Annotated in this window: 52 protein-coding genes (2 of these 52 only partly in view); 50 read left to right on the top strand and 2 right to left on the bottom strand. The window is 48.3% G+C overall.

The features are described from left to right. From DW835_RS01085 to DW835_RS01030, 13 genes are all read left to right on the top strand, one after another. Nucleotides 1-1399, top strand: partial view of an alpha/beta hydrolase-fold protein gene (locus DW835_RS01085; RefSeq protein WP_118730497.1) — the 3' portion only. Its footprint begins 521 nt before the window's first position; only the last 1399 of its 1920 coding nucleotides appear in the window; the start codon falls outside the window, past its left edge; the stop codon is at nt 1397-1399. A 92-nt stretch (nt 1400-1491) separates the two neighbouring features. After that, nucleotides 1492-3228 (top strand): SGNH/GDSL hydrolase family protein, encoded by a 1737-nt coding sequence (locus tag DW835_RS01080; RefSeq protein ID WP_022313626.1) that lies wholly within the window; start codon nt 1492-1494, stop codon nt 3226-3228. Between the two features lie 20 nt (nt 3229-3248). After that, nucleotides 3249-4811, top strand: a complete 1563-nt coding sequence (locus tag DW835_RS01075; protein ID WP_022313627.1) for a glycoside hydrolase family 43 protein — start codon at nt 3249-3251, stop codon at nt 4809-4811. A gap of 95 nt (nt 4812-4906) precedes the next feature. Further along, nucleotides 4907-6700, top strand: a complete 1794-nt coding sequence (locus DW835_RS01070) for a sensor histidine kinase (RefSeq protein WP_118537155.1) — start codon at nt 4907-4909, stop codon at nt 6698-6700. Continuing rightward, nucleotides 6675-8270: a response regulator gene (locus DW835_RS01065; protein ID WP_117465085.1), complete on the top strand. Its 1596-nt coding sequence runs from the start codon at nt 6675-6677 to the stop codon at nt 8268-8270. Before DW835_RS01070 ends, DW835_RS01065 begins: the two co-directional genes overlap by 26 nt. A gap of 127 nt (nt 8271-8397) precedes the next feature. Next, nucleotides 8398-10104 (top strand): hypothetical protein, encoded by a 1707-nt coding sequence (locus tag DW835_RS01060; protein ID WP_022313630.1) that lies wholly within the window; start codon nt 8398-8400, stop codon nt 10102-10104. A 183-nt stretch (nt 10105-10287) separates the two neighbouring features. Further along, complete coding sequence (locus DW835_RS01055; RefSeq protein ID WP_330672087.1) at nt 10288-11136, top strand: ABC transporter permease subunit; 849 nt, start codon at nt 10288-10290, stop codon at nt 11134-11136. A gap of 23 nt (nt 11137-11159) precedes the next feature. Further along, nucleotides 11160-12056, top strand: coding sequence for a carbohydrate ABC transporter permease (locus DW835_RS01050; protein WP_022313632.1), 897 nt, complete (start codon nt 11160-11162; stop codon nt 12054-12056). Between the two features lie 18 nt (nt 12057-12074). Then, a complete protein-coding gene (locus tag DW835_RS01045; protein WP_118730496.1) occupies nt 12075-13220 on the top strand; it encodes a glycosyl hydrolase family 8 in 1146 nt (381 codons plus the stop codon). A 44-nt stretch (nt 13221-13264) separates the two neighbouring features. Beyond that, the gene (locus DW835_RS01040; protein ID WP_347559345.1) at nt 13265-13477 is read left to right on the top strand and encodes a hypothetical protein; all 213 of its coding nucleotides are present in this window, start codon (nt 13265-13267) and stop codon (nt 13475-13477) included. Next, the gene (locus DW835_RS18665; protein ID WP_347559344.1) at nt 13377-13646 is read left to right on the top strand and encodes a glycoside hydrolase family 3 C-terminal domain-containing protein; all 270 of its coding nucleotides are present in this window, start codon (nt 13377-13379) and stop codon (nt 13644-13646) included. Before DW835_RS01040 ends, DW835_RS18665 begins: the two co-directional genes overlap by 101 nt. After that, on the top strand, nt 13543-14460 hold the full coding sequence (locus DW835_RS01035; protein WP_243036996.1) for an AraC family transcriptional regulator: 918 nt from the start codon (nt 13543-13545) through the stop codon (nt 14458-14460). The genes DW835_RS18665 and DW835_RS01035 overlap by 104 nt, the downstream gene beginning before the upstream one ends. Nucleotides 14461-14534: 74 nt before the next feature. Continuing rightward, nucleotides 14535-16643 (top strand): glycoside hydrolase family 3 C-terminal domain-containing protein, encoded by a 2109-nt coding sequence (locus DW835_RS01030; RefSeq protein ID WP_118730494.1) that lies wholly within the window; start codon nt 14535-14537, stop codon nt 16641-16643. A 323-nt stretch (nt 16644-16966) separates the two neighbouring features. Here the strand turns inward: DW835_RS01030 and DW835_RS01025 are convergent, their stop codons facing one another. Then, a complete protein-coding gene (locus DW835_RS01025; protein ID WP_118502810.1) occupies nt 16967-18412 on the bottom strand; it encodes a TrkH family potassium uptake protein in 1446 nt (481 codons plus the stop codon). Between the two features lie 20 nt (nt 18413-18432). After that, the gene (gene trkA / locus DW835_RS01020) at nt 18433-19791 is read right to left on the bottom strand and encodes a Trk system potassium transporter TrkA (RefSeq protein WP_117464847.1); all 1359 of its coding nucleotides are present in this window, start codon (nt 19789-19791) and stop codon (nt 18433-18435) included. Between the two features lie 226 nt (nt 19792-20017). Here trkA and spoIIIAA point away from each other — a divergent pair, with 226 nt between their 5' ends. From spoIIIAA to DW835_RS00840, 37 genes are all read left to right on the top strand, one after another. Further along, a complete protein-coding gene (spoIIIAA, locus tag DW835_RS01015) occupies nt 20018-20929 on the top strand; it encodes a stage III sporulation protein AA (protein WP_242993324.1) in 912 nt (303 codons plus the stop codon). After that, a complete protein-coding gene (locus tag DW835_RS01010; protein WP_022313640.1) occupies nt 20905-21420 on the top strand; it encodes a stage III sporulation protein AB in 516 nt (171 codons plus the stop codon). The genes spoIIIAA and DW835_RS01010 overlap by 25 nt, the downstream gene beginning before the upstream one ends. Nucleotides 21421-21466: 46 nt before the next feature. Next, nucleotides 21467-21661 carry a stage III sporulation protein AC gene (gene spoIIIAC, locus DW835_RS01005; RefSeq protein WP_022313641.1) on the top strand — a complete coding sequence of 65 codons (195 nt, stop codon included), beginning with the start codon at nt 21467-21469 and terminating at the stop codon, nt 21659-21661. A gap of 11 nt (nt 21662-21672) precedes the next feature. Next, on the top strand, nt 21673-22059 hold the full coding sequence (locus DW835_RS01000) for a SpoIIIAC/SpoIIIAD family protein (protein WP_022313642.1): 387 nt from the start codon (nt 21673-21675) through the stop codon (nt 22057-22059). Next, entirely contained in the window at nt 22046-23122 is a 1077-nt protein-coding gene (locus tag DW835_RS00995) for a stage III sporulation protein AE (RefSeq protein ID WP_117464850.1), read from the top strand. Before DW835_RS01000 ends, DW835_RS00995 begins: the two co-directional genes overlap by 14 nt. Before the next feature lie 4 nt (nt 23123-23126). Beyond that, complete coding sequence (locus DW835_RS00990; protein WP_118730493.1) at nt 23127-23594, top strand: stage III sporulation protein AF; 468 nt, start codon at nt 23127-23129, stop codon at nt 23592-23594. 77 nt (nt 23595-23671) lie between these two features. Further along, nucleotides 23672-24355 (top strand): stage III sporulation protein AG, encoded by a 684-nt coding sequence (locus DW835_RS00985; protein WP_117464852.1) that lies wholly within the window; start codon nt 23672-23674, stop codon nt 24353-24355. 90 nt (nt 24356-24445) lie between these two features. After that, nucleotides 24446-25093, top strand: coding sequence for a SpoIIIAH-like family protein (locus tag DW835_RS00980; RefSeq protein ID WP_117464988.1), 648 nt, complete (start codon nt 24446-24448; stop codon nt 25091-25093). Nucleotides 25094-25337: 244 nt separating this feature from the next. Beyond that, nucleotides 25338-26504 (top strand): phosphopentomutase, encoded by a 1167-nt coding sequence (locus tag DW835_RS00975; RefSeq protein ID WP_118730492.1) that lies wholly within the window; start codon nt 25338-25340, stop codon nt 26502-26504. Between the two features lie 71 nt (nt 26505-26575). Then, nucleotides 26576-28174 carry a peptide chain release factor 3 gene (locus tag DW835_RS00970; protein WP_022313649.1) on the top strand — a complete coding sequence of 533 codons (1599 nt, stop codon included), beginning with the start codon at nt 26576-26578 and terminating at the stop codon, nt 28172-28174. A 37-nt stretch (nt 28175-28211) separates the two neighbouring features. Next, nucleotides 28212-29438: a transglutaminase domain-containing protein gene (locus DW835_RS00965; protein WP_022313650.1), complete on the top strand. Its 1227-nt coding sequence runs from the start codon at nt 28212-28214 to the stop codon at nt 29436-29438. 50 nt (nt 29439-29488) lie between these two features. Then, complete coding sequence (locus tag DW835_RS00960; protein ID WP_022313651.1) at nt 29489-29875, top strand: Asp23/Gls24 family envelope stress response protein; 387 nt, start codon at nt 29489-29491, stop codon at nt 29873-29875. Between the two features lie 21 nt (nt 29876-29896). Next, nucleotides 29897-30307, top strand: coding sequence for a transcription antitermination factor NusB (gene nusB, locus DW835_RS00955; RefSeq protein WP_022313652.1), 411 nt, complete (start codon nt 29897-29899; stop codon nt 30305-30307). Beyond that, nucleotides 30300-31523 (top strand): exodeoxyribonuclease VII large subunit, encoded by a 1224-nt coding sequence (gene xseA / locus DW835_RS00950; protein WP_347559343.1) that lies wholly within the window; start codon nt 30300-30302, stop codon nt 31521-31523. Before nusB ends, xseA begins: the two co-directional genes overlap by 8 nt. Nucleotides 31524-31581: 58 nt before the next feature. Then, nucleotides 31582-31821 carry an exodeoxyribonuclease VII small subunit gene (xseB, locus tag DW835_RS00945; protein ID WP_227061530.1) on the top strand — a complete coding sequence of 80 codons (240 nt, stop codon included), beginning with the start codon at nt 31582-31584 and terminating at the stop codon, nt 31819-31821. 43 nt (nt 31822-31864) lie between these two features. Further along, nucleotides 31865-32788, top strand: coding sequence for a polyprenyl synthetase family protein (locus DW835_RS00940; RefSeq protein WP_117568636.1), 924 nt, complete (start codon nt 31865-31867; stop codon nt 32786-32788). A gap of 14 nt (nt 32789-32802) precedes the next feature. Beyond that, complete coding sequence (dxs, locus tag DW835_RS00935) at nt 32803-34656, top strand: 1-deoxy-D-xylulose-5-phosphate synthase (protein ID WP_118730491.1); 1854 nt, start codon at nt 32803-32805, stop codon at nt 34654-34656. A gap of 17 nt (nt 34657-34673) precedes the next feature. Beyond that, complete coding sequence (locus DW835_RS00930; RefSeq protein WP_117464857.1) at nt 34674-35555, top strand: TlyA family RNA methyltransferase; 882 nt, start codon at nt 34674-34676, stop codon at nt 35553-35555. 20 nt (nt 35556-35575) lie between these two features. After that, nucleotides 35576-36445, top strand: coding sequence for an NAD(+)/NADH kinase (locus tag DW835_RS00925; RefSeq protein ID WP_118730490.1), 870 nt, complete (start codon nt 35576-35578; stop codon nt 36443-36445). Between the two features lie 31 nt (nt 36446-36476). Beyond that, nucleotides 36477-36929 carry an arginine repressor gene (gene argR, locus DW835_RS00920; RefSeq protein ID WP_022313659.1) on the top strand — a complete coding sequence of 151 codons (453 nt, stop codon included), beginning with the start codon at nt 36477-36479 and terminating at the stop codon, nt 36927-36929. A gap of 15 nt (nt 36930-36944) precedes the next feature. Continuing rightward, a complete protein-coding gene (recN, locus tag DW835_RS00915) occupies nt 36945-38633 on the top strand; it encodes a DNA repair protein RecN (protein WP_118668284.1) in 1689 nt (562 codons plus the stop codon). Between the two features lie 182 nt (nt 38634-38815). Next, nucleotides 38816-39724 (top strand): 1-phosphofructokinase, encoded by a 909-nt coding sequence (gene pfkB, locus DW835_RS00910; RefSeq protein WP_118730489.1) that lies wholly within the window; start codon nt 38816-38818, stop codon nt 39722-39724. A 36-nt stretch (nt 39725-39760) separates the two neighbouring features. After that, nucleotides 39761-41677: a fructose-specific PTS transporter subunit EIIC gene (locus DW835_RS00905; protein ID WP_118730488.1), complete on the top strand. Its 1917-nt coding sequence runs from the start codon at nt 39761-39763 to the stop codon at nt 41675-41677. A gap of 89 nt (nt 41678-41766) precedes the next feature. Continuing rightward, the gene (locus tag DW835_RS00900; protein WP_118668286.1) at nt 41767-42024 is read left to right on the top strand and encodes an HPr family phosphocarrier protein; all 258 of its coding nucleotides are present in this window, start codon (nt 41767-41769) and stop codon (nt 42022-42024) included. Nucleotides 42025-42061: 37 nt separating this feature from the next. Further along, nucleotides 42062-43714: a phosphoenolpyruvate--protein phosphotransferase gene (gene ptsP, locus DW835_RS00895; protein WP_118730487.1), complete on the top strand. Its 1653-nt coding sequence runs from the start codon at nt 42062-42064 to the stop codon at nt 43712-43714. Then, nucleotides 43708-44451: a DeoR/GlpR family DNA-binding transcription regulator gene (locus DW835_RS00890; RefSeq protein WP_022313666.1), complete on the top strand. Its 744-nt coding sequence runs from the start codon at nt 43708-43710 to the stop codon at nt 44449-44451. The genes ptsP and DW835_RS00890 overlap by 7 nt, the downstream gene beginning before the upstream one ends. Before the next feature lie 110 nt (nt 44452-44561). Then, entirely contained in the window at nt 44562-45914 is a 1353-nt protein-coding gene (spoIVB, locus tag DW835_RS00885) for a SpoIVB peptidase (RefSeq protein ID WP_182426960.1), read from the top strand. A gap of 71 nt (nt 45915-45985) precedes the next feature. Beyond that, entirely contained in the window at nt 45986-46123 is a 138-nt protein-coding gene (locus tag DW835_RS17865) for a hypothetical protein (protein WP_172594758.1), read from the top strand. 49 nt (nt 46124-46172) lie between these two features. Beyond that, entirely contained in the window at nt 46173-46706 is a 534-nt protein-coding gene (locus DW835_RS00880; RefSeq protein WP_118668288.1) for an 8-oxo-dGTP diphosphatase, read from the top strand. After that, nucleotides 46703-48835 carry an ATP-dependent helicase gene (locus tag DW835_RS00875; protein ID WP_243036994.1) on the top strand — a complete coding sequence of 711 codons (2133 nt, stop codon included), beginning with the start codon at nt 46703-46705 and terminating at the stop codon, nt 48833-48835. Before DW835_RS00880 ends, DW835_RS00875 begins: the two co-directional genes overlap by 4 nt. 22 nt (nt 48836-48857) lie before the next feature. Then, nucleotides 48858-50417, top strand: a complete 1560-nt coding sequence (locus DW835_RS00870; RefSeq protein WP_022313670.1) for a response regulator — start codon at nt 48858-48860, stop codon at nt 50415-50417. 3 nt (nt 50418-50420) lie between these two features. Further along, nucleotides 50421-52139, top strand: coding sequence for a sensor histidine kinase (locus DW835_RS00865; protein ID WP_022313671.1), 1719 nt, complete (start codon nt 50421-50423; stop codon nt 52137-52139). Further along, entirely contained in the window at nt 52136-53119 is a 984-nt protein-coding gene (locus DW835_RS00860) for a substrate-binding domain-containing protein (protein WP_022313672.1), read from the top strand. Before DW835_RS00865 ends, DW835_RS00860 begins: the two co-directional genes overlap by 4 nt. A 303-nt stretch (nt 53120-53422) precedes the next feature. Continuing rightward, the gene (locus DW835_RS00855; protein WP_118668289.1) at nt 53423-54517 is read left to right on the top strand and encodes a galactose ABC transporter substrate-binding protein; all 1095 of its coding nucleotides are present in this window, start codon (nt 53423-53425) and stop codon (nt 54515-54517) included. Between the two features lie 75 nt (nt 54518-54592). Next, nucleotides 54593-56092 (top strand): ATP-binding cassette domain-containing protein, encoded by a 1500-nt coding sequence (locus DW835_RS00850; protein ID WP_118668290.1) that lies wholly within the window; start codon nt 54593-54595, stop codon nt 56090-56092. Between the two features lie 12 nt (nt 56093-56104). Then, entirely contained in the window at nt 56105-57208 is a 1104-nt protein-coding gene (locus DW835_RS00845; RefSeq protein ID WP_022313676.1) for a hypothetical protein, read from the top strand. Nucleotides 57209-57390: 182 nt separating this feature from the next. Then, a protein-coding gene (locus tag DW835_RS00840) for an InlB B-repeat-containing protein (protein WP_118537172.1) crosses the window boundary here: on the top strand, nt 57391-57671 show its start. It continues 382 nt past the right edge of the window; only the first 281 of its 663 coding nucleotides appear in the window; the start codon lies at nt 57391-57393; its stop codon lies beyond the right edge, outside the window.

Below are 57671 nucleotides of genomic sequence, written 5' to 3'. Positions count from 1 at the left end.
CGGATGGATCTGGCAGGGGAAGACGAACTTTATCATGGACTATCTGATCGCAGAGGGAAAGTGCGAGAAAATGATCGTGGTCATGAGCAGTGGCTATGCCTTCAAAGATGGAGAAAAACCTGTATTTTACCCTGGAAATTTTGAGAGTGAACTGATTCACAACATTATTCCTTATATTGAAAATAATTTCCGGGTGAGAAAGGGAAGAGATTACCGGGCGATGGCGGGACTTTCCCTGGGATCGGCGCAGACTACGGATATTGTGGCAAAAAATATGAAGTTATTTTCTGCTGCCGGTGTATTTTCCGGAGTTGCTATTCATGAGATGGAACGGATCTGCGACAGCAAGGAAACATTGGATGTCGTATTTATGTCCTGTGGATGCTATGAGGATCAGATCAGAACGGGAATGAAGCAGATAGAACAAAAGTTTGAAAATGCAGGAAAGTATTGCATTTCCAAAGTATATGAGGGATATCACGAATGGCATGTCTGGAGGAAAAGTCTGTATGATTTTGTACCGTTATTGTTCCGGAAAGCGGGGGCAGAAACGGATGACATTCCGGGGGAAAGAACAGCCAGAATCACAAGACAGAGACTACAGCGACAGACCATGGAAGAACAGATACTGATGTTTGATCCGGTATACCGCCAAATCCGCTTTGAGACTGATGAAGCAGGGAGGCCTGCAGGAAAATACCCGGACATCCCTCACGGAATCTGCATTACGGAACAGGGAACGGCAGTCGTATGCTTCGAGGCACCGGAGGCAGTCTCGGTAGAAGCCACCCTGGACGGAAAAGAATTCCTAAAACTCAGGAAAGATCAGGAAAGACAAGGATATTGGACAGGGGAAATCCACAACATCACGCCGGGATACCATAATGTGTATTTCAGGGCGAATGGTACGGATGTAATCAACCCGGATGCTCCGGTGGGATACTCGGGAGACAGGGCTGTGAACTATCTGGAAATGCCGGATCCGGAGTTCCCGCTGACAGAACTGGCGGATACAGTGCACGGTCAGGTGCATATACATTATGATTATCTTGCGGAGGAAGAGAAAGTAAGTACGATCTATGTATATACACCGGCATATTTTGAAAGAGCGGAAAAAGAGCAGAGCGTAATGATCTTAAAAGCACTTTCCACAGAAACTGCGTCCTGTTTCCTGCACCAGGGGAAAATACCGAACATTATGGAGTATTTTCTGGCAGCAGGAAAAGCCGTAGAGACTATATTGGTGATGACCGATGCCGAAGAGACACCGGAACGGATGCAAAACATTATAAAGAAATATATTCCGGATGGACAAAAAGCAAAAGCAATTGTCATGGAACGAAGCGACGGAGAAGATTGGAATTCCTTCCGGAGACGATTTGCAGCCTGCCGGATATAAAATTATTACCTGCATTTCCTATATTTTCCCGGGTGTTTGTGCAAGGAGAGCCGGACTATAATAGAACTGATAAAAGTTCGGGAGGGATAGAAATGACAGGATCGGCAGCACCGAAGGATCCGGAAAAGGCAAGACCTTTTTTCTATATATTAAAAGACAAAGATATTTTTGGAGAACGGCAAAAGGACGGAACCGGAATCCAGTTTATCTATGAAAGCGACGGACGGCTGATCAACAGTGCACAGATCACGGGAAATGTTACGGATAAGGAAGAACTGACACTTCTGGAGACAGTAGAGGGATTTGGCAGACTGGTACATAGTATCGGCGTAAGCGTGGAGACGGACCGGCCGGAAGAAACCGCAGAATTTGTATTTCAGATGTATGGGAAAAAGGACCTGTACGGAGGTGGAACGAATCTTACGACTTCTCTTAAGTGTGACGGCATGGAACATAGAATCTATCTGTCGGATTACAGGTGGACAGAGGATGATCATGTGCCGGGACAGATTAAAATTCTGTTTGCAGCGCCGGAGCGGATGGGAAAAGTCAGTGTAAGACTCTTCCTAAATGACGGATACGAAGCACCTCCGGAGGAAGAGGATCTGTTTATAGATATGCATTCGGAAGAATACTGCGGCATGATCAGCCGCTCTCTGTTGCAGCTGGGGAATCCTTATCGTATCCGTAAGGCTATTGAAAAATCTAAGGCAGGAAAAGAGGTAACGCTTGCCTATATCGGTGGATCTATCACGCAGGGAGCCGGAGCTATACCAATCCATACGGAATGCTATGCATATAAGTCCTTTCAACTGTTTCAGAATCGTTTTTCGACACAGAACAATGTCAGGTTTATCAAAGCCGGAGTCGGCGGAACACCTTCAGAACTGGGAATGATCCGGTTTGACCGGGATGTGCTCAGGGAAGGGGAACGACCGGATATTGTGGTTATTGAATTTGCAGTAAACGATGAGGGAGATGAGACAAAGGGTGTCTGTTATGAAAGCCTGGTGCGGAAAGTGTTGAAACTGCCATGGAAGCCGGCAGTGGTTCTCCTGTTTTCGGTATTTGCAAATGATTGGAATTTACAGGAGCGGTTAAGGCCGGTGGGGGATCTTTATGATCTTCCCATGGTGAGCATCCTCAATGCGGTCACTCCACAGTTTTCATTAAAGTGCGGCGAGGGAAGAATTTTATCTAAAAATCAGTTTTTTTATGATATGTTTCATCCCAATAATACCGGACATACCATTATGGCGGACTGCCTGCAATATCTGTTTGAGCGTTGTGATGCAGCAGAACCTGCAAGAGTTGGGACTTTTGTGGAAGGAATGACGGAGGAACAGATCCTGTCGGAAAAGCTTTTCGGACCGGCAGTGATCGGTGCTGATTTTGAAAGAATTTTTTTGCTTGATAAGAAGAACCGTTATGTAGGTGCCAAAATCCGGACGGGTAGTTTTACTTCCACAGATATAGAATTGCAGAGTGTGGAAATGGACGGAAGCCTTACACAGACACCGGAATTTCCGTATAACTGGATGTATGATGGAAGCAGACCGCAGATGCCGGGATTTGAAATGGAGATTACCTGCAAGTCACTGTTTCTTATATTTAAGGATTCCGGAGAAATGGATGTGGGGAAGGCCGATGTATTTGTAAATGATGTATATTGTATGACGGCGGATCCCCATAAGAACAATTGGCTGCATTGTAATGCTGTATTACTGTTTTGGGAGACAGAAAGCAGATCCCATAAAGTACGGATTACAGTGACAGAGGAAGACCAGAATAAAAAATTTACAATCTTAGGATTTGGATACACAATATAGAACAGAGTGAGGAAAACAAAATGGTTACAGCAAAGAATCCAATTTTATCCGGTTTCTATCCGGATCCATCCATATGCAGGGCAGGAGAGGACTATTACATTGTGAATTCCAGTTTTGTGTATGCACCGGGAGTTCCAATTTTCCACAGCAGAGATCTGGCGCACTGGGAGCAGATCGGGAATATTCTTGACAGACCGGAACAACTTCCGGTGAAGGGAAGTGAAATATCACAGGGGATTTATGCACCAACGATCCGCTTCCATGATGGATTGTTTTACATGATCACTACCAATGTAAGCTACGGAGGCAATTTCATTGTAACGGCAAAAGATCCAGCAGGACCGTGGTCGGATCCTTATTATCTCGGCGAAGATGCTCCGGGGATCGATCCCAGTCTTTTCTTCGATGATGACGGGAAATGCTATTACTGTGGTACACGACCGAATCCGGAAGGAGTCCGCTATAACGGAGACTGGGAAATCTGGGTGCAGGAACTGGATCTTCGGCAGATGAAGCTTGTGGGAGAAAGCATGGCAATCTGGAAAGGGGCTGTAAAAGGAGTTATCTGGCCGGAGGGACCGCACCTTTATAAGATCGACGGTTACTATTATCTGATGCATGCAGAAGGAGGAACCGGACCGGAGCACAGCATCAGCATTGCAAGAAGTAAAAAGCTGTTCCAGTGGTTCGAGGGCTGCCCCAGAAACCCGATCTTCACCCACAGGAATCTGGGGAAAAACTATCCTGTGATCTACGCAGGACACGGAGATCTGGTGGAGGATGGTAAGGGGAACTGGTACGTGGTAATGCTGGCATCCAGACCTTGTGAAGGACACAGCAGCATGGGAAGAGAGACTTTTCTGGCGAAAGTCACATGGGAAAATGGATGGCCGGTGATTGCAGAAGGCGTCGGGCATCTGGAAGATACATTGGAACTGCCCACAAAGGAATACCGTTTTCCAGAGGAAGTAAGCAGTACTTCCGATCATATCAGTTTCTGGGAGAAAAAACCGGACAAACGGCTGGTAAGTGTAGAAGAAATCTGTGAAGAAAACTATTCGCTGAGTCACCGTCCGGGGATGCTGCGGCTCTATACAAAAAAGGAAAAAATATCTGACTGCAATCATTGTTCCTATTTCGGAATCCGTCAGAAAAATTATGCATTCTATGCAGAGACTGGGATGGAATTTGAACCGAAGCAGGAATGTGAGACAGCGGGAATGGTGTTGTACCAGAATCATGAAAATCATCTGCGCATGGAGATCCGGAAAAGGGCTGACGAGAATTATTTTGTTGTGACAGCCTGTATCCATGGGGAAGAGAGAATCCTTACCGAAAAGCCGGTAGGAGAAGGTAGACAATTCTTTAAAATACGAATGCATTGCGACAGGCAGAAGGCACGGATATGGCTTTTTCGGGATGGCAGGGAGATGCTGATTGCTGAGGATATCAGTCTGCTTCCTTATACCACGGAGGAAGCAGGGGGATTTGTGGGATGTACGATAGGAATGTACGCATCTGCCAATGGACAGGACAGCAGTAACTATGCTGATTTTGCCTGGTTTGTGCAGAATGCCGTATAAAAATGTATTGCGGGCAGATCGTAGATGTCCTATAATAAAGAAGAGCAGGCTACAGAAACGTCTGCTCTTTTTCACATAAATGAGGAGAGGATCTTATGGGGAAGGCATTACATAAGCTGGGTCTTTGGATGGATGATTTCACCATCAAAAAAAAGTTTTATATTTTCTATGTTGTCTGTGTGTTGATTCCCCTGATTGTAACAGACAGTGTTGTGTTCCTGACGACTGCAAAATTTGACAGAGAGCGCAGGGAGCATGAGATGTCTAATATTGCCAGTGCGGTGGAATACAGTCTGAGCAGTATGATCGGAAATGCCGGGGAGATAGGCAACAGTATTTATACCAATCGCGATTTTGAAGAGTTCTTATCCAAAAGATACACTAATTCTGCAGAATATGTGGCGGCATATCAGAATTTCCTGAGCGGGACGTTATTGGAAAATGCACTGGGAATGAACAGTATGATATTTACCCTGTATACGGATAACGATACCATTGTAAACGGAGGAAGGGTCAATACTCTGGATAAGCTTAGGAATACAGAGAGTTATCTGCGGCTGAATGAAGAAGCGAAAAGCAAAGGGCTCTTTTTTGTCTATGATGACAGCAGTTCCAAAATCACAAGGGAACGGCGCATCATTTATCTACAGCGGCTGGATTTCTATGATGCAGAGACAGAAAAGTATTTAAAAATCGAGTTTGATTATGGCAGTATGGTGCGCACCATTAAAAACATGAACTATGATAATGAGGTTCTGATCTGTGAAGGAGATCGGATCCTTCTTTCCAATGGACAATACGGCAGCTACGGCAGTGAGTTTCAGCGGCTGGATAACGCAACAATGAGAGAAGCCTATGAACATACCATCAGTCTGTATGGTACGGAACTTACGATTTATGTAAAGCCGGTAGAGAACAGTTTTCTTACAAGCATCCGGAACGAACTTCCCATCATATTGCTGCTCCTTGCGGTGAATGTTATTTTTCCCTTCTGGTTCGTTCAGATATTCAACCGTTCCTTTACAAAAAGGATTACAGAACTGAGCAAGGTATTTAAATCAGTGGACAGTGATCATCTTATTCCAATGCCCTGTGAAGAAGGTAAAGATGAGATCAGCAGTATGATACGCAATTATAATCGCATGGTGGAACGTACCAATGGACTGATCGAGACTGTATATAAGAATAAAATCCATGAGCAGGAGATGCTGGTGGGAAGAAAAAATGCGGAGCTTCTCGCATTACACAGCCAGATCAATCCCCACTTTTTATTTAATGTACTGGAAAGCATCCGGATGCACAGCATTTTGAAAAAAGAAAACGAGACAGCCGACATGGTGGCCAAACTGGCGGTGATGCAGAGACAGTATGTGGAATGGGGCAATGATTCCGTGAGTATCTTCCAGGAGATTGAATTTGTGAAAGCTTATCTGGCGCTTCAGAAGTATCGTTTTGGAGAACGGCTGAATTATGACATTGAAGTAGACAGAGAATGTGAAAACTTCAAGATACCCAAGCTTACGATTGTAACCTTTGTGGAAAATGCCTGTGTGCATGGAATCGAAAGCAAATCCAGTCCGGGATGGATATTTGTAAGGATAGGCCGTCAGGGAGAACGGCTGGAGATAGAAATTGAAGATACCGGAAGCGGTATGGCGGAGGCCAAACTTACAGAGCTACAGAACAACATGTGCAATGCCGACATTGAGATGCTCAAGGGCGGCGGAAGAGTAGGGATTATTAACGCCTGTGTCAGATTGAAAATGGTAACGGAAAACAGAGTGGAATTCTGTGTAGAAGGAGAAGAAGGAGTGGGAACCACGGTTACGATACGGATTCCCTGTTTGCAGGAGGGTAAAACAGATGCTGAAAGTATTGCTGGTAGATGACGAGCCGTTTATTTTACAGGGATTGAAACTTTTAGTAGATTGGGAGAAGGAAGGCTTTCGGATTGCGGGAACAGCAGCAAATGGGATGGAAGCACTGGCTTTTTTGAAGAAGGAAAAGGTAGATTTGGTTATTGCCGATATTAAAATGCCTCAGATGACAGGACTGGAACTGCTGGAACACATCCGTAAAGAGAAAATTTCAGATGCATATTTTGTTATACTGAGCGGATATGCGGAATTTAGTTTTGCACAACAGGCAATGCAGAATGACTGCACGGATTATCTGCTAAAGCCGGTAGACAGCGAGATTCTGTGCAAAGTACTGAATAAGGTACTTGCTCTGCGCAACAGAGAGGAGCTGGATCATGAAAAGAACCGGAAGCTGGAGCAGGCTTATCTGGCAAGACATATGATTGCATTGATCCAAGGGAAGTTTGATGACCTGAATGTCAGATATATACATGAACACATGCGATGTGGAACCGGTGTGCGTTATGTGGAGATCCAGACGGAAGGATCCTATGATGATGAGGGAACGACAGATCGAGAAATGCGGACATTACAGAGGCGGCTGTATGAATACAGCAGGGAATATCTGAAAGAAGATGCAGATCTGAGTGTGTTTGATGTTTCTGTCAATGAAAAAATCTACGATATCGGACTGATTTTGTTTGATTATGTTCCGGAAAAAAGTGGGATGGATGTAAAACGGTATCTGGAACGATTCCGGGAATATCTTGCATCAAATTTACAGACAAATGTGGTGATGCTGGCAGGAAAAAAAGTGCAGGATATCAGCAGCATAGCAAAGTCTTACGGCAATACCTGTATGCTTCGTTCTTTTCAGGGGTTTCGGACAAAGAAGGATATCTATTTCTATGAGGAGGAGGTCCAGGTATCTCCGGAAGGACTGATCCTGTGTAAGCAGAGCCTGGATGGCCTGCTGAAGGCAATCGAACAGAACAATCATCTGGAAATCCGGGAGGCGGTGGCTTTCTTTTATGAAGAAATGTGTAAACGCGGTATTTGCGGGGAGACGATGACCCTGAATATTAATTATCTGTTGTTTCAGCTGATCCACTTAGCCTGTGAACAGGATGATGACGTGAACCAGGAGGAAATCTTAAGGGTCATCAGTGAGAGCAGCTTTGAGACCGGGGTAAAGCGCGGAAGTAAGGCACATCTGACCAGATTTGCCTGCGAATATGCGGATTATCTGTCACAGCTGCGGAAGAATGTATCCAGAGGAATTCTGGGTATGGTGGAAAAAGAGATCCGGGAAAATTACGCTTCAAATATTACACTGAAAAGCCTGAGTGAGAAATATTATGTCAACAGTGCTTATCTGGGTCAGCTTTTCCGGAAAAAGTACGGACAATCCTTTAAAGACTACCTGAACAATTACCGGATGGAGCAGGCTGCGGATGCCTTGTTGCGTACCGATAAAAAGATCGTTCAGATCGCAGAAGATGTGGGCTACCATGATCTGGATTATTTTACGAACCGTTTTATTCAGATCAAGGGCTGCACTCCCGCAAGATTCCGTAAAAAGATGCAACAGGGAGAGTAAGAGAATAAAAGACAGGGGAAATTACAGGACTACCTATAATTTCCCCTGTCTTTTGCTATAGTTCCTCTGATTGTTAGTTCCTCTCAAAAAGGTAAAATAGATTTATCGAAAGGGAGGTAGTTACAACATGAACAAAAAGAGACTTGTAAGCATGTTACTTGTGTCAGCAATGACAGCGGCACTGTTCACCGGATGTGGCAGTGACGGAAACCAGACATCCGGAGACAGTACAACGAGCGCAGGAACCAACAGTACCACAGAAGAAGCAGGCATCAAAGAATTCACCGCATTTTTTGCGGTAGCGGGATCTGAGATCAATGACGACAATGAAGTGCAGCAGCTGATCGCAGAGAAGGTAGGCGCCAAAGTAAAAGAGACTTGGCTGACCGGACAGACCGCAGATGAAGCTGTGGGTACCATGATCGCCGGTGGCGAGTATCCGGACTTCATTGAGGGACAGACTGGAACCAAACAACTGTATGAGGCAGGAGCATTGGTAGCACTGGATGATTATCTGGATGATTATCCTAATATCAAGAATCTGTTTACTGATCTGGAGTGGGAGAAGCTTCGTCAGGAAGACGGCCACATTTACTGGATCCCTCAGTTCAGCTGCATCAAGAACGAAGAGAAGGTATGTACACATAATGATGAAGCATTCTGGATTCAGGCAAGAGTTCTGAAATGGGCAGACTATCCCGAGATCCGGACCATGGATCAGTATTTTGATCTGATCGAAAAGTATAATGCAGCAAATCCTACTATGGAAGACGGAACAGCCAATATTCCTTATACCATTCTCTGTGATGACTGGAGATACTTCTGTCTGGAGAATGCACCTCAGTTCCTGGATGGTTATCCTAATGACGGAAGCTGTATGGTAGATCCTGAGACGCTGACGGTACTGGATTACAACACTTCCGATACCGCAGTAAAGTATTTCAAAAAATTAAATGAAGAATACCAGAAAGGCATTGTAGACCCCGAGTCCTTTACCCAGTCTTATGATGAGTATATTTCCAAACTTTCTACAGGACGTGTCCTGGGTATGATCGATCAATGGTGGGATTTCGCTTACACAGCAGGCGATGCCATCAAGCAGGCAGGACTGGATGCACAGGGATGCGATTACATTCCTCTGCCGATTACAATTGATGAAAGCGTAAAGAACCAGTGGCATAATGCCGGTGGCGCATTCAACTCAGGAAGCGGACTTGCAATTACTGTAAGCTGTAAGGATGTTCCCGGCGCACTGAAGCTGATCAATGATCTGCTGGATCAGGATATCCATAACCTTCGTTTCTGGGGTGTGGAAGGTGTTGACTATGAAGTAGATGAGAACGGTGAATTCTACAGAACACCGGAGCAGAGAACGCAGGCTTCCGATACAGAGTATAAGGCATCCCATATGTGCTCTTATTCTTATTTCCCTCAGTACAACGGAACCAGTGATGATGGTATCAATGCAAACAAGCCAGATGGCCAGGCGAGGGAATTCTTCGATGGATTAAACGATGATGTGAAGGAAGCATTCCAGGCATACGGTGCGGAGACTTACGTGGAAATGCTGGGCACCAACGAAGCACCCGGTGAATGGTATCCTATGTGGTCCTTCTCCAATAACTTCAATACCAGCACACCCGGTGGTATGGCATGGACCAAGATCGGTGAAGTAAAGCATGAGTATCTTCCTCAGGTAGTTATGGCAGCTGATTTCGACAAAGCATGGGCGGATTATATGGATGCATATAATGCCTGCAAGCCGGAAGATTTTATCAGTGAATTACAGGCAGAACTGGACAGCAGAATGGAACTGGCAGCAAAGTTCAAATAAAAACATATAAATGAAATTTGAGAATGGGCAGATGCAGGTAAAATTTCATCTGCCCGTTTTTTAAGGAGCGAGGATATGTCGTTAACGAGAACAAAATCGAAACAAAAAGTAAAACAAACCAGAACACCTATCACATGGAAAGAAATCAAAAGGCAAAAAGTTCTGCTTTTCTGGGCAGGAGTAATGATGATCTATGGAGTGATTTTTTACTATCTTCCCTTAGCCGGATGGACGATGGCATTCCAGAATTATAAGCCGCAGTTGGGAATCCTGCACTCCGAATTCGTGGGACTTCAGAAGTTTCAGATGTTATTCTCGGATGTGACATTCCTGCGGGTCATCAGGAACACACTGGCCATGGGCGTGATCAACCTTGTGGCAACTTTCGTTACCGCAATTGTATTTGCAATTCTATTGAATGAAATCAAGAGTAATGGTGGGAAAAAGACAGTACAGACGATCTCTTATCTGCCACATTTTCTTTCCTGGATCATCGTAACCGGTATCCTGCATGATATGTTGTCTGGTACCGGAATTGTAAATGAAGTATTGGTAAATCTGCATGTGCTCAGCCAGCCGATCAATTTCTTTGCCCATCCTGGGTACTTCTGGCCGATTGTAGCATTTGCAAATGTCTGGAAGGAGACAGGATGGAATGCCATTATTTATCTGGCGGCCATCACATCCATTGACCCTTCCCTGTATGAAGCTGCTGCCATTGATGGCGCAGGAAGATGGAATAAAATTAAATATGTTACTCTTCCGGGAATCAAACCGACCATCGTAATTTTATTGCTGATGAATGTGGGTAATGTATTAAATGCAGGATTTGAAATTCAGTATCTGTTAGGAAACGGATTGATACAGAAGTTCTCCCAGACGATTGATATTTATGTATTGAAATGGGGCATCAGCCAGGGAGATTATGCAATAGGTACAGCCGCAGGTATTTTCAAGAGCCTGGTAAGTATCATCCTGATCGTTCTGGCCAATCAGTTTGCAAAACATAACGGCGAAGAGCAGTTATTCTAAAACAGAAAGAGATGGTAATTACAATGATAGATACAAAGTATAAGATCAAATCCAAAAAAAATGACATTTTTCCGTTCATAAACGGCATCATCATGGTCCTGTTTGTGATCGTAACGTTATATCCGGTGCTGAATACTCTGGCAATCTCTTTGAATGATGGTACGGATGCCCTGCGGGGAGGAATCTACCTGTGGCCGAGAAAATTCACCTGGAAAAACTATACGACGGTTTTACATAAAGATAATCTGATCACAGGCGCTTATATCACAGTTGCCAGAACACTGATCGGAACCCTGTTGTCTCTGGCAGCCAATGCGATCCTTGCTTTTATTGTCAGCCGCAAAAGATTCCTGTTCCAGAGAGAGGTTTCCCTGTTCTGGGTCATCACCATGTATGTAAACGGTGGAATGATCCCGACATTCCTTTTATATAAGGGGCTGGGGCTTACCAACAACTTCTGGGTATATGTGATCCCTGGAATGGTAAGCGCATTTAACATGCTGGTAATCCGTACTTATATGAACGGAATCCCTGACAGCTTGGAAGAATCTGCACAGCTGGACGGTGCCGGTTACAGCACTATTTTTCTTAAGATCTATTCTCCGCTGTGTAAGCCGGTTTATGCCACAGTAGCCCTGTTTGTGGCGGTAGGACAGTGGAACTCCTGGTTTGATGCCATGCTTTACAATCGCATGAGCAGTAATCTGACCACATTGCAGTATGAATTGATGAAGCTGTTATCCTCCGTAACCAATCAGGGAACTTCAGCGGAGGCAATGAAGAATGCCGCAGGAACCGTAACACCGACTTCCGTGCGTGCAGCGGCAACGATCATTACCATGCTGCCCATTATCTGTATTTATCCTTTCTTACAGAAGTACTTTGTAGCCGGACTTACTTTGGGTGGCGTCAAAGAATAAAAATCGGAGAACGAGCAAATGGCAGGAGCATATCAGACTGGAATTTATCGAAATGTATTGAAAGAGTGCGGTTATGATGAGACCGCAATCGGGGAAAGACTGGAACAGACCTTTGAAACCATATTTTACGGAACGGAGGCACAACGTTTTTATCATGAGGCAGGCGGTGATATGGCGTATCTGGAGGATACCGGCAATCATGATGTACGCACAGAGGGAATGTCCTACGGCATGATGGTCTGTGTCCAGATGGATAAGAAGGCAGAATTCGACCGCCTTTGGAAGTGGGTGCGGACTTATATGTATATTCCGGCAGGACCCTGCCGCAACTATTTTGCCTGGTCCTGCAGCACGGATGGAACGCACAATGCAGAGGGACCGGCACCGGACGGAGAAGAGTATTTTGCCATGGCATTGTTTTTTGCATCTGCCCGCTGGGGGGACGGAGAAGGTATTTTTGCTTACAGCAAAGAGGCAAAAGCAATCCTGCGGGAATGTATCCACAAAGGGGAGCCTGGACATCCGGGAGAACCTATGTGGGAGCCTTCCAATCATCTGATCAAATTTGTCACAAACATGGATTTTTCTGATCCCTCGTATCATCTGCCACATTTTTATGAACTGTTCGCAGAAAATGCGGAGGAAGGAGACCGGGAATTCTGGAAACAGGCAGCGGCAGCCAGCAGAGAATATCTGCATAAGGCATGCCACAAGGAAACCGGGCTTTCTGCAGAATATGCAGACTATGATGGGACACCCCATGCAGGACATCAGGAAATCTTCGGAAGGCATGACTGGTACTACAGCGATGCATACCGCACCATAGCCAACATTGCTATGGATCATCTCTGGTATGACAAAGATCCGTGGCAGACGGAGATCGCAAACCGGCTGCAGAGATTTTACTGTGAAGAGCAGAGAGAACACTGGGACGGTGTGTTCCTGATTGATGGAACAAGACTGGAAGAGAAGGCACTGCATCCGGTTGCCATTGTAGCAGTCAATGCACAGGCATCACTGGCAGCAGACGGTCCTCATATAAAGGAATGCGTAGACCGCTTCTGGAATACTCCGCTCCGCACCGGGGACAGACGATATTATGATAATTTCCTGTACCTGTTTGCCATGCTGGCACTTTCGGGAAATTACAGAATTTACAAATAAAGAGAGTGGCACATGATTAGCACGGACCGCAGCGGAGCTGAGAAGTGGGAGTGCGTACCACGGAGCATGTAAAGCTGTCCGTGGAACATGCCGATGTGGCAGTAATGTGCCTTGGACTGGATGCAACCATAGAGGGAGAACAGGGCGATGCCGGGAATGAATATGCCAGGAAGCGCCATAGATCTGCCATGGGCGGAACACACCCCGAATGTGAAAGCCATCGTGGATTGTTGGTATCCGGGAGCCAGAGGTGGTAAGGTAATTGCCGAAATGCTGTTTGGAGAATTTTCCCCCTCCGGGAAACTACCGGTGAGATTTTATCATGGAACAGAAAATCTTCCGGTGTGGAATATTAGGGATGACTATGAAAGAAGAGAAGATATACCGGCACGAAGCAGTGGTGCCGGATCGGGGACTGCCCTTTAAGCTATTCCGTTTCGAAGGTGCAGACGGAAAATATATATGTGAGGCGCATCAACATAGCAGTGTTGAAATATTTGCCTTGCGGGAGGGAAAGGTAGATTTTTATCTCGGCGATAAAAAATATGTCCTTCCGGCAGGAAAGTTTATAATTGTGAACAGCAATGAAGTGCATTCCATTCATACATCGGGACGAAATGAGGCAATTGTTTTACAGATCCCAATGGAAAAACAGATAATGCGGTTTTCCGGTGAAAAAAAGGAAGAGGATGGAAAACTTTTTGCATTACTTGAGAAAATGTACAGACAGCAGATCAGAAAAGAGTACGGCTATGAACTGTTGATGCAGAGTATCTTTTATCAGCTGAAATATCTTCTGGTAACCGCTTATCGGATACCTGAGGAAAAGAAGGATTATTATTCGGGGAATACTCATTCAGGACATCTTGAAAGAATTACTGGATACCTTCGGGAACATTATGCAGAAGAAATTTCACTGGAAACCCTGGCAGCAACATTTGGATATTGCCCTACCTACTTGTCGAAAATGTTCCGTCAGTATGGCAGAATCAACTATAAAGATTATCTGCGGAGCATCCGGTTTGAACATGCATTGCGGGAACTGGAGGAAACGGATCTGACCATAGGCGAAATTGCATTAAAGAACGGTTTCCCCAACAGTCAGGCTTTTTCCAGACTGTTCCGGGAGAAATACGGTATTCTGCCAACAGAGTATCAGAGAAGACAAAAAGAAAATGACAGCACAGCTTTTCTAATGATTCAGATCCAAGCAGAAAGTTCCTTACTCGGCAGATTATGATACCTGTGTGGCAGAGGCAAGATTATTAAGCCTATATAGCTAATAATCAGAGAAAAAATTTTATGGAGGAATTTATGAACAGACAAGACGCAGTCAGACGAGCTACTGAATTGGTGGAGCAGATGAGCGTAGAGGAACTGGCTTCACAGCTGCGCTTTGACGCAGATGAAATTCCACATCTGGATATTCCGGAGTATAACTGGTGGAATGAAGGCCTGCATGGTGTTGCAAGAGCGGGTACAGCAACTGTTTTTCCACAGGCAATCGGGCTTGGAGCAACTTTTGATGAAGAACTGCTGGAGCGGGTAGGAGTTGCCGTTTCTACGGAGGCGAGAGCCAAATATAATGAAAATGAAAAACATGAAGACCGTGATATTTATAAAGGAATTACACTTTGGTCGCCCAATGTCAATCTCTTCCGGGATCCCCGCTGGGGGCGCGGACATGAGACTTATGGAGAAGACCCGACACTGATTGCAATACTGGGTGTTGCATTTATCAAAGGTCTGCAGGGAGAGGGAGAATACCTGCGCACGGCAGCGTGTGCCAAGCATTTTGCAGTACATTCCGGCCCTGAGGAAAAACGTCACTATTTTGATGCAAAGGTTAGCATGAAAGAACTTTGGGAAACGTATCTTCCGCAGTTTGAGGCCTGTGTCAGGGAAGGAAAAGTCGAAGCGGTTATGGGCGCATACAACAGAACCAATGGTGAACCATGCTGTGCTCATAGTTATCTGATGGTGGAGGTTTTGAGAAAACAGTGGGGATTTCAGGGACATTATGTTTCAGACTGCTGGGCTATCCGTGATTTTCATGAACACCATAAGGTGACAGACAGACCGGAGGAAAGCGTCAGACTGGCTCTGGAGATGGGCTGCGATGTTAATTGCGGATGTACTTATCAGAAAATCCTGAATGCCTATGAAGAGGGGCTTATTTCCAAAGAACTACTGCAGAAATCAGCCATTCGTTTATTTACGACCAGATTCTTGCTGGGAATGTTTGATGAGACAGAATATGATCATATTCCGTATGAAGTTGTTGAATGTAGGGAACATATTGAGCTTTCCATAGAGGCAGCATGCAAGAGCGTCGTATTGTTAAAAAATGATGGTATTTTACCCTTAAATAAAAAGAAACTTAAAACAATTGGAGTCATTGGTCCCAATGCCAATTCCAGAGAAGCCCTGATCGGCAATTATCATGGGACGGCTTCAAGGTATGTTACTGTACTGGAAGGTATTCAGGACTATGTAGGCGATGATGTCAGGGTACTTTATTCAGAAGGCTGCCATTTGTTTTTAGATCAGGTAGAAAAACTGGCAAGAGAGGATGACCGTATCTCTGAGGCAATGACAGTTGCAGAACATTCGGATCTTGTTATTCTGTGTCTGGGACTGGACGAAAGTCTTGAAGGAGAAGAGGGCGATACAGGAAATGCATATGCATCCGGAGACAAGCAGGGGATGATGCTTCCACCTTCACAGCAGAGGCTTTTGGAAACCGTGGCAGAAATGGGAGTTCCGTTTATTGTATGTATGATGGCTGGAAGTGCTATGGATTTGAACCTGGCAGATGACAGGGCGAATGCAGTTCTTCAGACATGGTATCCGGGAGCAAGAGGTGGAAAGGCAGTTGCAGATATACTCTTTGGAGAAATATCACCTTCGGGTAAATTGCCGGTTACCATTTACCGCAATTTACAGGGGATGCCGGATTTTGATGACTATTCCATGAAGAACAGGACATATCGCTTTGTGGAAAAAGCTCCACTTTATCCATTCGGTTATGGGCTGAATTATGCTGATACACTAGTTATGAGGGCGGAATTGACGGAAGATGTGGTATATGCACAAACGGAAGAACAGAGTGTAGGTGTTGAAGTAACCGTTGCAAATCACGGAGATGTTTTTACAGAGGATGTATTGCAGGTCTATGTACAGGTTGAGGATATCAACGAAGTGCCCAATCCTAAACTTGTCGTGTTTAAGCGCGTACAACTTGCACCGGGAGAAGAAAAGATGGTGACACTGGAAATTCCGAGGAGGGCATTTACCGTTGTAGATGAAGAAGGTAAATTTGTACATACCGGTAGGGGAGCAGATATTTATGTTGGCTTTGGACAGCCGGATGAACGGACGAAGGAACTGACCGGCAAGAAGTGTCTGAAGATTCATATATAATGATGCCAGGGTCAAAAGGTCTAAGCCCACATGAGCTTGCTCATAGGTGGGTGAAAGACCTTAGAACCCGCCCCGATATGAGCATAAAAGTGGGATGATAATCCCACGATATGCGAATATTGGGTAGGATTGCGGGAGTGCGAAGCACGGAACAATCCGTAGGCATCAAAGTCGGGGGCTTTTGACCCCGACATCATATAATGATTGTAATGATATGTAGCGTTCTCATTTCGGTCAACATTTGATTAGAGGTATGCATGAAAAAATGAGTCTGTGTGACGATTAAAAATGTCATCACAGACTCATTTTTGCGATTAAGGAATTTAATATTTCTTCCAGCAGGACGGCAGCATGATCACCAGCATGGGGAAGAGTTCCAGTCGTCCGGCCAGCATGTCGAACATCAGCACACATTTGGACAGAGGACTGAATAATGCAAAGTTCTGGGTGGGGCCGACCAGCTCCAGTCCGGGTCCGATATTGTTCAGGGTTGCCAGTACTGCAGTAAAGTTCGTGGTCAGATCGTATTCGTCCAGGCTGACGATCAGCAGAGAGACGAAGAGCACGATAAAATAAGCCGTCATATAGACATTGGTGGAGCGCAACGTCTCGTGAGAGAGGTTGTGCCCGTCCATCTTGATCTTCTTGACCATACGGGGATGTATCATCATGGACAGTTCCTTGCGGATCGCCTTAAAAAGGATCAGCACACGGGAGACCTTCATACCGCCGCCGGTACTGCCGGCGCAGGCACCGATCATCATAAGTAACAGCAGGATCGTCTTCGATAATTGCGGCCACATGTTAAAGTCAGTGGTGGCAAATCCGGTGGTGGTAATGATTGTTCCCACCTGGAAGAAGGAGTGCCGCAGGGTCTCTCCCAATGTTGCATAGAGAGGACGGACATTCCAGGCAATCGTCAGCGCACTGACCAGAATAATCACAAAATACCAGCGAACCTCTTCGATGGAAAAGGCTTCCTTAAACTGCTTACTGAGCAGGCAGAAATATATGGTGTAATTGACACCGCTTAAGATCATCAGTACCGTCACCGCATTCTGGATCAACGGGGAATAACCGCCGATACTGCTGTTCTTGATACCGAAGCCGCCGGTGCCGACGCTGCCGAAGGTGGTGCACAGGGAATCAAATAACGGCATGCCGCACAGACACAGGGCGATCACACCTAAGATAGTAATGGCAAGATAAATTCCATAGAGGATCTTCGCCGTATCCCGGACTCTCGGTACCAGCTTGCTGACGGAAGGCCCCGGGCTCTCCGCACGCATCAGGTTCATAGTGGAGCCACCCATCATCGGCAGGATCGCCATAATGAATACGAATACACCCATACCGCCGATCCAGTGGGTGAAGCTGCGCCAGAACAGGCTGGCATAGCTTAATGCCTCCACATCTGACAGAATACTGGAACCGGTAGTGGTGAAGCCGGAGATGGTCTCAAAGAGAGCGTCAATATAAAAAGGAATCTCACGGGTGAGAACGAAGGGAATGGCACCGAAAACAGACATGACAAACCAGCCCAGTGCAACGGCGGTGAAGCCTTCCCTGACATACAATTCCTTAAAACGTCCTGTGTGTTTGAAGCTTAACAATTTTCCTAAAATGAAACAAACAGCTGCGGTCACCAGATAGATCAGTGCCACATGATATTCTCCGTAGATCATACCAACGATCCAGGGAAGCAGTAAAAATAATGCTTCAAATTGTAAAATAAATCCGATAATAAAACTCAATATCGCAAAATTCATGATAATGTCCTTCTATAAAATTACCCTTCAATAATATCTTTAATATCATTCAGCCGTGCATGTGTCAGTACTACGACCACATAATCGCCTACATGAAGCTCGTCCTGACCACTGGGAATAATAGCCTGCCCTCCGCGGACGATGGAACAGACCAGGATATTTTTCCGGATGTGCAGACGGTTCAGAGGTATATTGGTAACGGCAGAATCCTCTTTGATGTAGAATTCCAGTGCCTCTGCATGACCGTCTTCCAGCTTATACAGATTCTCCACATTACTGTTGAGAGATTCATTCATGGATCGTGCATATTTAATGATCATATCTGCAGTTACCAGGCGCGGATAGGAGATCGTATCCAGCTTGATATCACTTAAGACACCACTGAAGTTGATACGGTTGATCTTGGTGACTACCTTTGCGCGGGAAGTCCGTTTCGCATACAGTGACAGGAGGATATTTTCCTCATCCAGTCCGGTCAGTGCAGCAAAAGCATCCACGTTCTCCAGCCCCTCCTGTATCAGAAGACGTTCATCCGTACCGTCACCGCAGATGATGGAAGCCTTGGGCAGCAGCTCGCTCAGATGCTCGCAGCGGGCGGGATCCTGATCAATGATCTTGGTATGGATGCCGACTTCTAAAAGTCTTCTTGCCAGATAATAAGCAATGGTTCCGCCACCGACGATCATGGCAGTACGCGCCCTGCCGGCGCCGATACCGATCTTTTTGAAGAAATCATTAGCCTTGGGAGGAGTGGACACAATAGCTACCACATCGCCTTCCCGGAAGACAAAATCACCCCGGGGGATCAGCACCTGATTATCTCTGGTGACCATACATACCAGTACATCGCATTTTAAGGTGGTACGGATGTGGATCAGTTCATAATTATTTAAGAGACAGTCATGGGTCACGCGGAAATGCAGAAGCTCGATCCTTCCCTTGGAAAAAGTATCGATCTTAACTGCAGAAGGAAACTGGAAGATCCGGGCAATCTCGGCGGCACTGGACAGCTCCGGGTTGATGATCATGGCAAGCCCCAGTTCTTCCCGCAGAAAAGCAATCTCATTATTGTAGATAGGATTGCGGACACGGGCGATGGTCTTACAATGTCCCGCCTTTTTCGCAATGACACAGCACAGAAGATTCTGCTCATCGGATCCGGTCACGGCGATCAGCAGATCCGCATGGTCAATGCCGGCCTCAGACAGTGTCTGGAAGCTGACACCATTGCCCACGATGCCCATGGCATCCAGATCATCCGTGATGGAATTCACCTTTTCCTCATTGGTATCGATCACGGTGATATTGTGATTCTCACCGCCTAATTGCTCTACCAGGGTGTAGCCAACCTTGCCGCAGCCCACAATGATTATGTTCATAAAAACCTCCAAAACAAAAGTCATAAAAACAGTTATCGCTTATTATACCACACTATAGAAAAAAAGAGAAGATTGGAAGGAATATCCTGTCCACGGAGACATATATTGTAACTATTCAGAGCATTAAATATCAGCTAAGTCTTGATGAATGCCTGCATTCGCAAAGGAGAAGTTCCGAAGGAACGATTTTGCGCATGAGGTTCTGAATAGTTACGGGAGGAGAAACATGGACAGCCTGCTTCGTATTTTTCCGCAAAAGAGAAGAGCATTCTGGCAGAAGACAGCGGATAATGGGGAAAAAATCTGCGAGATCCGCCTACGTGTGGACAGGCCGGTGATCGTGGAAACATCGAGAGGAGATTATTTCTTAAATAACGGCGGGGAATGGCAGGAGCATCCTTACGGAGCGCATCTGGTGACGGAAGCGGAGATACGGGAGTTGATCGCCTGGCTGTGTCAGGATTCGGTGTATGCTTATGCCGATGAGATCAGACAGGGCTTTTTGACTGTGGAAGGCGGACACCGGATCGGATTGTGCGGACAGGCTGTGTTGGAAAATGAAACAGTGATCCGCACTCTGAAAAATATTGCGTTTATCAATATCCGGGTCGCCCATGAGATCCGGGGAGCAGCTGACGGTATCCTGCCAAAATTATATAAGAAAGGAAAATTTCAGAATACCCTGATTGTATCGCCTCCGGGATTCGGCAAAACCACTCTGCTCAGGGATCTGATCCGTCAGATTTCCGATGGTAATACGTATGGTGCGGGACTTCGGGTGGGAGTGGTGGACGAGCGCTCGGAGCTGGCGGGAAGCTATCTGGGAAGACCTCAGAATGATCTGGGGATGCGGACGGATGTGCTTGATGGCTGTCCCAAGGCTCAGGGGATGTTATTACTTTTGCGTTCCATGTCACCTCAAGTCATTGCAGTGGATGAACTGGGGGAGGAAACGGACAGGCTGGCCTTACAAAAAGCAGCGGCCTGCGGCTGCGGTCTGCTGGCCACTCTGCATGGAACGGATGAGACGGACGCAGCAAAGCGCCTGGGTGAATCCTGCCTGCGACAGATATTTGACCGCATAGTGATCTTAAAAGGAAGGGGACGGATGGAATGCAGATGCTCGGAGGATTTCTGATTCTGTTGGGATGCTTTGGAATGGGACTGTGGTATCGGCAGCAATTCTTAGGAAGATTATATACGATCCGGGAACTCATCCGCATTCTGGAACAGTGGATCAGTGAGATCCGGTACAACGGGTCAACACTTCCGGAATGCTGCCGACAGACCGGCAGACAACGGAAAGACAGGCTGGGAGAGATCTGCACCGAAGTATACCGTGAATATGCGGAGACGGAGGATGCTGGTTTTCTGGAACTGGCGGAGAAAAGCTTTCGCAGACAGCTGCGGATGCTTCCTCTGAAAAAAGAAGACATTGAAGAGTTTTTGCGTTTTGCGGAAAAAGAGGGCTATGCGGATGAAACGATGCAGATAAAAAGTATCGAATTGTCCAGACAGGGACTGGAACATACGGCGGATATGCAGCAGCGGGAAATTACACAGAAATGCAGGCTCTCCGTAGGACTGGGAGCCATGAGCGGTCTGCTGATACTGTTATTGTTAGTCTGATGCCGGTTCCGGAGACCACAGAGAGAAGAGAAAAGGACGGGGAAAGATGGGAATAGGACTGATCTTTAAAATAGCTGCGGTAGGAATCCTTGTAACGATACTCAGCCAGGTCTTAAAACACAGCGGCAGGGAGGAACATGCTTTTCTCGTCAGCCTTGCGGGACTGATCCTGGTTCTTAGCTGGATCGTTCCGTATATCTATGATCTGTTTGATACCGTACAGACTCTGTTTTCGTTTTAATAGGAGGAAATATGTCCGAGATCATTAAGATTGCATTGCTTGGAATCGCCGGAGTTCTTTTTGCCATACAATTTAGGCAACAGCGGCCGGAATATACGCTGCTGATCGGATTTGCCCTGAGTGTGCTGGTATTTTCCTATGTGCTGGGGCTGACGGGACAGTTGCTGGAGGAGTTTGCGGGATTACAGCAGTACCTCGGGGATGCAAAAGGGTATCTCGGTATTTTGATGAAAGTGGTGGGGATCACCTACCTGTGTGAATTCAGCGCCGGAATCTGCAAGGATGCCGGATTCGCAGCGGTATCGGATCAGATCGAGATTCTGGGAAAACTTTCGGTACTGTTTGCGGGACTGCCGATTCTGCTTACGGTGATCCGACAGATCTATGGTATTTTATAAGAGTGAGGGAGCAATGGATGCAATGTGGCAGGAATATGGCATGGAAGAACTGGAAAAAGGGATGCAGAAGCTGTTTCCGGCCTCCCGGATCTCCGTGGCGGAATTGATGGGACAGCTGCTGCAGGGAGATGTGCTGGGGGCAGCGGGAACCCTGTTGCAGGAAGTGATACAGGGAATGGGAGCATCTGCTGCTGGCAGGAAAAATATTCTGATCTGGCTGATCGTACTGGGAATCCTTTCTGCACTGCTGATTCATTTCGTGGAGGTTTTCGACAAACATCAGATTGCGGATTTAAGCTTTTACTTTATCTATCTGCTCATGGGAGTGATCCTGCTGCAATGTTTTTCCGGGATTCTGGGAACCGCAAGAGAGACGGTGGAAAATATCGTGTTGTTTGTAAGGCTGATGGTACCTACGTATCTTCTTGCGGTGGGAGTGGCCTCGGGGCCGGCTACAGTGGGAGCCGGGTATCAGCTGATGCTGCTTCTGATCTATGGTACGGAAAAAATACTGTTGGGTGTGGTACTACCACTGATTTACTGCTATGGCCTGTTGACCATGATCAACGGGATCTGGGTGGAGGAAAAGCTGACACTTTTGACGGAACTTCTGGAAAAGGCGGTGGGCTGGATTCTCAAGGCTTCTCTGGGAGTGGTCACGGGGATCAGCGTGTTCCAGTCATTGATCACACCGGTATTGGATTCCGTGAAGACCTCCGCCGTGGAAAAGGCACTTTCGGCACTGCCGGGGATCGGAAATGCGGCAGACGGGCTTCTGGAGCTGGCGGTGGGTTCAGCCGTTGTCATCCGCAACAGCATCGGCGTACTTTTGCTGTTACTGCTTCTGGCGGCGTGTGCGGCTCCGCTTCTGGAGATTTTGTTTACTGCGTTTTTGATCAAGTGTGCGGCAGCTTTTATGGGGATCGTCAGCGATAAAAGAGTGACCAACTGTACGGATCATATGGGAAATGCAGGGATGCTTCTGTTTCGTACTGCGGGCACAGCCATGCTGTTGTTTCTGATCACATTGGCACTATTAGCTATCGGAAGCAGGGGGAGGTAAGAGGATGCAATGGTTATACCGGGTGATCGGACAGGCCGGGATCTTCCTGATCTGTGCACAGACCGTAGTGCATTTCAGACCGAAGGAGTCCTACGATAAATATTTGAAACTGTTATTATCCGTTATGCTGTTGCTGCAGTTGTTACAGCCTGTTCTGGCCATGTTCGGCGGCGGAGACGGCTGGAATGCAGAAGAACAGGTGACAGGATTTATGCAAGAATTGCAGACCGTGCTGACCCGGGCCTCCGAACAGGCAGAACAGTCGCAGGAAGAGATCGGGAATACGGCAGCTGCTGTGGCGCAGGAAGCCGGGGAAGGATATGACCCGGCAAATGTGTGGGAGCAAGATTCTGCACAGGGAGCTGTTACAGGAGAAAATAGTGGGGAAGTATCGGATCAGAAGGAAACAGATAGGGAGAATGCAGAAACGGAGGGGATCCATGTGGACATTGCACCAATCCGGCTGGAATGATGGAGAAGTCTGCCGGAGAGTTAAGGAAAATGACGGTAGAAAAACCGGAGCCAGGGAAGAAAAAGAGGTGAGAAGCAATGGGTGAATTCTGGGAAAAGATCACAGGCAGCATTGGTACAGGTAACGGTGCAGGCGGTTCCGGCCCTCCGAAATGGTTCCGTCGGGACAACCTGTTGATTCTGGTATTGTTGGGTGTCCTATTGTTTATCATCGCCCTGCCGGTGAAAAAGGAGGAGCCACAGGCAGCTTCCGTCGGCACAGAGACTGCAGAACAGTACAATGCCGGAATTTTCACTTCTCCTTCGCAGACAACCGGGGAACAGGAGACGGCGGTAGATACCGAAACCCGGGCGGTGGCAGCGGGAAGCGCGGAGGAATATACCGCCTATCTGGAGGGAAAACTGAAGAAAATGCTGGAATCCGTCCGGGGACTGGGAGAGGTGGAAGTCATGATCACATTGGAATCCTCGGAGGAAAGAATTGTGGAAAAAGACATGACTGCGGATCGTTCCCAGACAGAAGAACAGGACTCCGCCGGAGGAACCCGCACCGTGAGTTCTTCCAATACCGGATACCAGACCGTCTATCAGGACGGCAGTCAGGGCACACCGTTTGTAGCGAAGACGATCACACCCAAAGTGGAGGGGGTGCTGGTGGTGGCGGAAGGAGCCGGAAAAGGCAATATGACCAGTGAAATCACGCAGATCGCACAGGCACTTTTCGGTGTGGAAGCCCACAAAGTCAAGGTGTTGGAAAAATGAGTCACAGGAAACATATCCGCACAGACGGGTACATACAATAGAGTATAAAATCAAGAAGGCAGATACAGGCCTTTGGAAAAGGGGAACGCAGTGAAAAACTTAATTAAGAAGAATCAGCTTATGATTACCGCACTTGCCATCATGATAGCCATTGCAGGTTATCTGCAGTTTGCGGGGACCAACCTGGAAAAGGAGTATCTGGCGTCGGATAATACAGAAGATCTCAGTGCAGTGGATTCCACAGACATTGTCACAGATATGGAAAGCCTGGATTCGGATGTGGAGATCGTCATGGAAGATTATCTGGATGAAGATATGCAGGTGGCAGAGGCTACGCCGGACGAAGGGGAGATTCCCGGGGAAGCAGTGTTGACCGGAACGAACGGTGTGGAGGTACTGTCTGCTGCAAGACTTTCCAAGGAGCAGACCAGAGCCCGGAATAAAGAGACCTTATTGGAGATTATCAACAGTACTGAGCTCAGCGATGCCCAGAAACAGGAAGCGGTGGACAGTATGGTGCGCATGACTGATATCGCGGAAAAGGAAGCGGCGGCCGAGGTGCTTTTGCAGGCGAAAGGTTTCAGTGAAGCTGTGGTCAGCATCAACGGGGATGCCGTGGATGTGGTGGTCAATGCCGCAGAACTGACGGATGTGCAGCGGGCACAGATTGAAGATATCGTAAAAAGAAAGACGGATATTGCGGCGGAAAATATCGTCATCAGCACCATTGCACAGTGATATTTTTGTGTACATAGGGGAAAAATTATGTTATGATACCAAGGGTCGAGAGACGACGGTGCGATGCAAGCTCGCTTGCGGGAGCATCCGGAGATTCGAGAGCCGTACCACATGAGTAAGGAGCCATTTTTCGCGGAAAAATGAGCGGATTACGAATGCGGTCCAGATTGTGAGAGTGCGAAGCACGGAACAATCTGGATGGTATCATAACTTAACCTGGAAAACTTGACAAAAGGAAGAAACAATGAAGAGAGTCTTTTTAATTGTATTGGACAGCTTCGGTATTGGCGAAATGCCGGATGCCGCAGCTTACGGTGACATCAATGTAAATACACTGGGGAGCGTGTCAAAGAGCCCTTTTTTTCATATGGAAAATATGAAAAACATGGGTTTGTTTAATATTGACGGCGTGGAAGTGGGAGAGAAAACAGACCATCCCACGGCAGCTTATACCCGCATGACGGAGCGTTCCCGTGGAAAGGACACGACCATCGGACACTGGGAGATCGCAGGTATCTATTCTCCCAAGCCGCTGCCTACCTATCCGGACGGCTTCCCCGAGGATGTGCTGGAAGAGTTCCGGATCCGCACCGGCAGAGATGTGCTGTGCAATAAGCCGTACTCCGGCACACAGGTCATTGCGGATTACGGGGACGAGCATGTGCGCACCGGCAAACTGATCGTATATACTTCCGCAGATAGTGTGTTTCAGATCGCTGCCCATGAGGATGTGGTTCCTGTGGAGCAGTTATATGATTATTGCCGTATCGCCAGACAGATCTTACAGGGAGAGCACGGCGTGGGCCGTGTCATTGCCAGACCTTTTATCGGTGAGAGCGGACATTATACCCGTACTCCCAGAAGACACGATTTTTCCCTGCTGCCTCCCGCAGTGACAATGCTGGATCAGCTGAAGGCCGCCGGTAAGGATGTCATTGCTGTGGGTAAGATCCAGGATATTTTCGTAGGCAGGGGCATTACCGAGCATGTATACACTTCCGGCAATGCGGAAGGCATTGAGCGGACACTGGAATATCTGGACAAGGATTTCGAAGGACTCTGCTTTATCAATCTGGTGGATTACGACATGCTCTACGGCCATAGAAGAGATGTGGACGGCTATGCGAAGGCACTGGCTTATTTTGATGAAAAGCTGCCGGAAATCCAGGCACACATGAAGCCGGAAGATATTCTGATGATCACGGCAGATCATGGCTGTGATCCCGCATATACGGCTACCACGGATCACACCAGAGAATATACTCCGTTTCTTATGTACGGTGCGCCTGTGACGCCGGGGAATCGCGGAACCAGACCGACTTTTTCCGATATCGGAGCTACGGTATTGGATTATTTCGGAATCCAACCGGAGTTTGAAGGAAGCTCTGTTTTAAAGGCAGATCCATCATAGATAGCAGATCCCGAAGAACTGCGAAAATAGATTTTTAGAGATATAAGAGATATATTTGGAGGACTATAGTAGTGAGTAATAATTATACAGAAGAGATCAACCGCCGCCGGACGTTTGCCATTATTTCCCACCCGGATGCCGGCAAGACGACCCTGACCGAGAAGTTCCTGCTCTACGGAGGAGCCATCAACCTGGCAGGAAGCGTAAAGGGTAAGGCAACGGCCAGACATGCGGTATCCGACTGGATGCAGATTGAGAAAGACAGAGGTATTTCCGTTACCTCTTCCGTATTGCAGTTTGAATATGACGGTTACTGCATCAATATTCTGGATACCCCGGGACATCAGGATTTCTCTGAGGATACCTACCGTACCCTGATGGCAGCGGACTCCGCAGTTATGGTCATCGATGCTTCCAAGGGTGTCGAGGCCCAGACGAGAAAGCTGTTCAAGGTCTGCGTGATGCGCAAGATCCCTATTTTCACCTTCATCAACAAGATGGACCGTGAGGCAAGAGATACCTTTGAACTGTTGGATGATATCGAGAAGGAGCTTGGCATTGCCACCTGCCCCATCAACTGGCCCATCGGTTCCGGTAAGGAATTCCAGGGTGTCTACGACCGTGAGAAAAAGTGTGTGATCGCATATTCCGATACGGAGAAGGGAACGAAGGAAGGAACTTCCACCGAGATCCCCATTCAGGACGAAGAACATCTGAAGGAACTGATCGGAGAGGATGCAGCGGACAAGCTGCTTGGCGAGGTGGAACTGTTGGACGGTGCCAGCGCAGAGTTTGATCTGGAGGAAGTGCAGAAGGGTAACCTGACCCCGGTATGCTTCGGATCTGCTTTGACCAACTTCGGTGTGGAGATCTTCTTAAAGCATTTCCTGAATATGACTACCACGCCGCTGCCAAGAAAAGCAGACATCGGCATGATCAACCCGACGGAGCATGAGTTCAGTGCCTTTGTTTTCAAAATCCAGGCTAACATGAACAAGGCTCACAGAGACCGTATCGCATTCATGCGTATCTGCTCCGGTAAATTCGATGCCAACATGGAAGTGCGTCATGTGCAGGGCAATAAGGTTATGAGATTATCCCAGCCCCAGCAGATCATGGCGGATGAACGTAAGATCTTAAACGAGGCTTATGCGGGTGATATTATCGGTGTCTTCGATCCCGGCATTTTCTCCATCGGAGATACACTGTGCATGCCCAGGGAGAAGTTCCAGTATGAAGGTATTCCGACCTTCGCACCGGAGCATTTTGCCAGAGTGCGCCAGGTGGATACCATGAAGAGAAAACAGTTCGTCAAGGGCGTAGAGCAGATCGCTCAGGAAGGTGCCATCCAGATCTTTCAGGAGTTCAATACCGGTCTGGAAGAGATCATCGTCGGTGTGGTAGGTGTGCTGCAGTTCGATGTACTGAAATACCGTCTGGAGAACGAATATAACGTGGAGATCCGTCTGGAGAACCTGCCTTATGAGCATATCCGCTGGATCGAGAATAAGGATGAGATCGACCTGGCCAAGCTGTCCGGTACTTCCGATATGAAGAAGGTCAAGGACATGAAGGGTAATCCTTTATTGCTGTTTGTGAATTCCTGGAGCATCGGCATGACTCTGGACCGTAATAAGGGACTGGTGCTGACGGAGTTCGGACGCAATTAGTAATTATATGGAAACAAAAAGTGTGTAGGGGGATAGAATGCGGAATAAGAAAAAGTTATGTGCCGGAATTCTGATGTTACTGCTTTTGACAGGATGCTCCTCACAGGAGGTTCTGCAGGAAGTACCCCAGACCATCGTGCTGCCCGAGTCACAGATAGATACTATGCCTGTGCAGGAGACGGCGGCTGCGGAAAATGACAATACAGAGAGCTTTTCCCTTTTAGAGGAGGGAGGCTCTCGTTTTGCATATGAGAGTCTGGATGCGCAGGAACAGATCTGGTATCAGGAGATCGAGCAGGCGATTGGGTCTATGGATGACACGATCAAACTGTCCACGGAACCGTTGGAACAGGGAATGGATGAACAGGACATTGACAAAGTATTTCAGTGCGTGCTGATAGATCATCCGGAGATTTTTTACACCACAGGATATACTTATACCAAATATTCCAGAGGGGAGAAAACCGTAGGAATCGACTTCGCAGGCACTTACGATCAGACGAAGGAAGAGGCCGTAGCGCGGGCGGAGGCCATTCGCAGTGTGACGGCGGAATGGCTGTCCGGTATGGAAGAGGCGGCTTCTGAGTACGATAAGGTAAAAGCGGTGTATGAGGCGGTCATCTTTTCCACAAATTATGATCTGAGTGCGGCGGATAATCAGAACATTGCCTCGGTATTCTTAGGAGGAGCCTCTGTCTGCCAGGGATATGCCAAAGCCACCCAGTATCTGTTGAATCATCTGGGGGTGATGTGCACCCTGGTGCAGGGAACGGTGGATACCGGAGAAGCTCATGCCTGGAATCTGGTACAGGTGGACGGGGACTATTATTATGTAGATACCACCTGGGGAGATGCCTCTTACCGCATGGAGAATGGCAGCGAGCAGAGGAGCCTGCCGGAGATCAATTATGATTATCTGTGCGTGACTACAGAGGATCTGCTACGGACGCATCGTATCGAAGCGGTGATCCCCATGCCGGAATGTACGGCGACGGAAGCAAATTATTATGTGCGGGAAGGTTCCTACTTTACTTCCTATGACCATGAACAGATGCAGGCGGTCTTCGACAGAGCCATAGAGGGCGGCAGAACGGAAGTGACGATAAAATGTGCAGATGAACTCTGTTATCAGGAAATCTGTCATGCATTGATCGATGAGCAGGAGATTTTTTCCTATATGCAGATACAGGGGAACAGCAATACCGTCACTTATGCCCAGAACGGGAAACAATTATCCTTGACTTTTTGGGTGACAAATGAATAAGGATTTGGTATACTGTAACTAATTAGTTATTATTAGGAGGATCAGCTATCATGGAAAAAGAAATAGATAAGAAGAACCTGGTATTAAGGGAAGACGAGAGCATCGGTACCGTACAGATCGCCGATGATGTAGTGGCTATGATCGCATCTTTAGCAGCTACCGAGGTAGACGGTGTCAGCGCCATGGCTGGTAATGTTACCAACGAACTCATGAGCAAGGTAGGCGTTAAGAGCCTGACCAAGGGTGTCAAAGTAGAGGTGCTGGACAAGAATGTGACCGTGGATCTGACTGTGACCATGGAGTACGGTTACAATATTCCCGCTACCTGTCAGGCAGTACAGCAGAAGGTGAAAAATGCCATTGAGAATATGACAGGACTGACCTGCTCTGATGTGAACATCCGTATTGCCGGTGTGAACATGAAGAAGGATAAATAAGAGGAATTACAGGAAGATATTATGGGAAGACACGAGCAGAGAGAACAGGTTTTCAAACTTTTATACCGCGTGGAGTTTCATGCACCGGAGGATATGCCGGAACAGATCGCATTGTTCCGCGAGAATAATGAGGAAGTTCCTTCCTGGCAGGATGCAGATGCCATTGCGGCCCGCTTTGAGAAGATCAGGGAGAAAATCCCCGAGCTTGACAGGCTGTTGAATGAGAATACCGAAGGCTGGGATACCACCCGTATGGGAAAGGTGGAGCTTGCAGTACTGCGCCTTGGTGCATATGAGCTGCGCTATGATGACGATATCCCGAATGGCGTTGCTATTAACGAGGCAATCGAGATTGCCAAAAAGTACGGACAGGAAAGCTCTGGCGGATTCGTCAATGCGATCCTTGCCAAGATCATGAAATCCGGTGAGTAGGATACAGAACGTAATCAGCGTACGACAACTGAATACTTATATCAAAAATATGTTCACGCAGGATTACTTTTTACAGATGGTATCTGTAAAGGGTGAGGTAAGCAACTGTAAATACCATCCCTCTGGACATATTTATTTTACGTTAAAGGATTCTGCCAGTGCCCTGAACTGCATTATGTTCGCCGGAGACCGGAGAGGTCTGGGATTCCGGCTGACGGAAGGGCAGCAGGTAATTGCGAAGGGCAGTGTGAGTGTATTTGAGCGTGACGGCAGATATCAGCTGTATGTGAAGGAAGTGACGCAGGACGGCACCGGAGCCCTCTATGAAAAATACGAACAGCTAAAACGGGAACTGGCGGAAGAGGGTATGTTTGCTCCGGAGTATAAGCAGCAGATTCCGAAGTATATCCATACCCTTGGGGTAGTCACGGCAGATACCGGCGCTGCTGTCCGGGATATCATACAGATCGCCTCCAGACGGAATCCTTATGTGCAGATTATTTTGTATCCGGCGCTGGTACAGGGGGCTTCGGCGGCTCCTTCCATTGTGAACGGAATCCATGCACTGGAGAGACAGGGCGTGGATGTCATGATCGTGGGACGCGGCGGCGGCTCCATTGAGGATCTGTGGGCGTTCAACGAGAGAATGGTGGCACAGGCAGTATTCGACTGCTCTGTTCCCATTATTTCGGCGGTTGGACACGAGACGGATACCACGATCATTGATTATGTGGCGGATCTGCGGGCACCGACCCCGTCGGCAGCGGCAGAACTGGCAGTGACACAGGTCAGTGATATTGAGAATGAGATTCTGGACAGACAGGACAGGCTGTATCAGCGGATGGGACGAGTGCTTCAGCATAAGAGGCAGCAGGCGGATCAGATGGAAATGCGCCTGAAATATTTAAGCCCCGCCAGCCGGATACGGGAGAAGAGGACTTACAGCATACAGCTGGAAGACCGGCTGCAGAACCGGCTGCAGGCGATCCTGCGGGAACGCAGACATAATCTGGCATTGTATATTGAGAGAATGAAAGCGGTCTCTCCTTTGGAAAAGTTAAACAGTGGTTTTTCCTATGTGGAGGATACCGATGGGAAAAATATCCGTTCCGTGACCCAGGTGGAAGCAGGGGAGCGCCTGCGGATCCGGGTGAGTGACGGCGTGATCGATACCCGGGTGGAACAGATACAGAAGGAAGAAAGACTTCCCGGATAGCATTTACCGGTATCCGGGGGGATGCAGATAGATGCGGGCAGCAGACGGAGGTGCTATTTTGGCAGGAAAAAAGAAAACGGAAGCACAGGAACCACAGAGCCTTGAAGAGAATTTTTCCGCAGTGGAAGAACTGATCGGACAGCTGGAAGCAGAGGATATTTCTCTGGAGGAAGCTTTTACGGCGTACAGCAAGGGCATGAAGCTGCTGAAACAGTGCAGCGAACAGATCGACCGGGTGGAAAAACAGGTCATGAAGCTGAACGAAGAGGGCGGACTGGAACCGCTGGATCCCCAGTAAGCATACAAGTATACCGGCAGGTAGAGGAAGGTTGGCATCAGACATGGAAGAAACATTATTCAGACAGGAATTGCAGAAGAGAACGGCAGCAATCGAAGAATTGCTTAAGGAATATCTTCCGGCGGAGGAAGGATACCAGAAGACCGTTATTGAAGCTATGAATTACAGCCTTATGGCAGGCGGAAAGCGTCTGCGTCCCATGCTGATGCAGGAGACCTATAAGATGTTCGGCGGCGACGGTGATATTATAGAGCCTTTTATGGCGGCGATCGAGATGATCCATACATATTCTCTGGTACACGATGATCTGCCGGCCATGGATAATGACGAGTATCGCAGAGGCCGCAAGACCACCTGGTCTGTGTACGGAGACGGAATGGGAGTTCTGGCAGGAGACGGACTGCTCAATTATGCCTTTGAGACTGCATTTCGTGCTTTTCCGGCATGCACATCGGGAGAACCGGTAGATCCGAATTACCCGAGAGTGGCGGCGGCACTGAATATTTTAGCCCGCAAGGCAGGAATCTATGGGATGATCGGCGGCCAGAACGCAGACATTGAAGCGGAGAAACAGGCAGAACCTCTGACCACAGAACAGATCCTGTTCATCCATGCCAACAAGACGGCAGCCCTGATCCAGTCGGCCATGACTATCGGAGCTACGCTGGCAGGGGCAACCGATGAAGAGATTGCGGCATTGGAACTGTGTGCCTACAATGTCGGCATTGCATTCCAGATCCAGGATGACATTCTGGATGTGATAGGGGACAGCAAGGAGCTGGGAAAAGCTACCGGAAGTGATGCACAGAATCATAAGCAGACCTATGTGACTTTACACGGACTGGAAGAATCCGGCAGAGAAGTGGAACGGCTGACCGGGGAAGCGGTAGCGATTCTGGACAGCTTTTCGGGAGAACATGAATTCCTGAAGGAGCTGTTGCTGCACCTGGTCCATAGAACGAAATAGCAGAGGAAAAGCCAATGTTACTGGATAAGATCGAGAAAGCAAACGATATCAAAAAAATAGATAAATCAGACTATGGGGAACTGGCGGAGGAGATTCGGCAGTTCCTGATCGAAAAGATCAGTGTGACCGGGGGACATCTGGGTTCGAACCTGGGAGCGGTGGAACTGACCATGGCACTTCATCTTGCTCTGAATCTCCCGGAGGACAAGATCATCTGGGATGTAGGTCATCAGTCTTATACCCACAAAATATTAACGGGCCGCAAGGACGGTTTCGATGTCTTACGCCAGTTCCATGGCATGAGTGGGTTCCCCAAGAGAAAAGAAAGTGATTATGACGCATTTGATACCGGACACAGTTCTACCTCCATATCCGCAGGACTGGGACTGGTGAAGGCAAGAGATCTCAAAGGGGAGAAGACCACCATTGTATCCGTGATCGGAGACGGCTCTCTGACAGGAGGCATGGCTTACGAGGCCTTGAACAATGCAGCCAAACTGGAGACGAACTTTATTGTGGTATTAAACGACAACAATATGTCCATCTCCGAAAATGTGGGCGGTGTTTCCAAATATCTGAACAATATCCGTACGGCGACCGGCTATCTGGATCTGAAAGAGGGCATATACAACGCTCTCAAGAGAAAACCCGGTGGCGACGGTATTGTCAACAGTATCCGCCGGGCCAAGAGCAGCTTCAAACAGCTGGTGATCCCCGGGATGTTTTTTGAGGATATGGGAGTGACTTACTTAGGCCCGGTAGACGGACATGATATCGAAGGCCTGATCAAGGTCATTGAGGAAGCCAAGAGAGTCAAGGGAGCTGTGCTGGTGCATGTGATTACCCAGAAGGGCAAGGGCTATGGACCGGCGGAGAAACATCCCGCCAGATTCCACGGGGCAGAGCCTTTTGACATCGAGACGGGAATTCCTTCCCATCCCCGCACCGTGGCCAATTATACGGATGTGTTTTCCACTGTTATGTGCAAGCTGGGCCAGCGGGACGAACGGGTAGTGGCAATTACGGCAGCCATGCCGGACGGCACCGGCTTAAAGCGCTTCCGGAATATGTACCCGGACCGGTTCTTTGATGTGGGAATTGCGGAGGAACATGCGGTGACCTTCGCAGCAGGACTGGCAGCAGGAGGCATGAAGCCTATTGTTGCGGTGTATTCTTCATTTTTACAGAGAGCCTACGATCAGATCCTGCATGATGTGTGTATTCAGAATCTGCCGGTAGTGTTTGCTATAGATCGTGCAGGGCTGGTGGGGAGTGACGGTGAGACCCATCAGGGTATTTTTGATTATACCTATCTGTCGGGAATTCCCAATATGCATATCTGTGCGCCGAAGAACAAATGGGAATTATCGGATATGATGAAGTTTGCCGTGGCACTGGATGCGCCCATTGCGGTGCGATATCCCAGAGGAACGGCTTATGCCGGACTTGCCGAACACCGTGCCCCCATTGAACTGGGCAAGGCGGAGTGGATCGCAAGAGAGGGCGGTATCGCATTGTTTGCCGTAGGCAGTATGGTAAAGACAGCGGAGGAAGTCCAGAAGCTTCTGCATGAAAAGGGTTACAAGGCAAGTATCGTCAATGCCAGATTTATCAAGCCCATTGACGAAGAGGCAGTACTTTCGGCCTGTGAAGATCATGAGATGATCGTGACCATGGAAGAAAATGTTCAAAGCGGAGGATTCGGAGAAAAGGTGTTGGATTGTCTGAATGACCACGAGAAACGGATCAAATGTGTCATGGCAGCTATTCCCGATGCTTATGTGGAACATGGAAATGTAGAGCTTTTGAAAAAGGAGATCGGATTGGATGCGGAAAGCATCACGGAGAAAATTCTGGAAAGATTATAAATAATTAGGAGACGAAGATGAAAGAACGACTGGATGTGATTCTGGTAGAGCAGGGGTATGCTCCTTCCAGAGAAAAGGCAAAAGCCATCATAATGTCCGGCAATGTCTATGTCAACGGACAGAAGGAAGACAAGGCCGGCACCGGATTTGATGTCAGCAAGATCAAGCTGGAAGTCAGAAATCATACCATGAAATATGTCAGCCGCGGAGGCCTGAAGCTGGAAAAGGCAATGGAACAGTGGGGATTTCTGCTGGACGGCATGATCTGCATGGATATTGGTGCATCTACCGGAGGCTTCACGGACTGCATGCTCCAGAACGGAGCCACGAAGGTGTATTCCGTGGACGTGGGACAGGGGCAGTTAGCCTGGAAACTGCGGAATGATGAGCGGGTGGTATGCATGGAACAGACCAATTTCCGTTATGTGACCCCGGAGGATATCCCGGATGCACTGGATTTCGCCAGCGTGGATGTGTCCTTTATTTCCCTGACCAAGATTTTGATCCCGGCGAGAAATCTGCTAAAGACCGGCGGACAGATGGTGTGTCTGATCAAGCCCCAGTTCGAGGCCGGCAGAGGCAAGGTGGGCAAGAACGGTGTGGTGAGAGAGCCTCAGATCCACGAGGAAGTGATCCGCAAGATCATCGATTATGCGGACAGCATCGGTTTCGAAGTACTGCATCTGGAATATTCCCCCATCAAGGGACCGGAGGGCAATATCGAATATCTGCTACATATCCGTAAGCCGGAGGAGATCTCCGAAGAAAAGCTGGCGCTGACCGAGCATGAAGCGGAGAGCGCCTTACAGACTATTATAGAGGAAAAGACCGGACTGTCCTATACCCCTGAATGGGATGCCGTAATCAAAGGTATCGTAGACAACTCTCATACCCTGTAACAGACAAGGAGTGCGAAGCTATGAAGCATTTTCTGATATATACCAACAAGCATAAGGATCAGGAGCTTGCGACCACGAAACGGATCCAGAATTATCTGGAAACCAAAGGCTGTACGGTGAAATTAAAGGTCAAGGAATCCGACTGGAAGGAAGAAGCGGATTCCGTGGCGGAAGAGGAAGCAACGGACATTCCGTTAGATGTGGACTGCATGATCGTATTGGGCGGCGACGGCACGGTGCTGCAGGCAGCCAGAGAGACGAAGAAGATCCTTGTCCCCATCATCGGAGTGAATCTGGGAACCGTAGGTTATATGACGGAGATCGAACTGTCTGGATTAGAGGAATCCCTGGACCGCCTGATCCGGGATGATTTTAAGAAAGAACGCAGAATGATGTTAAACGGTAAAGTCTGCTGTGCGGATGGAACCGTGTCGGAAGGCTGGGCTTTGAATGACATCGTCATTTCCCGAAGCGGATCCCTGCAGATCATAGAATTCAACATCTATGTCAACGGACAGCTTCTGAATCATTACAAGGCAGATGGAATGATCGTGACTACACCGACAGGATCCACGGGATATAATCTGTCGGCGGGCGGGCCGCTGGTGGAGCCCAAGGCGAAACTGATCACCCTGACACCGATCTGCCCCCACAGCCTGAACCAGAGAAGCATTATCCTGTCCCCGGAAGATGAGATCGTTATAGAGATTCCCGGTGGCAGAGAGGGCAAAAGCCAGACCGTGGAAGCCAATTATGACGGCAGCCACAAAGTGACCATGTGTACCGGAGACCGGATCCGTATTGTGCAGTCGGAGAAGATCACCGAGTTTATTCAGCTGAATCAGGTAAGCTTCCTGGATGTATTGCATCGGAAAATGAGAGATTCCTGACGAATTGTTGTGAGAAAGGCATGAGGTCAAGATGAAGAAAACAAGACATCGCAAGATCGTGGAGATTATAGAAAAAAGAGATGTGGAGACCCAGGAGGAACTGGCGGGCTATCTGAAGGAAGCCGGTTTTGCTGTGACACAGGCTACCGTATCCAGAGATATCAGAGAACTGAAGCTGTCCAAAGTACCCACCGGTGGCGGCAAACAGAAATACGTCATTTTAAAACAGGATGACAGTCATATGGGAGATAAATACATCCGCGTCCTCAGAGACGGTTTTATCTCCATGGATATGGCACAGAATATTCTGGTGATCAAGACCGTATCCGGCATGGCCATGGCAGTGGCGGCGGCACTGGATGCCCTGAAATTCTCCGAAGTGGTGGGATGTATCGCCGGAGATGATACGATCATGGTGGCAGTGCGGACCGTGGAAGATACCCAGATCCTTATGGACAAGATCCATCTGATGATAGAAAGGTAAGACAGGGGGAAATACATGCTTCGTAGTTTACGCGTGAAAAATCTGGCTCTTATCCGGGAGACAGAGGTAGAGTTCGGAGAAGGACTGAATATACTGACCGGTGAGACCGGTGCCGGTAAATCATTACTCATTGGATCAGTGAATCTGGCACTGGGAGGAAAGTTCGAGAAAGACATGCTCAGACGGGGAGAAGAGAACGGTCTGGTGGAACTGGTCTTCGACTGCGAGGAAGAAAGGCTGGCGGAAAAATTAAAGAGCATGGATCTGGAACCTTCGGAAGACGGAACCGTGATCCTGAGCCGAAAACTTTCCTCCGGGAAAAGCATCTGCCGCATCAATGGAGAGACCGTGACGGCAAAGCAGGTGAAGGAACTTTCGGAGCTGCTGATCGATATTCACGGACAACATGAGCACCAGTCTCTGCTAAACAAGAAAAAACATATGGAGATCCTGGATGCCTATGCGGGAGCGGAATTTGCAGAATGCGCAGGGCGGGTGGCTGCACTTTATCATGAGTGTACTGCCCTGGAGAAAAAGATCACAGAGGAAACTCTGGATGATACCTCCAGAAGCAGAGAACAGTCTCTGGCGGAATTTGAACAAAAGGAGATCGCGGATGCTTCCCTGCAGCCCGGAGAAGATGAGGAACTGGAACAGGCGTACCGCAAAATGTCCAACAGCCGAAAAATTGCGGAAAGCCTGGCGGAAAGCTATCAACTCAGTGGCAATGACGCGGAAGACGGTGCCGGGAATTCTTTGAGCAGGGCACTGCGGGCATTGCGTAGTGTGACCATGTATGATCCTGCACTGGAACAGATGGAGGAACAGTTGGCAGAGGTGGAAAGTCTTTTGTCAGATTACAATCATGATGTCTCCGAATATATGTCGGATCTGGAATTTGATGAAGAGGATTTTCGCAGTACAGAGGATCGTCTGAATACCATCAATCACCTCAAGGGAAAATACGGCAACACGATCGAAGAGATCCTGCGGTACAAAGAGGAAAAAGAAGCTTATCTGGAAAAACTGGCGGATTATGATGCCTATATGCAGAAATTGAACGCCGAGTGGGAGGAAAAGCAGGCGTTACTGAAGAAAGCCTGTGAAGAACTGTCTGAGATCCGTAGAAAAAACGCAGCGGTACTGACGCAGAAATTGAAAGATGCGCTGATAGGTCTCAATTTCCTGACGGTGGAATTTGACATCGCAGTCAGACCCGGTCAGGCCATTACAACAAAAGGCTATGATGATGTGGAATTCCTGATTTCCACCAATCCCGGAGAAAGTCTGAAACCTTTGAACCAGGTGGCCAGTGGCGGTGAACTGTCCCGGGTGATGCTGGCGATCAAAACGGTACTGGCAGGGAAAGATGCCATTGATACATTGATCTTTGATGAGATCGATACCGGTATCAGCGGCAGAACCGCATGGAAAGTAGCGGAGCAGCTGAGTATTCTGGCAGGAGCCCATCAGGTCATCTGTATCACTCATCTGCCTCAGATCGCAGCCATGGCGGATGTGCATTTCATTATTGAAAAGAGCAGTACCGATGATATGACCATTACGGACATTCACAAGGTGGCAGAAGAGGAAAGCCTGGCGGAGCTGGCAAGACTGTTAGGCAGTGATGCACTGACGGAAGCGGCGCTTTCCAATGCAAAGGAAATGAAAGAACAGGCAAACGGGTTTAAAGAAGCCAGATAAGGGAAATGCTATAGTGAAAGAAACATTGAAAAAGGATGAAGAAATACTTCATCCTTTTATTTTGTGCAAATTCAACCAAAATAAAGCACCATATTTGTGAATTAAATTGATTGAATTTGACTGAATGTGAAGATATAATAACATCATAAGAACAAGAAAGATGACAGACAGGAGGGATAGAAATGATTTGTACCGTGACTTTCAATCCGTCACTGGATTACATCGTGTCCGTGGATGACTTTCAGCTGGGGATGACGAACAGAACCTCATCAGAGCTGATTCTTCCGGGAGGAAAGGGAATCAATGTATCTATCGTACTGAAGAATCTGGGACTGGATTCCACAGCCCTGGGATATGCGGCGGGATTCACCGGAGAGGAACTGATCCGAAGATTGAACGAGTTTGGCGTAAATGCTGATTTCATCAAAATCGATCACGGAATGACCAGAATCAATCTGAAGCTGAAAAGTATTGACGGAACAGAGATCAATGGCTGTGGCCCGGATATTGATGCAAAAGCTTTGGAACAGCTGATGGAAAAGATTGACAGACTGGGAGACGGAGATGTCCTGGTATTGGCAGGAAGTATTCCTTATACCATGCCGGATGACATTTATCAGAGAATTCTGGAGAGAATTCAGGGAAGAGGTGTTCTCACCGTAGTGGATGCCACCAGAGACCTGCTGGTAAAGGTATTGCCGTATCATCCTTTTCTGGTAAAACCCAACAACCATGAATTGGGGGATATCTTCGGTGTGAAGCTCTCCACAAGGGAAGAGGTGGTTCCATACGGCAGGAAACTGCAGGAGATGGGAGCACAGAATGTACTGATCTCCATGGCAGGCGAAGGAGCAGTATTGATCGCAGCGGACGGACAGAGCATGGGAGCTCCGGCACCGAAGGGAACACTGGTCAACGGTGTAGGTGCAGGTGATTCCATGGTGGCAGGTTTCCTGACCGGATGGATGGAAAAGAAGGATTATGTACATGCTTTCCATATGGGAATTGCTGCAGGAAGCGCAAGTGCATTTTCCGAGAATCTGGCCACCAGAGAAGAAATCATGCAGGTATTACAGCAGGTAGAACAATAACAACGATAAATGTTAAAAGAGAGGATGGGTTTCAACATGAGAATTACAGATCTTTTGGACAAAAGAAGTATTTCCCTGAATGCGGCTCCGGCTGACAAAAAGGAAACACTGGATCTGGCAGTGGAGCTGATGGCAAAAAGCGGAAAGCTGTCTGATGTGGAGAAGTATCGTGAACAGGTCTATGCAAGAGAGGAAGAGAGTACCACGGGAATCGGAGAGGGAATTGCGATCCCTCACGGAAAATGTGATGCGGTAAAAGCCCCCGGACTGGCAGCCATGGTGATCAAAAACGGTGTGGAGTATGAATCTCTGGACGGGGAACCGGTGACCTTACTGTTCCTGATTGCAGCACCGAATACAAAGGATAATGTACATCTGGATGTGCTGAGCAAATTGTCCGTGATGTTGATGGATGAGAATTTTACCACTTCCCTGAGAAATGCAAAAAGCGTAGAGGAATTCTTACAGATCATTGATGCGGCAGATGAAAGTGCCAAGAGCATTGATGACAGATTAAGTGATACCGGCATTACCACCGAAGAGAATAAGGGCGTTAAGCTTCTGGCAGTGACCTCCTGTCCTACCGGAATCGCTCATACCTATATGGCAGCGGAAGCATTGGAAAAGGCAGCCAGAGCAGCAGACTGTCAGATTAAGATTGAGACCAGAGGCTCCGCAGGCGCAAAAAATGTACTGACTGCAGAAGAGATTGAAGCGGCGGACTGCATCATCGTGGCAGCGGATGCGAAGGTTCCCATGGATCGTTTCGATGGTAAAAAGGTTATCAGCTGCCAGGTATCCGACGGTATTGGCAAGGCAGACCAGCTGGTAGAACAGGCAGTAAACGGTAATGTGGAAGTCTTCCACGGTGAGAACGGAGAGGCAAAGGCGGCCGTAACCGGTAAGGAAAGCGCAGCTCATAAGATCTATACCCAGCTGATGAACGGCGTATCCCATATGCTTCCTTTCGTAGTCGGTGGAGGTATTCTGATCGCAATTGCATTCCTGATCGACGGACTGAACGTTGATATCAATGCACTTCCCGCAGATCAGAGAAGTAACTTTGGTACGATTACTCCCATAGCCGCAATGTTCAAGAATATCGGCGGCGTGGCATTCGGTCTGATGCTTCCGGTACTGGCGGGCTTCATCGGAATGGCCATCGGTGACAGACCGGCACTGGCACTTGGCTTTGTAGGTGGCATGATGGCAGCCAACGGAAAGTCCGGATTCCTGGGTGCACTGGCAGCAGGTTTCCTGGCAGGCTATCTGATCCTGGGACTTCGCAAGATCTGCGATAGGCTTCCCGATGCCATTGAAAAGCTGGCACCGGTACTGATCTACCCGGTAGTGGGTATCCTGATCATGGGACTGGCAATGAATTTCGTGGTAGAACCGATCATGGGTGGCATCAATACAGGACTGAATAATTTCCTGAGTGGTATGGGTGATTCCAGCCGGATCGTACTGGGACTGATCCTGGGCGGCATGATGGCTATCGATATGGGCGGCCCCTTCAACAAGGCAGCTTATGTATTCGGAACCGCAGCAATTACCGCAGGCAACTACGATATCATGGCAGCTGTTATGATCGGAGGTATGACTCCTCCCTGTGCCATTGCACTGGCAACCCTGTTATTCAAGAATAAATTCACCAAGGAAGAGAGAGACGCAGGTCCCACCAACTTCATCATGGGCCTGGCGTTCATCACCGAAGGTGCGATTCCTTTTGCAGCATCCGATCCTCTGCATGTGCTTCCTTCCTGCATCATCGGTTCGGCACTGGCAGGCGCCCTGTCCATGGCATTCCACTGCACACTGATGGCACCTCACGGCGGAATTTTCGTATTCCCTGTAGTAGGTAACGCAGTGATGTATCTGGTGGCACTGGTGGCAGGTACGGTAGTGTCCGCACTGCTGTTGGGTGTATTGAAGAAAAAAGTAACCACATGAGCAAAAGGGAAGCTCTGAAAGAGCGGTTTTGCGAATGCGGGTGCTGAATAGTTACCGTAATATAAAAAATCAGAAGAGGAGATAAGAAAATGAAAGAATTTAAATATGTTATCACAGATCCCGAAGGTATCCATGCTCGCCCCGCAGGAGAACTGGTAAAGGCAGCAAAGGAATTCCAGAGTGCCATCACTCTGACCAAGGACGGCAAGACCGGAGACTGCAAGAGAATCTTCGGCATCATGGGTCTGGCTGTTAAGGCCGGCAACGAGATCACCCTGACCTTCGACGGTGAGGATGAGGAAGCAGCTTATGCAGCTGTTACGGAATTTGTGAAAGCAAACCTCTAAGTAATCATAATATTATCGTCAGGAGAGGAGAAAAGTCATGGAAGTCTACCAGGGAAAAAGTGTATTCGGCGGAATTGCCATTGGCAGGATCAGTGTTCATAAGAAGGATGAGCAGCAGGTAAAGCGTGTGAAGATCGAGAATCCCGACCGGGAGATCGCCCGTTACAGACAGGCCAGACAAACCGCCATGGAGCAGCTGCAGAATCTGTACCAGAAAGCCTTGAAAGAAGTGGGAGAAGCCAATGCAGCTATTTTCGAGATTCATCAGATGATGCTGGAGGATGATGATTACAATGAGTCCATTGAGAACATCATTCATATGCAGCAGGTGAATGCAGAGTATGCGGTGGCTTCCACCGGAGACAATTTTGCACAGATGTTTGCCTCTATGGAGGATGACTACATGAGAGCCAGATCTGCGGATGTCAAAGACATTTCCGAGCGCGTATTAAGCGTGCTGGGTGGCAGAACGGCAGGCATGGCAGCATCGGAAGAACCCGTGATCATTGTGGCAGACGACCTGGCACCCTCCGAGACGGTACAGTTGAACAAGGATCTGGTATTATCCTTTGTAACGGTACATGGATCTGTGAATTCCCATACGGCGATCCTGGCCCGCACCATGAGTATTCCGGCACTGATCGGCACCGATATCCCTCTGACCGATGCCATAGACGGAAAACTTGGTATCGTGGACGGACGAAACGGCTGCATCTATGTGGATCCCGATGAAGATACTCTGTCGAAAATGCAGCAGCTAAAGCAGGAGGAGCAGGAGAAGAAAGAACTGCTCCAGACCTTAAAGGGACGTGAAAATATCACTATTGACGGTAAGAAGATCATGCTCTATGCTAATATAGGTAACAGCAAGGATCTGGCGGCCGTATTGCAGAACGATGCCGGCGGCATCGGCCTGTTCCGCAGTGAGTTTTTATATCTGGAGAGAGAAACCTTCCCTACCGAGGAAGAACAGTTTCAGATCTACCGCACTGTGGCGGAGACCATGGCGGGAAAGCCTGTGATCATCCGTACACTGGACATCGGTGCAGACAAGAAGTGCGATTACTTCGAAATGGAACCGGAGGAAAATCCGGCCATGGGATGCCGTGCCATCCGTATCTGTCTGACCAGACCGGAGATCTTCAAGACACAGCTCCGTGCACTGTTCCGCACCAGCGCATTTGGTAATATCTCCATTATGTATCCTATGATTATAAGTGTGGAGGAAGTACATCAGATCAAGGAAATCGTGGCAGAGGTAAAGCAGGAACTGACAGAACAGGGTGTGGCTTTCGGAGAACCGAAGCAGGGTATTATGATCGAGACACCGGCTGCTGTCATGATGAGTGCAGAGCTGGCGAAGGAAGTGGATTTCTTCAGTATCGGTACTAACGATCTGACCCAGTACACACTGGCCATCGACAGGCAGAATCCGAAGCTGGATGCATTTTACGATCCGCACCATCCGGCAGTGCTTCGCATGATACAGATGGTCGTGGAGAATGCCCACAAGGCAGGTATCTGGGCGGGCATCTGTGGAGAACTGGGAGCAGACCAGACACTGACCAGACGTTTCCTTGCAATGGGTGTGGATGAATTATCCATGTCTCCCGGAAGTATTCTTCCCGTGCGTAAGATCATACTGGAGACAGATGTGACAAAGGAAAGAGAAAATAACAATTTATGCTGACAGAACAACGTTATGAGATCATTCTGAAATTATTGGAAGAAAAAAACAGCATTACGGTGGCCGAGGTAAAAGATCTGTTAAATACGTCGGAATCCACGGTACGCCGGGACATCACAGCATTGCATAATGCCGGGAAGCTGGTAAAGGTCTTTGGAGGTGCTGTGGCATGTGACCGGACGGTGATAACACATGAACCCACGGTGGAACAGAAGGCAGAAGTCAATGTGGAAGCCAAACAGCTGGTGGCTGCCAAAGCGGCAGCACTGATCCAGCCGGAGGATTTTATCTATCTGGATGCAGGTACGACCACAGCAAGTATGCTTTCTTATCTGACAGAGAAAAGTGCCACCTTTGTGACCAATGCGGTAGCGCATGCCAAGACACTGGCAGCGGCAGGATTCCGTGTATATCTCGTCGGCGGTGAATTAAAAGGCTCCACGGAGGCTGTGGTAGGCAATCAGGCACTGATGAATTTACAGAGCTATCATTTTACCAAAGGCTTTTTTGGAACCAACGGGATCAGCAGGCAGAGTGGCCTGACCACACCGGATATGAATGAGGCCATGGTGAAAAAGACTGCCATGGGACAATGCAGAGAATGTTTTATTCTGGCAGATCATTCTAAGTTCGGAAATGTCAGCTCTGTGACCTTCGGGGCGTTTCAGAGCGGAACGATTCTGACGGACGACTGCCCGGAGGAATATAAAAGCAGTGGGAATGTGGTCATTTGTGGTTAAACTGGAGAAAACTGTAAACCGCAAATCCCGGTGATCACAGATTAAAAATAGGAATGTGACGTACACTATACCCTATACAGCAATGACAGAAGTTCAGTGGGGGAATGTGTATGAAGCTATGGATTACGGAAACGGAAAAAGTAAAAAGGCAGGCAGGAGAAGATGCAGTCATCATTTTGCAGCTCTGGAAACAGAAGGTGCGCAGACTGCGGATTTACCGGGCCTGCCTTTGTGCTGCCCTTATCCTGGCCGGTATGGGACTCTTTGGCTACAGCTATTATCTGGTGGACAGCAGTATTCCTTCTGTTATTTATATGCGGGCGGAATCGGAGGAATCACTGGCACTGGATATTCCCGCAAAAGGTGAGATTTTAAGTGTCAGTGAACAGGGAACCAGTAATATTCCCCAAGGTGCCGTGACACTGGATCTGAGTCAGCCGGTGACTATGAAGACCGGAATGACGGACAGCCTTGAGATGCAGGTGAAGCTGTTCGGGATCCTGCCTTTTAAGCAGGTGGGGATCCGGGTGATCGAGGATCAGCAGCTGATCCCGGTAGGTGTTCCCATCGGAATCTATGTCAAGACCGAAGGGGTAATGGTCATAGGTACCGGAGAGTTCCGTTCTGTCAACGGGGAGAAGGTGGCTCCGGCGGAACATATTTTGAAAAGCGGCGATTATGTGGTGAAACTGAACGGCACGGAAGTGGCGGACAAGGATGATCTGATCACCCGGATCGAAAACGGTAATGGAGAAGCAGCGATTTTGACGATCCGGCGGGGCGAAGAATATTTTGATGTTAAAATCGATCCGGTACAGGATCAGACGAAGAAATATAAGATTGGTGTCTGGGTCAGGGACAATGCCCAGGGTGTGGGAACCATGACCTACATTGACAGTCAGGGAAATTTCGGAGCACTGGGGCATGGAATCAATGATGTGGACACCAGCAACCTGATGGAAATGAATGACGGAACCCTGTACCAGACGGAGATCATCTCCATTCAGAAGGGAACGGCCGGTCATCCGGGGGAAATGACGGGAATGATCGTCTATTCTGATGACAGGATTCTGGGGGATATTACCAGCAACAGTGTCCGGGGAATCTTCGGCAAGTGCAATGACAAAGCACTGGCACTGGGAACGGAAGAGGCGATGCCCATTGGATTAAAACAGGAGATCCGAAAGGGACCGGCGCAGATTTTGTGTACCGTAGACGGCACCACCAGATACTATGATATCGAGATCACCGACATTCATCTCGATCATGACAACGTGAACCGGGGAATCGAACTGAAAGTCACAGATTCTGACCTGATCGCCCTGACCGGAGGAATCGTCCAGGGAATGAGCGGTGCACCTATCATCCAGAACGGTAAATTCGTAGGGGCCGTCACCCATGTTCTCGTGCAGGACAGTACCAGAGGATATGGGATTTTTATTGAGAATATGCTGGAGCAATAAGGTTGCCGTCCGGCAGTTAACATGGTAAAATAAATTAAATATACATTCAAATGCAAAAATGGATTTGTAATGTGAGGAATAGGGAAAATGCGCTGACGTATGAAGAAGATGCGAAGAAATGTCTGACCGCCGGAAGGAATGCACATCTGGCGGAACCGTTCCAGATGGAGAAAGCGATCGCAGCCATTGCGGAACATTGTAAGAAATAATAATTTTGGACAGATTTTTCAGAGGATAGGGATATAGAGGAGAAAGAAAATGAGTATACAGCAGCTCAGAAATCTGACCACGCTCTGCTATATCGAGCAGGACGGAAAATATCTGATGCTTCACCGGGTGAAGAAGGAAAATGACATTAACAAAGACAAATGGATCGGCGTGGGTGGTCATTTCGAGGCGGACGAAAGCCCGGAGGACTGTGTGCTCCGGGAAGTAAAGGAAGAGACAGGATATACTCTGACGGCCTACCGGTTCCGGGGAATCATCACCTTTTTATACCGGGACGTCTGTGAGTATATGTGCCTGTATACGGCGGATGGATTTACGGGGGAACCGAGGGAGTGTGACGAAGGAGCACTGGAATGGGTGGAGATCAATAAGGTGGAGGAACTGGATCTCTGGGAAGGGGACAAGATCTTTTTCCGGCTGCTTCGTGAGAACCGCCCCTTTTTCTCCTTAAAACTGTCTTACGATGAGAATGGTATCCTTCTGGATGCAGTACTGGACGGTGAGCCGATAGCAACAAAGGAAGGCAGAAAAATGCCGGAGGCGGAAAGTGGGACAATGAATTGAATTTTACGGAATTTGTACGGAACTATCACATACAGTTAAACGAACAGCAGATGCAGGCGGTACAGGCTACGGAAGGTCCGGTACTGCTTCTTGCGGTTCCAGGAAGCGGTAAGACCACCGTACTGGTCAGCAGACTGGGCTATATGATCTATTGCCTGGGAATAACACCGGAGTCGATCCTGATAGTGACCTATACGGTGGCGGCAACGAATGATATGCGCAGGCGGTTTGCGGGGATGTTCGGAGAAGCGGATGCAGAGCGGCTGGAGTTTCGCACCATCAACGGCATCTCCCAGAAGGTACTGCAATATTTTGCCTACCGTACCGGGAAAACGCCTTTTCAGGTGGCAGATAAGGAAGCCTCGGCGGCCGTCAAACAGTCTTTTCTGGAAGTAACGGGGAAATACGCCACGGAAAATGATATCAAAGAGACCCAGCTGGATATCACCTATGCGAAAAATATGCGTCTGACACCGGAGAAAATCCGGGATATGGACACGGATGTGGAGAAATTCCCGGAGATATTCCGTACTTATAATGCGAAACTCAGGCAGATGCAGATGATCGATTACGATGATCAGATGATCTACGCCCTCAGAATTCTGGAACAGTATCCTGAGGTACTTGCACATTTCAGGGAGCAGTATCGGTATTTCTGTGTGGATGAAGCGCAGGATACTTCGAAAATACAGCATGATATGATCGACCTGCTGGCGGCGCAGAGCCGGAATCTGTTTATGGTGGGAGATGAAGACCAGAGTATCTACGGCTTCCGGGCAGCTTACCCGCAGGCACTTGTCTCCTTTGAGGACAGACACCCGGGAGCAGGGATCCTTCTCATGGAGACCAATTACCGTAGCAGGCAGGAGATCGTCCGGGCGGCGGATACTCTGATCCAGAAGAATAAAAACAGACATCCGAAGAAGATGACCGCGGCCAGAGAAGGTGGTGGCTGCGTTACAGAGATCAAGGCAGTATCCAGACAGGGACAGTACAATTATCTGCTGAAAGTAGCCCAGGACTGTGAACAGGAGACGGCAGTATTATACCGGAATAACGAAAGTGCACTTCCCATCATTGATCTGTTGGAACGTAAAGGATTGTCCTGCCGGGTGAAAAATTCGGATATGACCTTCTTTTCCCATCCGGTGGTCAACGATATCTGTGATTTTATTCAGTTGTCTCTGGATCCATGGGATGGGGAGGCATTTCTTCGGATCTATTACAAAATGGGAGCCGGTATCAGCAAAAAGGCGGCCATGGAGGCGGTGGATGCCAATACCAGACGACTGACACTGTTGGATACGGTGGCGGAAATGGATGAGGTATCCGTTTACACCAGAAAACAGTGCAAGGCACTGGCTACCCATCTGGACAATATGCGGTATGAGTCAGCAGGAAAAGCTATCTACCGGATCCTGAATTATATGGGATATCAGGAATTCATGGATACCCACGGGTTGGACAGTGGCAAGGCGGATATATTAAAGGCCCTGGGAGATCAGGAGAACAGCCTGTTTGATTTCCCTGCAAGATTACAGAAGCTGCAGGAGATGATGCGAGAGGGCTACGGGGATCCGAAGAGTAATTTTATCCTGTCCACGATCCATTCCAGCAAGGGACTGGAATACACAAGAGTGTATCTGGCGGATATGCTGGCGGGAGTGATCCCTTCCCAGATTCCGGGGAGGGGCTGTGTACCGGATTCCCCGGAGGCCAATGCCTATGAGGAAGAGAGAAGGCTTTATTATGTGGGAATGACGAGAGCGAAGGAACAGCTGTATGTATTTACCTTTGGACCGAATCTGACCTCTGCTTTTTCAGGAGAAGTGTTTGAGAAAACGAAGCCGTTAAACGCTGTAAGAAAGACCGGTACGGCTGTCGGGATCAGAGGCTCGCTGCTAAAGACACCGGACAAAAAGGTGCAGAAGCTGCCGCCACGGGAAGTGGAGGCCTGCATCGCAGCCTGTGAGTCCGGACGGGAAGTACAGCATCAGAAATACGGAACCGGCAGGATTGCGTCCGTATCGGCTGACGGCATTGCCCAGATTCTGTTTGCAGGCGAAAACAGTACCAGAAAAATATCCCTTCCCATTGCGTTTTCCGGGAAGATACTTACCTTAAAATAATACATACCAGAGAGGGACAGCAATGTATACAATCGTAGTGGCAGATGACGAAGAGGAATTACGCAGAGCAATCATAAGGAAGATCGACTGGGAGAGCATCGGATTTCAAGTCGTGGGGGAAGCGGAGAACGGCATCGAAGCTTTGGAACTGGTGGAGAGGATGGAACCGGATCTGCTGCTTACGGATATCCGGATGCCTTTTGTCTCCGGAATCGAGCTGGCAAGACAGGTCAGAGAGGTACGTCCTACCACACAGATCGCCTTCTTAAGCGGCTTCGATGAATTTTCTTATGCCCAGCAGGCCATCCAGTACAATATCATCAGTTATATGTTGAAACCTATCACTATGGTGGATCTGACGGAAGAACTGAAGAAGATCAAGCTTAAGATCGACGGAATCTTTGCGGAATTTGATGCCAGAAAACATGATAATCCGGATCTGCAACAGTTTTTTCTGCCCCTTTTGCTAGATGATTATGCCAGCTTTGAGGGGCAGGACCGGGAGGAACTTTTACAGGAACAGGCGGTTGGCAACGGCTTTTTGAAGGATCGTAATAATGCCTTTCAGTATGCGGTGCTGGCCATCACGGTGGAGGATACCAACGGGAAGAACCGTACGAGACCGGAACTGGTACATTCCGTGGATATGATACTGCAAAAATATATGAAGCATTATTCTTTTGCCATGGACGGCAGGATCATTGCAGTGCTGGCGGCCACCACGTCGACCTTCGACCGGTATCTGCATATTGCCGTGGGAGAGATGGTACAGAGTACGGAACGCATTCTGAAAATGCATTGTCATATCGGTGTCAGCCGTATCAGAGAACATCTGGGAGAATGCCACGAGGCCTACAGAGGAGCTATGAGTGCATTGGGATATTGCACTCCGGGAGAGAGCGGCATCCATTATATTGCCGATGAAGAGCGGGATAACACCATGGACATGGAGCTGGCGGCGGAATGTGTTACTCAGATGGAGAATCTGATCCGTGGTGGTTCCCGAGAGGAACTGGAAAACTATCTGAAGGATGTATTCGGCAAACTGGAGGTGCAGCAGGATGCTGCCCTGAAATGCAAATTCCTGATCTTCCGGATGTCCTCGGCGCTGATCCGCATTGCCTATACGGTGACAGAAGATTCCGCCCTGCTCCAGCGTTTTGCCATGCTGGAAGGTCCGATACGGGAATCCAGGGATCGTTTCACGGCACTTTGCCTGGAAGTATGGGAACTGGTCAATGCGGGCAAGAAAAAGAGCAGCCAGATCCTGTGTGAAAAGGCCATGCAGATCATCGACAAGGAGTATGGGGATCCGTCCCTGTCTCTGGTGGGCGTCAGCAACAGCATTCATGTGAGCCCCAATTACCTGAGTGCCCTGATCAAAAAAGAGACCGGGTCAAGCTTCGTGGATCTGTTGACGAAAAAGAGGATCGAAACGGCAAGGGAACTGGTACTGGGCAGTTCCATGAAGATGCGGGAGATTGCGGAGCGCTGCGGTTACAGCGATCAGCATTATTTCAGCTACTGCTTTAAAAAGTATTGCGGGGTATCTCCCAATGCCATGCGACAGGAGAAAGAATAAGATATGAAGAAGCAAAAAACGTCCCTTTCTTTTATCATTACGACATTAGTGGTGGGACTGGTTACCCTGTTTTTGTTGTGGTCCACTTTTTACTTTTTTTCTCTTTATGTCGGAAGTATGAAACAGGCGGCACATACCAGCAGTGAACAGGCGGTGACTCAGGCTTCCAATACCATTTCTAACTACATCGGAGATATGCAGGAGATCATGAGTCTGATCGAGAAGGATCTGACAAAGAGCGGCGGAAGTACCGGGCAGACACTGGAGACTCTTTGCAGTGTCCGGTCGGATCTGGTGGCGGTCTATATCTATGATGAGCAGGGGAAGCTGGTGGATTCCCATACGGGAACTCATACTCTGAAGGAACATTATCTGAAGGATCTGTCTTATATCGAACTGGATTCCTACAGCCCCGGGGTACTCTATCTGTCGGAACCCCATGTGGAATCTCTGTTGCAGGACTATTATCCCTGGGTGGTATCGGTCTTACAGGAGATTCCCGGAGCAGACGGACAGAAGCTGCGGGTAGTCATTGATATCCGTTTCTCCAAAATATCGGATTATGTGGACGATGTGGGAATCGGACAGCATGGCTACTGCTTTATCACAGACAGTAATGGAGAGATCATCTATCATCCCCAACAGCAGCTGCTGTATTCGGGTCTTAAGACGGAAGCCACGGAGGGACTGGATCTGAGCCACAACGGTTCCTTTGAGACCGAAGAACTGATCTGTAGTGTCCTGGCGCTGGATAACTGTAACTGGAAGGTGGTGGGTGTCAGCTATATCAGTGAACTGGTGACGGCCAAAGAGATGGAACTGGTGGGAAACATCTGTGTCATGCTGACAATCATTCTGCTGACGACCATGGTGGTCAGTGTTCTGGTATCCAGACTGGTGACCAATCCGGTGCAGCGTCTGATCCGGGCTATGGAAGAGTTCGAAAAGGATGCTGCGGGATATGTTTATCAGCCTGTGGAAGGCACCACGGAGATCGAGGCACTGTCACAGTCCTACGAGCACATGGTAAGAAAAATCCAGAAACTGATGAAGCAGGTACGTCAGGAAGAGATTTCCCTGCGCAAAACGGAGTTAAAGGCTCTGCAGGCCCAGATCAATCCCCACTTCTTATATAATACGTTGGATGCCATCGGGTGGCTCTGCGAGGAAGAAAGGTGTCAGGATGCCGTGGAGATGGTCAATGCTCTGGCGAAACTGTTTCGTATCAGTATCAGCAAGGGGCACGAATTGATCCCCATTGAAAAAGAAGTAGAGCATGCCAGAAGCTATTTAAAGATCCAGAATTTCCGCTATAAGAATCAGTTTTCCTATGAGTTTCAGGTGGAAGAGGACTGTCTGCAATATTACTGTAACAAGATCACCCTGCAGCCCATTATCGAAAATGCCATCTATCACGGACTGGACCGCATGGTGGATGAAGGACGGATTCTGATCCGCATCTACAGCGAAGGGGAAGATGTGGTCTTCCGGGTGGAGGATAACGGTGTCGGTATGTCAGAGGAACAGTGTCGGTCGATCCTTCATAAGGAGCCGGGAGATAATTCTGGCATCGGCATCAAGAACGTCAACGACAGGATTAAGATTTATTTCGGAAAAGAGTACGGTCTTTCCATAGAAAGCGAACTGGATGAAGGCACTACTGTGATCATACGGATGCCGAAGGTGGAAGAAAATGCAGCGGCAGGATGGGAGAAAGTATGAGAAAACAGAAAATGAAAAAAATACTGTCCCTGCTGGCTGCGGGTGTCCTGCTTCTTATGAGCATGAGTGGCTGCGGAAAAGAAGCTGAGACAGGGAAAACCCAGGTGGCTATGATCGTGAAGTCCACGGAGAGCGCCTTTTTTAAAAGTGTCTTTGCGGGTGCCCGGGCGGCGGCTACGGAATACAATCTGAATGTTACGTTTAACGGCCCGGAATCGGAAGAAGATTATGTGACCCAGAATGAGATGGTGCGGCAGGCCATGGAGGACGGAGTGGATGTGATCGTTTTCTCTGCGGTGGATTACAATGCCAATGCGGAGATCATCGGTCAGGCAGCCCAGAGAGGAATTAAGATCGTTGTCATTGACAGTGATGTCAACAGCAGTATGGTAAGCTGCCGCATTGGGACCAATAACCTGCAGGCCGGTGTGAAGGCGGCGGAAGCAGCTCTGGCGGTGGGAGAAGACGAACTGTATATCGGTATCGTGAATTATGATGTGAATTCCGCCAACGGGCAGCAACGGGAACTGGGATTCCGGCAGACGGTGGAGCAGGACCCGAGAGTAAAGGATATTACCACCATCAATGTCCTTTCCACCACGGAGGATGCCAGAGCGGGAGCAAAAGAGATGCTTTTGTCGGATTCCAGGATCAATGTGGTGGTGACCTTTAACGAATGGACCAGCCTCGGTGTGGGCTGGGCCATCCGGGATCTGGACCGGGGAGACAGGACGCAGGTGGTGGCGTTTGACTCCAATGTGGTCTCTGTGGGAATGTTGGAGACCGGGGAGGTGGATGCCCTGATCGTGCAGAACCCCTATGCCATGGGGTATCTGGGAGTGGAGACGGCAGCGAACCTGATCAACGGACAGACCGGCGGCCCCAGCGTGATAGACACAGCCACCACTATTGTGACCAGAGAGAACATGTACGAGCGGGAGAGCCAGAAGATATTGTTCTCTTTTGAAGAGAGAAAGTAACTATTCAGAACCCCACTCGCAAAACCGCTCTTTCAGAGCTATTCTTTTGCTCATGTGGTTACTTCGCCGAATAAGCATTACATAATTCTTACGAATGCAAGCGTTCGACGAAATTATGTAATGCTTTTCGGCTCTGAATAGTTACAAATTATGTACAGAACATGAACAAAATGTGTACAGAATAGTATATTTTTTAACCCCATGCGTAAGATTTTGTATATCTTTTATGTACAAGATGCCATATAATTACCTCATCAAGAGATGAAACACATACATTTTCATCAAAACAAGGAGGTATTTTATATGAAAAAGTTCATGTCACTACTGTTGGTCGGCATTATGATGCTCAGCCTCGTAGCGTGCGGAAAGAGCGGCGGAGGAAAGGGAGAGTTGAATGTAGGAGTATTCTATTACACCTACAGTGATACATACATCTCCAGCGTGCGTACTGCACTGGATAATGCGCTTACCGAAGCAGGCATCAAGTTCCAGAATTATGACGGCAACAGTAACCAGACCACCCAGAACGAGCAGATCGATACCGCTATTGCACAGGGTACCAACCTTCTGATCGTCAACATCGTAACATCCGGTTCCGTAGACGCTTCCCAGGCCATCGTTGACAAAGCAAGCGCAGCAGGAATCCCTGTAATCTTCTTCAACCGTGCGGTAGAATCCGATGAGGATGAAGGTAAGGTATTAGGCAGCTATGACAAGTGTGCATTCGTTGGAACCGACGCTCCCGAAGCTGGTCACATGCAGGGTAAGATGGTTGGTCAGTATGTAGTAGACAACTTTGACACCATCGACTTAAACGGCGACGGCAAGATCAGCTATGCAATGTTCATGGGTCAGTTAGGTAACGTAGAAGCAATCTATCGTACCCAGTACGGTGTAGAAGATGCAGATGCAGTGATCACCGCAGCAGGCAAGCCTGCTCTGGAGTACTTCGATGCATCCAATACCGATAAGTATCAGGTTGACCAGGACGGTAACTGGTCCGCAACCGCAGCTAACAACTACATGACCACCAACCTGTCTCAGTACAATGAGTCCGCTGGTAACATGATCGAGCTGGTTATCTGCAACAACGACGGTATGGCTGAAGGCGTTATCTCCGCTCTGAATGACAAGGGCTACAACTTAGGCGATGGCAACTGCACCACCATTCCTGTATTCGGTGTTGATGCAACTGACGCAGCCAAGCAGCTGATCGCAGACGGCAAGATGACCGGTACCATCAAGCAGGATGCAGAAGGTATGGCAAACGGTATTGCTTACCTGGCTAAGAACATCCAGGCTGGCAAGGATCTGATGGCAGATACCGACAGCTTCAACATCTCTGAGAAGGTTAGCAACAAGATCTACATCCCTTACGCTACTTACACCGGAGAATGATCTGAATAACAAGTAAATAAAAGAAGCGGCTGCTGCATCTGGCAGCGGCCGCTCTTTATGTATAGGAGGATGCGTATGGGACAGGAAGTATTACTTCAGATGACAGACATATGCAAGGAATTCCCCGGCGTAAAGGCACTGGATCATGTATCCCTTACCGTAAAAAAAGGAACGGTACACGCGCTCATGGGAGAGAACGGCGCCGGTAAATCCACCTTAATGAAGTGTCTGTTCGGCATCTACAGTAAGGATGCAGGCAAGATCGAACTGGAAGGCAAGGAAGTCAATTTCAAAAATTCCAGAGAAGCACTGAATAACGGAGTGGCCATGGTTCACCAGGAACTGAATCAGGCACTGAAGAGAAATGTCATGGATAATATCTGGCTGGGCCGTTATCCCATGACAGCAGGCATTATGGTCAACGAGCACAAGATGCTGGAAGACACCAACAAGATTTTTGAAGAACTGGGGATCGCTGTAGACCCCAAGAGAATCATGAGTACGATGCCGGTATCACAAAGGCAGATGGTAGAGATCGCGAAAGCGGTATCCTACAACAGTAAGATCATTGTATTTGACGAACCTACTTCATCCCTGACGGAAGAAGAAGTGGAGCATCTGTTCAAGATCATCAATATGCTTCGTGACAGAGGATGCGGTATTATCTATATTTCTCACAAGATGGCAGAGATCCTGCGGATCGCAGATGAAGTCACCGTCATGCGTGACGGTACCTGGATCGCAACAGAGCCTGCACAGAACCTGACTACAGACAAGATCATCAAACTGATGGTAGGCCGTGAACTGACCAACCAGTTCCCGCCCAAAACCAACAAGCCCGGTGAAGTGGCATTGGAGGTAGAAAACTTAAGCGCAAGATATTCCTTGTTGCAGGATGTATCCTTTAAGGCTCGAAAGGGTGAGATCGTAGGTCTGGCCGGACTGGACGGCAGCGGCAGAACGGAGACACTGGAGAATATCTTCGGTGTGGCCACCAGAAAAGACGGTGTGATCAAACTGGACGGCAAAGAGGTCAGAAACCGCAATGCCAGAGAGTCCATTAAAAACGGTTTTGCACTTCTGACGGAGGAACGTCGTGCCACCGGTATCTTCGGAATCCTGAATATCCGGGAGAACACGGTGATCTCCAGTCTGAAGAAACATAAAAAAGCAGGATTTTATCTGAGTGATAAATCCATGGAGAAGGACACTGCATGGGCCATTGATGCCATGCATATCAAGACACCTTCCCAGAAGACGAAGATCCGGTCACTGTCCGGTGGTAACCAGCAGAAGGTTATCCTCGGCAGATGGCTTCTCACAGAGCCGGAGGTGCTGATGCTGGATGAGCCTACCAGAGGTATCGACGTAGGTGCAAAGTACGAGATCTACCAGCTGATCATCGATCTGGCCAATAAGGGCAAAGTTGTCCTGATGGTATCTTCGGAGATGCCGGAGCTGCTGGGTGTATGTGACAGAATTCTTGTCATGAGCGGCGGTAAGCTGGCAGGAGAAGTAGATGCCAAAAATACGACACAGGAAGAGATCATGTCTCTTGCTGCAAAATATGTATAGGAGGATATGCGTATGAATCCCGGCAAAGCAATTCAGAATAAAATTAACGGCGTAAAGCAAAATTTTGCAGACTACAAGAAGCTGGACAGCAGAGACAAGAAGACCTATTGGAAAGAATTTTTACTTAACAATGCCTTATACATCCTGCTGATCGTAGCAATTATTTACACTTACATCCAGAACTCCAATTTCCTGTCGGCGGCTTCCATTGTCAACATCATCAGCCTGTCTGCGGCGAACCTTCCCATTGCCTGTGGTATTGCAGGATGTATCGTATTGACAGGTACCGACTTGTCCGCAGGACGTGTGGTAGGACTGACCGCATGTATCACGGCATCCCTGATGCAGTCCGTGACTTATGCCACCAAGATGTTCCCGAACCTTCCGGTACTTCCGATCCCTCTGGTGATCCTGATCGTACTGTTGGTCGGCGGTATCGTGGGATGGGTCAACGGTTTCTTCGTAGCGAAATTCCAGTTGCATCCTTTCATCGTAACTCTGGCTACCCAGTTGATCGTATACGGCCTACTGTTAATGTACATCATGATCAACGGCAATAACGGTCAGCCTCTGTCCGGTCTGGATCAGCACTTCAACGATGTGGTAAAGGGAAGCGTGATCTCCTTCAATGCCGGCGGCGCGAGAATCGCCATTCCCAACTATGTATGGCTGGCAGCTTTGATCGTTGTTATCATGTGGTTCATCTGGAACAAGACCACCTTCGGTAAGAACATGTTTGCAGTAGGTTCCAATCCCGAAGCAGCAAAGGTATCCGGTGTTAACGTAATGAAAACCACCATTTTAGTACATACACTGGCAGGTGCCATGTACGGTCTGACCGGTTTCATCGAGTCTTCCCGTATCGGTTCCAACACAGCAAATACCGGATTGAACTACGAGTGTGATGCCATTGCAGCTTGCGTTATCGGCGGTGTCTCTTTCGTAGGTGGTACCGGTAAGATCAGTGGTGTCGTACTTGGTGTATTTCTCTTAAGAATCATCTTCGTAGCACTGAACTTCCTGTCCATCAACATGAACATGCAGTATGTGATCAAAGGACTCATCATTCTGGTTGCCTGCGCGATCGATATGAGAAAGTACCTGGTAAGAAAGTAATGACATAAGACTCCCCCATAGAAAACATCCGTGACTGCTTGCAGGTAAAGGATGTTTTCTACGTGGGTAGTAAAACAATATGAGTATGAAGGACGACAGTCCGGAATACGAATATTGGTTGCAATTTCGAGAGTGCGCAGCACATAGAAATTGCTTATGATAGATTAGGAAAAGGAAAAATTATGAATCAGGAACGAGTGACAACAGAGAATACAGAAGAAAAGGCAGCAGAAGTCACCACGCAGTCGGAAACGACGCAGCAGCCGGAGAAAGCAATCCGTCCGAAAGGAAAATGGTTCGGCCGCGGCATTTACGGAAGCAAGGATGTTCCCATCCGCATTCTGGATGGCCTGATCGGTGTCCTGATCGTGGTGATCGTGGGAATGATTATTTTCTTCGCGGTACGCGGTGGATTCAACATTGTGTACGATACGGACGGCGGAAGTGAAGTGGCAGCCCGGAA

This window comes from Clostridium sp. AM34-9AC (assembly GCF_003480225.1).
In the GTDB taxonomy this organism is placed as follows: domain Bacteria; phylum Bacillota; class Clostridia; order Lachnospirales; family Lachnospiraceae; genus Acetatifactor; species Acetatifactor acetigignens.
Note: the sequence above shows the minus strand (reverse complement) of the source record. Positions and strands in the feature narration are given on the sequence as shown.

Excerpts from the sequence above, each read along its gene's own strand:
- DW835_RS01080 (WP_022313626.1), top strand. The coding sequence starts at position 1,492 with ATGACAGGATCGGCAGCACCGAAGGATCCGGAAAAGGCAAGACCTTTT.
- DW835_RS01075 (WP_022313627.1), top strand. The coding sequence starts at position 3,249 with ATGGTTACAGCAAAGAATCCAATTTTATCCGGTTTCTATCCGGATCCA.
- DW835_RS01070 (WP_118537155.1), top strand. The coding sequence starts at position 4,907 with ATGGGGAAGGCATTACATAAGCTGGGTCTTTGGATGGATGATTTCACC.
- DW835_RS01065 (WP_117465085.1), top strand. The coding sequence starts at position 6,675 with ATGCTGAAAGTATTGCTGGTAGATGACGAGCCGTTTATTTTACAGGGA.
- DW835_RS01060 (WP_022313630.1), top strand. The coding sequence starts at position 8,398 with ATGAACAAAAAGAGACTTGTAAGCATGTTACTTGTGTCAGCAATGACA.
- DW835_RS01055 (WP_330672087.1), top strand. The coding sequence starts at position 10,288 with ATGATGATCTATGGAGTGATTTTTTACTATCTTCCCTTAGCCGGATGG.
- DW835_RS01050 (WP_022313632.1), top strand. The coding sequence starts at position 11,160 with ATGATAGATACAAAGTATAAGATCAAATCCAAAAAAAATGACATTTTT.
- DW835_RS01045 (WP_118730496.1), top strand. The coding sequence starts at position 12,075 with ATGGCAGGAGCATATCAGACTGGAATTTATCGAAATGTATTGAAAGAG.
- DW835_RS18665 (WP_347559344.1), top strand. The coding sequence starts at position 13,377 with ATGAATATGCCAGGAAGCGCCATAGATCTGCCATGGGCGGAACACACC.
- DW835_RS01035 (WP_243036996.1), top strand. The coding sequence starts at position 13,543 with ATGGAACAGAAAATCTTCCGGTGTGGAATATTAGGGATGACTATGAAA.
- DW835_RS01030 (WP_118730494.1), top strand. The coding sequence starts at position 14,535 with ATGAACAGACAAGACGCAGTCAGACGAGCTACTGAATTGGTGGAGCAG.
- DW835_RS01025 (WP_118502810.1), bottom strand. The coding sequence starts at position 18,412 with ATGAATTTTGCGATATTGAGTTTTATTATCGGATTTATTTTACAATTT.
- trkA (WP_117464847.1), bottom strand. The coding sequence starts at position 19,791 with ATGAACATAATCATTGTGGGCTGCGGCAAGGTTGGCTACACCCTGGTA.
- spoIIIAA (WP_242993324.1), top strand. The coding sequence starts at position 20,018 with ATGGACAGCCTGCTTCGTATTTTTCCGCAAAAGAGAAGAGCATTCTGG.
- DW835_RS01010 (WP_022313640.1), top strand. The coding sequence starts at position 20,905 with ATGCAGATGCTCGGAGGATTTCTGATTCTGTTGGGATGCTTTGGAATG.
- spoIIIAC (WP_022313641.1), top strand. The coding sequence starts at position 21,467 with ATGGGAATAGGACTGATCTTTAAAATAGCTGCGGTAGGAATCCTTGTA.
- DW835_RS01000 (WP_022313642.1), top strand. The coding sequence starts at position 21,673 with ATGTCCGAGATCATTAAGATTGCATTGCTTGGAATCGCCGGAGTTCTT.
- DW835_RS00995 (WP_117464850.1), top strand. The coding sequence starts at position 22,046 with ATGGTATTTTATAAGAGTGAGGGAGCAATGGATGCAATGTGGCAGGAA.
- DW835_RS00990 (WP_118730493.1), top strand. The coding sequence starts at position 23,127 with ATGCAATGGTTATACCGGGTGATCGGACAGGCCGGGATCTTCCTGATC.
- DW835_RS00985 (WP_117464852.1), top strand. The coding sequence starts at position 23,672 with ATGGGTGAATTCTGGGAAAAGATCACAGGCAGCATTGGTACAGGTAAC.
- DW835_RS00975 (WP_118730492.1), top strand. The coding sequence starts at position 25,338 with ATGAAGAGAGTCTTTTTAATTGTATTGGACAGCTTCGGTATTGGCGAA.
- DW835_RS00965 (WP_022313650.1), top strand. The coding sequence starts at position 28,212 with ATGCGGAATAAGAAAAAGTTATGTGCCGGAATTCTGATGTTACTGCTT.
- DW835_RS00960 (WP_022313651.1), top strand. The coding sequence starts at position 29,489 with ATGGAAAAAGAAATAGATAAGAAGAACCTGGTATTAAGGGAAGACGAG.
- nusB (WP_022313652.1), top strand. The coding sequence starts at position 29,897 with ATGGGAAGACACGAGCAGAGAGAACAGGTTTTCAAACTTTTATACCGC.
- DW835_RS00940 (WP_117568636.1), top strand. The coding sequence starts at position 31,865 with ATGGAAGAAACATTATTCAGACAGGAATTGCAGAAGAGAACGGCAGCA.
- dxs (WP_118730491.1), top strand. The coding sequence starts at position 32,803 with ATGTTACTGGATAAGATCGAGAAAGCAAACGATATCAAAAAAATAGAT.
- DW835_RS00930 (WP_117464857.1), top strand. The coding sequence starts at position 34,674 with ATGAAAGAACGACTGGATGTGATTCTGGTAGAGCAGGGGTATGCTCCT.
- DW835_RS00925 (WP_118730490.1), top strand. The coding sequence starts at position 35,576 with ATGAAGCATTTTCTGATATATACCAACAAGCATAAGGATCAGGAGCTT.
- argR (WP_022313659.1), top strand. The coding sequence starts at position 36,477 with ATGAAGAAAACAAGACATCGCAAGATCGTGGAGATTATAGAAAAAAGA.
- recN (WP_118668284.1), top strand. The coding sequence starts at position 36,945 with ATGCTTCGTAGTTTACGCGTGAAAAATCTGGCTCTTATCCGGGAGACA.
- pfkB (WP_118730489.1), top strand. The coding sequence starts at position 38,816 with ATGATTTGTACCGTGACTTTCAATCCGTCACTGGATTACATCGTGTCC.
- DW835_RS00905 (WP_118730488.1), top strand. The coding sequence starts at position 39,761 with ATGAGAATTACAGATCTTTTGGACAAAAGAAGTATTTCCCTGAATGCG.
- DW835_RS00900 (WP_118668286.1), top strand. The coding sequence starts at position 41,767 with ATGAAAGAATTTAAATATGTTATCACAGATCCCGAAGGTATCCATGCT.
- ptsP (WP_118730487.1), top strand. The coding sequence starts at position 42,062 with ATGGAAGTCTACCAGGGAAAAAGTGTATTCGGCGGAATTGCCATTGGC.
- DW835_RS00890 (WP_022313666.1), top strand. The coding sequence starts at position 43,708 with ATGCTGACAGAACAACGTTATGAGATCATTCTGAAATTATTGGAAGAA.
- spoIVB (WP_182426960.1), top strand. The coding sequence starts at position 44,562 with ATGAAGCTATGGATTACGGAAACGGAAAAAGTAAAAAGGCAGGCAGGA.
- DW835_RS00880 (WP_118668288.1), top strand. The coding sequence starts at position 46,173 with ATGAGTATACAGCAGCTCAGAAATCTGACCACGCTCTGCTATATCGAG.
- DW835_RS00870 (WP_022313670.1), top strand. The coding sequence starts at position 48,858 with ATGTATACAATCGTAGTGGCAGATGACGAAGAGGAATTACGCAGAGCA.
- DW835_RS00865 (WP_022313671.1), top strand. The coding sequence starts at position 50,421 with ATGAAGAAGCAAAAAACGTCCCTTTCTTTTATCATTACGACATTAGTG.
- DW835_RS00860 (WP_022313672.1), top strand. The coding sequence starts at position 52,136 with ATGAGAAAACAGAAAATGAAAAAAATACTGTCCCTGCTGGCTGCGGGT.
- DW835_RS00855 (WP_118668289.1), top strand. The coding sequence starts at position 53,423 with ATGAAAAAGTTCATGTCACTACTGTTGGTCGGCATTATGATGCTCAGC.
- DW835_RS00850 (WP_118668290.1), top strand. The coding sequence starts at position 54,593 with ATGGGACAGGAAGTATTACTTCAGATGACAGACATATGCAAGGAATTC.
- DW835_RS00845 (WP_022313676.1), top strand. The coding sequence starts at position 56,105 with ATGAATCCCGGCAAAGCAATTCAGAATAAAATTAACGGCGTAAAGCAA.